Annotated in this window: 50 protein-coding genes, 1 tRNA gene, 1 other RNA gene, 13 pseudogenes and 1 other annotated feature (1 of these 66 running past the window's edge); of the genes and pseudogenes, 44 read left to right on the top strand and 21 right to left on the bottom strand. The window is 43.8% G+C overall.

Annotated features, from left to right (window positions below):
• On the bottom strand, positions 1-1,021 hold the 5' portion of the coding sequence (locus JCM19037_RS14390; RefSeq protein WP_042402303.1) for a membrane protein. Its footprint begins 5 nt before the window's first position; the window shows 1,021 of its 1,026 coding nt (coding positions 1-1,021); the start codon lies at positions 1,019-1,021; its stop codon lies beyond the left edge, outside the window.
• A gap of 85 nt (positions 1,022-1,106) precedes the next feature.
• Here JCM19037_RS14390 and yyaC point away from each other — a divergent pair, with 85 nt between their 5' ends.
• A complete protein-coding gene (gene yyaC / locus JCM19037_RS14385) occupies positions 1,107-1,577 on the top strand; it encodes a spore protease YyaC (protein ID WP_052363910.1) in 471 nt (156 codons plus the stop codon).
• Positions 1,574-1,762, top strand: coding sequence for a hypothetical protein (locus JCM19037_RS23070; protein WP_052363909.1), 189 nt, complete (start codon positions 1,574-1,576; stop codon positions 1,760-1,762). The genes yyaC and JCM19037_RS23070 overlap by 4 nt, the downstream gene beginning before the upstream one ends.
• Positions 1,763-1,839: 77 nt before the next feature.
• Here the strand turns inward: JCM19037_RS23070 and JCM19037_RS28610 are convergent.
• The 4 genes and pseudogenes from JCM19037_RS28610 to JCM19037_RS26265 all read right to left on the bottom strand — a co-directional run bounded on the left by JCM19037_RS28610 (position 1,840) and on the right by JCM19037_RS26265 (position 4,030).
• Positions 1,840-2,540: pseudogene (locus JCM19037_RS28610) on the bottom strand (aminotransferase class III-fold pyridoxal phosphate-dependent enzyme).
• 127 nt (positions 2,541-2,667) lie between these two features.
• Positions 2,668-3,210 carry an aminotransferase class III-fold pyridoxal phosphate-dependent enzyme gene (locus JCM19037_RS28605; RefSeq protein ID WP_042402300.1) on the bottom strand — a complete coding sequence of 181 codons (543 nt, stop codon included), beginning with the start codon at positions 3,208-3,210 and terminating at the stop codon, positions 2,668-2,670.
• A 137-nt stretch (positions 3,211-3,347) separates the two neighbouring features.
• Positions 3,348-3,815: a YitT family protein gene (locus tag JCM19037_RS14370; RefSeq protein ID WP_052363908.1), complete on the bottom strand. Its 468-nt coding sequence runs from the start codon at positions 3,813-3,815 to the stop codon at positions 3,348-3,350.
• Entirely contained in the window at positions 3,812-4,030 is a 219-nt protein-coding gene (locus JCM19037_RS26265) for a hypothetical protein (protein ID WP_052363907.1), read from the bottom strand. Before JCM19037_RS26265 ends, JCM19037_RS14370 begins: the two co-directional genes overlap by 4 nt.
• 176 nt (positions 4,031-4,206) lie before the next feature.
• On the opposite strand from JCM19037_RS26265, the gene JCM19037_RS25165 reads away from it, so the two are divergent.
• Positions 4,207-4,587, top strand: a complete 381-nt coding sequence (locus JCM19037_RS25165; protein WP_152549083.1) for a DUF5391 family protein — start codon at positions 4,207-4,209, stop codon at positions 4,585-4,587.
• On the opposite strand, the gene JCM19037_RS14365 is transcribed toward JCM19037_RS25165, so the two are convergent.
• The 12 genes and pseudogenes from JCM19037_RS14365 to rpmH all read right to left on the bottom strand — a co-directional run bounded on the left by JCM19037_RS14365 (position 4,492) and on the right by rpmH (position 15,316).
• Positions 4,492-4,830: a hypothetical protein gene (locus JCM19037_RS14365; protein WP_042402298.1), complete on the bottom strand. Its 339-nt coding sequence runs from the start codon at positions 4,828-4,830 to the stop codon at positions 4,492-4,494. The genes JCM19037_RS25165 and JCM19037_RS14365 overlap by 96 nt on opposite strands.
• A 374-nt stretch (positions 4,831-5,204) precedes the next feature.
• A complete protein-coding gene (locus JCM19037_RS14355; protein ID WP_042402290.1) occupies positions 5,205-5,909 on the bottom strand; it encodes a DUF554 domain-containing protein in 705 nt (234 codons plus the stop codon).
• 26 nt (positions 5,910-5,935) lie between these two features.
• Positions 5,936-6,786, bottom strand: a pseudogene (locus JCM19037_RS14350) (ParB/RepB/Spo0J family partition protein).
• Complete coding sequence (locus tag JCM19037_RS14345) at positions 6,779-7,540, bottom strand: ParA family protein (protein WP_042402336.1); 762 nt, start codon at positions 7,538-7,540, stop codon at positions 6,779-6,781. Before JCM19037_RS14345 ends, JCM19037_RS14350 begins: the two are co-directional and overlap by 8 nt.
• A gap of 107 nt (positions 7,541-7,647) precedes the next feature.
• A complete protein-coding gene (noc, locus tag JCM19037_RS14340) occupies positions 7,648-8,523 on the bottom strand; it encodes a nucleoid occlusion protein (protein WP_042402287.1) in 876 nt (291 codons plus the stop codon).
• Between the two features lie 86 nt (positions 8,524-8,609).
• The gene (gene rsmG, locus JCM19037_RS14335) at positions 8,610-9,320 is read right to left on the bottom strand and encodes a 16S rRNA (guanine(527)-N(7))-methyltransferase RsmG (RefSeq protein WP_152549082.1); all 711 of its coding nucleotides are present in this window, start codon (positions 9,318-9,320) and stop codon (positions 8,610-8,612) included.
• A 65-nt stretch (positions 9,321-9,385) separates the two neighbouring features.
• Positions 9,386-11,268: pseudogene (gene mnmG, locus JCM19037_RS14330) on the bottom strand (tRNA uridine-5-carboxymethylaminomethyl(34) synthesis enzyme MnmG).
• A gap of 15 nt (positions 11,269-11,283) precedes the next feature.
• A pseudogene (gene mnmE, locus JCM19037_RS14325) lies at positions 11,284-12,659 on the bottom strand (tRNA uridine-5-carboxymethylaminomethyl(34) synthesis GTPase MnmE).
• A gap of 583 nt (positions 12,660-13,242) precedes the next feature.
• Complete coding sequence (jag, locus tag JCM19037_RS14320) at positions 13,243-13,896, bottom strand: RNA-binding cell elongation regulator Jag/EloR (protein WP_238544736.1); 654 nt, start codon at positions 13,894-13,896, stop codon at positions 13,243-13,245.
• A 16-nt stretch (positions 13,897-13,912) separates the two neighbouring features.
• Complete coding sequence (spoIIIJ, locus tag JCM19037_RS14315) at positions 13,913-14,680, bottom strand: YidC family membrane integrase SpoIIIJ (RefSeq protein WP_052363915.1); 768 nt, start codon at positions 14,678-14,680, stop codon at positions 13,913-13,915.
• A 69-nt stretch (positions 14,681-14,749) separates the two neighbouring features.
• Entirely contained in the window at positions 14,750-15,094 is a 345-nt protein-coding gene (gene rnpA / locus JCM19037_RS14310; RefSeq protein ID WP_042402282.1) for a ribonuclease P protein component, read from the bottom strand.
• Between the two features lie 84 nt (positions 15,095-15,178).
• Positions 15,179-15,316, bottom strand: coding sequence for a 50S ribosomal protein L34 (rpmH, locus tag JCM19037_RS14305; RefSeq protein WP_042358041.1), 138 nt, complete (start codon positions 15,314-15,316; stop codon positions 15,179-15,181).
• 698 nt (positions 15,317-16,014) lie between these two features.
• Between rpmH and dnaA the strand changes: the two genes are divergently transcribed.
• The 8 genes and pseudogenes from dnaA (at position 16,015) to JCM19037_RS30160 (ending at position 25,159) form a co-directional block, all read left to right on the top strand.
• Entirely contained in the window at positions 16,015-17,385 is a 1,371-nt protein-coding gene (gene dnaA / locus JCM19037_RS14295) for a chromosomal replication initiator protein DnaA (RefSeq protein ID WP_042402278.1), read from the top strand.
• Between the two features lie 198 nt (positions 17,386-17,583).
• Positions 17,584-18,723, top strand: a complete 1,140-nt coding sequence (dnaN, locus tag JCM19037_RS14290) for a DNA polymerase III subunit beta (protein WP_042402275.1) — start codon at positions 17,584-17,586, stop codon at positions 18,721-18,723.
• A gap of 182 nt (positions 18,724-18,905) precedes the next feature.
• Positions 18,906-19,135: pseudogene (gene yaaA, locus JCM19037_RS14285) on the top strand (S4 domain-containing protein YaaA).
• A 19-nt stretch (positions 19,136-19,154) separates the two neighbouring features.
• Positions 19,155-20,271: pseudogene (gene recF, locus JCM19037_RS14280) on the top strand (DNA replication/repair protein RecF).
• 43 nt (positions 20,272-20,314) lie between these two features.
• A complete protein-coding gene (gene remB / locus JCM19037_RS14275) occupies positions 20,315-20,584 on the top strand; it encodes an extracellular matrix regulator RemB (RefSeq protein WP_042402273.1) in 270 nt (89 codons plus the stop codon).
• A gap of 115 nt (positions 20,585-20,699) precedes the next feature.
• A pseudogene (gyrB, locus tag JCM19037_RS14270) lies at positions 20,700-22,612 on the top strand (DNA topoisomerase (ATP-hydrolyzing) subunit B).
• A 40-nt stretch (positions 22,613-22,652) separates the two neighbouring features.
• Positions 22,653-24,241, top strand: a pseudogene (gene gyrA / locus JCM19037_RS30165) (DNA gyrase subunit A); the annotation flags it as partial.
• Positions 24,242-24,253: 12 nt separating this feature from the next.
• Positions 24,254-25,159 (top strand): DNA gyrase C-terminal beta-propeller domain-containing protein, encoded by a 906-nt coding sequence (locus JCM19037_RS30160; RefSeq protein WP_373900978.1) that lies wholly within the window; start codon positions 24,254-24,256, stop codon positions 25,157-25,159.
• 952 nt (positions 25,160-26,111) lie between these two features.
• Here JCM19037_RS30160 and JCM19037_RS14260 read toward each other — a convergent pair.
• Positions 26,112-26,837, bottom strand: a complete 726-nt coding sequence (locus JCM19037_RS14260; RefSeq protein WP_193744767.1) for a YaaC family protein — start codon at positions 26,835-26,837, stop codon at positions 26,112-26,114.
• A gap of 161 nt (positions 26,838-26,998) precedes the next feature.
• Here JCM19037_RS14260 and guaB point away from each other — a divergent pair.
• The 23 genes and pseudogenes from guaB to JCM19037_RS14155 all read left to right on the top strand — a co-directional run bounded on the left by guaB (position 26,999) and on the right by JCM19037_RS14155 (position 49,858).
• Positions 26,999-28,455: pseudogene (gene guaB / locus JCM19037_RS14255) on the top strand (IMP dehydrogenase).
• A gap of 125 nt (positions 28,456-28,580) precedes the next feature.
• The gene (locus tag JCM19037_RS14250) at positions 28,581-29,930 is read left to right on the top strand and encodes a D-alanyl-D-alanine carboxypeptidase family protein (protein WP_238544735.1); all 1,350 of its coding nucleotides are present in this window, start codon (positions 28,581-28,583) and stop codon (positions 29,928-29,930) included.
• A 46-nt stretch (positions 29,931-29,976) separates the two neighbouring features.
• Positions 29,977-30,205: a binding site (T-box leader), on the top strand.
• Positions 30,206-30,253: 48 nt separating this feature from the next.
• Entirely contained in the window at positions 30,254-31,525 is a 1,272-nt protein-coding gene (gene serS / locus JCM19037_RS14245) for a serine--tRNA ligase (protein ID WP_042402271.1), read from the top strand.
• Positions 31,526-31,716: 191 nt separating this feature from the next.
• Positions 31,717-32,736, top strand: a complete 1,020-nt coding sequence (locus JCM19037_RS14240; protein ID WP_042402268.1) for an ABC transporter ATP-binding protein — start codon at positions 31,717-31,719, stop codon at positions 32,734-32,736.
• Positions 32,711-33,712 (top strand): ABC transporter ATP-binding protein, encoded by a 1,002-nt coding sequence (locus JCM19037_RS14235; protein ID WP_042402319.1) that lies wholly within the window; start codon positions 32,711-32,713, stop codon positions 33,710-33,712. Before JCM19037_RS14240 ends, JCM19037_RS14235 begins: the two co-directional genes overlap by 26 nt.
• Before the next feature lie 91 nt (positions 33,713-33,803).
• Positions 33,804-35,636, top strand: a complete 1,833-nt coding sequence (locus tag JCM19037_RS14230; protein ID WP_042402265.1) for an ABC transporter substrate-binding protein — start codon at positions 33,804-33,806, stop codon at positions 35,634-35,636.
• Positions 35,637-35,723: 87 nt separating this feature from the next.
• Positions 35,724-36,689, top strand: a complete 966-nt coding sequence (locus JCM19037_RS14225; RefSeq protein ID WP_042402262.1) for an ABC transporter permease — start codon at positions 35,724-35,726, stop codon at positions 36,687-36,689.
• 11 nt (positions 36,690-36,700) lie between these two features.
• On the top strand, positions 36,701-37,486 hold the full coding sequence (locus tag JCM19037_RS14220) for an ABC transporter permease (protein WP_307189816.1): 786 nt from the start codon (positions 36,701-36,703) through the stop codon (positions 37,484-37,486).
• The gene (locus tag JCM19037_RS29420; protein ID WP_307189815.1) at positions 37,480-37,632 is read left to right on the top strand and encodes a hypothetical protein; all 153 of its coding nucleotides are present in this window, start codon (positions 37,480-37,482) and stop codon (positions 37,630-37,632) included. Before JCM19037_RS14220 ends, JCM19037_RS29420 begins: the two co-directional genes overlap by 7 nt.
• 409 nt (positions 37,633-38,041) lie before the next feature.
• Positions 38,042-38,590 (top strand): ABC transporter permease subunit, encoded by a 549-nt coding sequence (locus JCM19037_RS14215; protein WP_042402259.1) that lies wholly within the window; start codon positions 38,042-38,044, stop codon positions 38,588-38,590.
• Positions 38,591-38,705: 115 nt separating this feature from the next.
• The gene (locus JCM19037_RS14210) at positions 38,706-39,473 is read left to right on the top strand and encodes an ABC transporter permease subunit (protein ID WP_042402257.1); all 768 of its coding nucleotides are present in this window, start codon (positions 38,706-38,708) and stop codon (positions 39,471-39,473) included.
• 21 nt (positions 39,474-39,494) lie between these two features.
• Entirely contained in the window at positions 39,495-39,956 is a 462-nt protein-coding gene (locus JCM19037_RS14205) for an Lrp/AsnC family transcriptional regulator (protein WP_052363905.1), read from the top strand.
• A 174-nt stretch (positions 39,957-40,130) separates the two neighbouring features.
• Positions 40,131-40,580 carry an Lrp/AsnC family transcriptional regulator gene (locus JCM19037_RS14200; protein WP_042402253.1) on the top strand — a complete coding sequence of 150 codons (450 nt, stop codon included), beginning with the start codon at positions 40,131-40,133 and terminating at the stop codon, positions 40,578-40,580.
• Positions 40,581-40,807: 227 nt separating this feature from the next.
• Positions 40,808-41,821 carry an ABC transporter ATP-binding protein gene (locus JCM19037_RS14195; RefSeq protein ID WP_042402251.1) on the top strand — a complete coding sequence of 338 codons (1,014 nt, stop codon included), beginning with the start codon at positions 40,808-40,810 and terminating at the stop codon, positions 41,819-41,821.
• A pseudogene (locus JCM19037_RS14190) lies at positions 41,796-42,815 on the top strand (ABC transporter ATP-binding protein). Before JCM19037_RS14195 ends, JCM19037_RS14190 begins: the two are co-directional and overlap by 26 nt.
• A 91-nt stretch (positions 42,816-42,906) precedes the next feature.
• Positions 42,907-43,446, top strand: coding sequence for an ABC transporter substrate-binding protein (locus JCM19037_RS28600; protein ID WP_042402248.1), 540 nt, complete (start codon positions 42,907-42,909; stop codon positions 43,444-43,446).
• A gap of 20 nt (positions 43,447-43,466) precedes the next feature.
• The gene (locus tag JCM19037_RS14180; protein ID WP_042402246.1) at positions 43,467-44,609 is read left to right on the top strand and encodes an ABC transporter substrate-binding protein; all 1,143 of its coding nucleotides are present in this window, start codon (positions 43,467-43,469) and stop codon (positions 44,607-44,609) included.
• Between the two features lie 67 nt (positions 44,610-44,676).
• A pseudogene (locus tag JCM19037_RS14175) lies at positions 44,677-45,622 on the top strand (ABC transporter permease).
• A gap of 12 nt (positions 45,623-45,634) precedes the next feature.
• Positions 45,635-46,551: pseudogene (opp4C, locus tag JCM19037_RS14170) on the top strand (oligopeptide ABC transporter permease).
• 150 nt (positions 46,552-46,701) lie between these two features.
• The gene (locus tag JCM19037_RS14165) at positions 46,702-47,721 is read left to right on the top strand and encodes an MFS transporter (RefSeq protein ID WP_052363904.1); all 1,020 of its coding nucleotides are present in this window, start codon (positions 46,702-46,704) and stop codon (positions 47,719-47,721) included.
• Entirely contained in the window at positions 47,715-47,921 is a 207-nt protein-coding gene (locus JCM19037_RS23055) for a hypothetical protein (protein WP_052363903.1), read from the top strand. Before JCM19037_RS14165 ends, JCM19037_RS23055 begins: the two co-directional genes overlap by 7 nt.
• A gap of 27 nt (positions 47,922-47,948) precedes the next feature.
• On the top strand, positions 47,949-49,292 hold the full coding sequence (locus JCM19037_RS14160; RefSeq protein ID WP_042402242.1) for an amidohydrolase family protein: 1,344 nt from the start codon (positions 47,949-47,951) through the stop codon (positions 49,290-49,292).
• A gap of 56 nt (positions 49,293-49,348) precedes the next feature.
• Positions 49,349-49,858, top strand: coding sequence for an ECF transporter S component (locus JCM19037_RS14155; RefSeq protein ID WP_042402313.1), 510 nt, complete (start codon positions 49,349-49,351; stop codon positions 49,856-49,858).
• Between the two features lie 1,099 nt (positions 49,859-50,957).
• On the opposite strand, the gene JCM19037_RS14150 is transcribed toward JCM19037_RS14155, so the two are convergent.
• From JCM19037_RS14150 to JCM19037_RS14140, 3 genes are all read right to left on the bottom strand, one after another.
• Positions 50,958-51,482 (bottom strand): class I SAM-dependent methyltransferase, encoded by a 525-nt coding sequence (locus JCM19037_RS14150; RefSeq protein ID WP_052363902.1) that lies wholly within the window; start codon positions 51,480-51,482, stop codon positions 50,958-50,960.
• A gap of 31 nt (positions 51,483-51,513) precedes the next feature.
• Complete coding sequence (locus tag JCM19037_RS14145; protein WP_152549079.1) at positions 51,514-51,774, bottom strand: hypothetical protein; 261 nt, start codon at positions 51,772-51,774, stop codon at positions 51,514-51,516.
• 89 nt (positions 51,775-51,863) lie between these two features.
• Positions 51,864-52,382 carry a hypothetical protein gene (locus tag JCM19037_RS14140; RefSeq protein WP_042402237.1) on the bottom strand — a complete coding sequence of 173 codons (519 nt, stop codon included), beginning with the start codon at positions 52,380-52,382 and terminating at the stop codon, positions 51,864-51,866.
• A 205-nt stretch (positions 52,383-52,587) separates the two neighbouring features.
• Between JCM19037_RS14140 and panD the strand changes: the two genes are divergently transcribed.
• From panD to JCM19037_RS14100, 10 genes and pseudogenes are all read left to right on the top strand, one after another.
• Positions 52,588-52,980, top strand: coding sequence for an aspartate 1-decarboxylase (panD, locus tag JCM19037_RS14135; protein WP_042402234.1), 393 nt, complete (start codon positions 52,588-52,590; stop codon positions 52,978-52,980).
• 142 nt (positions 52,981-53,122) lie between these two features.
• Positions 53,123-53,214, top strand: a tRNA-Ser gene (locus tag JCM19037_RS14130).
• A gap of 78 nt (positions 53,215-53,292) precedes the next feature.
• Positions 53,293-53,774: pseudogene (gene tadA / locus JCM19037_RS14125) on the top strand (tRNA adenosine(34) deaminase TadA).
• A gap of 33 nt (positions 53,775-53,807) precedes the next feature.
• Positions 53,808-54,073: signal recognition particle sRNA large type (gene ffs, locus JCM19037_RS24435), an RNA gene on the top strand.
• 128 nt (positions 54,074-54,201) lie between these two features.
• Complete coding sequence (gene dnaX, locus JCM19037_RS29415) at positions 54,202-54,843, top strand: DNA polymerase III subunit gamma/tau (RefSeq protein ID WP_307189814.1); 642 nt, start codon at positions 54,202-54,204, stop codon at positions 54,841-54,843.
• A complete protein-coding gene (locus tag JCM19037_RS29410; RefSeq protein WP_373900962.1) occupies positions 54,840-55,928 on the top strand; it encodes a hypothetical protein in 1,089 nt (362 codons plus the stop codon). Before dnaX ends, JCM19037_RS29410 begins: the two co-directional genes overlap by 4 nt.
• Before the next feature lie 15 nt (positions 55,929-55,943).
• Complete coding sequence (locus tag JCM19037_RS14115; protein WP_042402231.1) at positions 55,944-56,255, top strand: YbaB/EbfC family nucleoid-associated protein; 312 nt, start codon at positions 55,944-55,946, stop codon at positions 56,253-56,255.
• A gap of 12 nt (positions 56,256-56,267) precedes the next feature.
• Positions 56,268-56,864 carry a recombination mediator RecR gene (recR, locus tag JCM19037_RS14110; RefSeq protein ID WP_042402229.1) on the top strand — a complete coding sequence of 199 codons (597 nt, stop codon included), beginning with the start codon at positions 56,268-56,270 and terminating at the stop codon, positions 56,862-56,864.
• A complete protein-coding gene (locus JCM19037_RS14105; RefSeq protein ID WP_042402226.1) occupies positions 56,861-57,055 on the top strand; it encodes a DUF2508 family protein in 195 nt (64 codons plus the stop codon). The genes recR and JCM19037_RS14105 overlap by 4 nt, the downstream gene beginning before the upstream one ends.
• A gap of 141 nt (positions 57,056-57,196) precedes the next feature.
• On the top strand, positions 57,197-57,466 hold the full coding sequence (locus tag JCM19037_RS14100; RefSeq protein ID WP_042402223.1) for a pro-sigmaK processing inhibitor BofA family protein: 270 nt from the start codon (positions 57,197-57,199) through the stop codon (positions 57,464-57,466).
• Positions 57,467-57,671: the final 205 nt, after the last annotated feature.

The raw sequence follows: 57,671 nt of genomic DNA, 5'->3' as shown, positions 1-57,671 counted from the left end.
GAAGCCGATGGTATCGATCATTTAAAAACGGGTAGAGTAACACCGAACCGAGCAAGTAAAGATTTAACATCCCATATAGTGGATACAAAAAGGCAACGAGCGTAGAAAAGCCAAACGTCGTCATCGGGAGTAGCGGTAGTAAAATAACAATCGTTAACAGCCATCCTGGACTGCTGAGCACGTGACGAAACCGACTGATGAGACCGAGGATGTTTGCGGCAGCTGTCGTAAAGATCGCCGTCCATAAAAGGATTGTCATCGCAATGACGAGTAAATACGGGTAATTACTTAAAATGGAGAACAAAGGAATTTCGTAAAGAATGATATCATCAGCCACTTTTAAGAGGGATTGGTTGTATAAGTAACTCACTCCACCGAGAATCAGTCCGCTGCCAATTGTCGCAATCCACACTTCTCCTGGATGCTCAATTTTTGTGCCAATGGCCGACAACACCGCAACGATTGGCAATAAATTTAATGCGGTAAACGTAATTGCAGACGGCCAGTTCGATTGGGAGCCCCACTCTAGCACAAACCCGCCCTCACTTGACATTTGAAAGAAAATTAAGATGACGATCAATACAGCAATCAATGCCGGTGTCAAAAAGTTGTTTACCGATGTAAGCCCGTCCAAGTCCCAGATGAATAACACCGTTAACAAAATACACATAAGCGCAATGCCGAACCAATATGGAAGTTCAAACGTTTCCAATGTTGCTCCCCCGCCAGAGATCATAATTCCCGTCGTTAAAAATAAATATAAGATAATTAACTTGTCGTACGCTTTTGAAAGTCGTTTACCGAGAAGTGTTTCCAGCACGACTACGTAATTTTCTGCCCGCAGTGAGATGCTTAATTTAAGAACCGTATAAGAACAAATCATAAAAAGCATGCTGAACAAAATAATCGCAACACCGCTATCTGCACCGAAAAACTGCCAAATCTCTCGACCAGACGCATAACCGGCGCCAATCATTGTTCCTGTAAGTAAAAGCATCCATTTTAACCCTCTACCGACCATTGCCTTCTCTCCCTTACAGAAGCACAAGTATAGACTTCTAAAAAAACTCCTATACTGGGACTAGTATGTTGAAGGAGGGGAAGGTATGTCCATCAAGCTCTCTTTTTTCAAAGAAAAATCATTTCATCATCACTATTATATTGAGCAGCAAGACCGAAGCGATCAACTGGCTGAACACGTTTACGAACAGTTGCAACGCTCTCCGCAAAAGAACCACATTGTCTTTATCTGCATCGGTACAGACCGTTCCACCGGTGACGCATTCGGACCGTTAGTCGGCACGATCATTCATGAAAATAGTTCCAAGCGGATGACGGTCTATGGAACATTGCAAAACCCCGTCCATGCGCTAAACCTTGAGGAGACACTAAAGGAAATCAAACTGCTCCATCACGGCGCCCTCGTCATTGCCATTGACGCAAGCATGGGCAGGTCAGATAGTGTTGGCCGGGTGATCTTTGCTTCGGGGCCCGTTCGCCCGGGAAGTGCTGTCAAAAAGGTGTTGCCTACTGCAGGAGACATGCACATAACAGGGACGGTCAATGTGGGGGGATGATGGAATTTGTTATTCTACAAAATACACGTTTGCATTTTGTCATGCAAATGGCAGAGTGGACCGCTGAAGGGATTCTAAAAGCCGATCGACTTCTTAACAGTCATTCAACGATGAGGCGTTCTCGCACGTGCCCGTTGCCCGTACATGGGGAATCTCTTACTGCCCCGACCAAAGAATTGCATTAGAATCTCCTCTCAACGCTACGTGAAGTCAAAAACAAGACCCATTCGCGAAGAACGAATGGGCCTTGTTTTTCATATTGTTAAAGGCTGCTTTCAAAAGCGGTAAGTCCAGCGTCTAGGCGATCGATAAGTTCATCGATTTCTGGTTCCGCAATAATTAAAGGTGGCGCCATCGGAATGATATTCACGCCATTTCCGCCTGATGTGCGTAGAAGCAATCCCCGATCAAAACATGCTTGATACACACGTTCTGCAGCATTTTCATTCGGATCAAAACGCTCGAATGACTTTGAGTCTTTGAATAGTTCAATAGAGCGGAGCAATCCCATTCCTCGGGTTAAACCTACAGTCGAATGAGCGGTGACGATTTGCTCAAGTCGATCCGCTAACACTTTGCCCATCTCATCCGCCCGCTCGACGAGGCCTTCACGTTCAATGATTTCGATATTTTTTAATCCGACCGCACAAGCAGTAGGATGACCACTATACGTGAAACCGTGCGCGAGTACCCCGTCAAAATTCGTGATTTCTTTTTGGATCGTATCGTGGATTAAGACACCACCAAGCTGTGCATACCCACTCGTAATCCCTTTTGCAACACTTAGAAAATCAGGGTCACGTCCCAATGTTCCACCGCAAACATTTTGCCTGTTCTTCCAAAGCCACAAATCACTTCATCAGCAATCAAATGAATATCGAACTCATCGCACAACTTCCGGACCGCCTCAAGATATCCTGCAGGGGGAACATAAATGCCACCCGCCCCTTGAATCGGCTCCAAAATGACAGCAGCTACCGTGTCTGCACCTTCCTTTCGACAATGCCTCGAATGCTCTGTTCGTAGTGGTCAGCAGAAGTGTTGCCCCGCTCACAATCGGTGAGGTGAGGCAGCGCATGAAACATCCCGTTCATGTATGATCCCGAAAATGAATGGAATGCTGGTAAATGGGTTGCCGACTGTGCCCTATCGTTACCCCGTGATATGAGCGCTCTAGCGAAATAATCTTCTTCTTTTCGGGTTTGCCGACTTGTTCCCAATAAAATCGTGACAGTTTAAACGCGGTATCGTTCGATTCTGAACCTCCAGAAGTGTAAAATACACTGTTTAATTTATCTGGGGCAATTTCCGCAAGCTTCTCTGACAATTCAATTGCAGCCGGGTTTGAATATCCTTTGAAGGAGCTCGCATAGGCAAGCGTAGACATTTGCTCGTAAGAAACATTTGCAAGCTCTTCATTTCCATGGCCAATATGAACGTTCCAAAGGCTAGAGAGGCCATCCATGTAACGTTTCCCTTCAATATCTTCCACATAAATACCTTTGCCTCGTTTAAGTACAATTGAAGCACCTGATTTTGCTTGTTGTTTCGGATTCGAGGTTGGATGAAGAAAATGCTTTTGGTCTTTTTTCAAAAGTTCTTTCTGTTGGTCTTTCGCCGCTTTCTGTGCCATCCCAATTCACTCCCAAAGTTTCGAAAAGTTAGAATTCAATTACACTACCCATAAGTGTAGCATCCTTTTTCCCGAAAGGATAGTAATGATACCGCTTACATATTAGACAAAAAACTACACCGTCGTTCGCTGTAGTTTTACGCAGTAAATGTATGTGGATGTTGGCGAGCAACTGCATCATTTTCCCAAATTTGTACTCTAGAACGCCAAAACTCTAGCGATGCCTGCATGACCGGGCCGATTAAAAAGACAGACAGAAATGTACCGAATGCAACCGGACCACCAATGAGCCAGCCAATGAGGAGCGCAAGCATCTCAAGTTTTGTCCGAACGCGTCGAACGGACCAACCGGTCCTTGAAGCAACCGCTAATGTAACCCCGTCACGTGGACCCGCACCGAGACGAGATGAGACATACATGCCGGAGCCTAAACCAATAACAACAATGCCTAGAAATAACATAATCACCGATTGCCACGTTGCATTGAATAATTCTTGCAATGGGAGTAACAGCCATAAATCTAAAAACATACCGACAAGGATGATGTTTAAAAGACTACCGATTTGCGGCCACTCCCTCTCCAACCAACAAGCAATGGCAATCATAAATAGTCCGACAATCTGTACCCAAGCACCGATCGATAAAGGGTCAAATTGGCAAGACCTATATGCAACACATCCCACGTCGCTGTTCCCATCGTTGATTGAATCATTAGGTTGCCACCAAAGGCCATGACCATTAAGCCAATAATGAACAAACTTATACGTTTCATAAAGTAACGCACACCAAACGTGCGATAGTCATTGATGATTTTCCCCATACTACTCCTTCTTTCTATTGAAAAGCCACACCGAGGGCGAACCTTGTATGTTATCAAGGATATATCCGAGTAAGTATACGCCTCTAGACTGATTTTTTCAATGACTTAGCTCCGCCCCTGGACGAATGGAAAAAAGAAAGAAATCTTAATATAATGAACATAAGGAGCTGATCAGCATGCAATCAACAACAAACCTAACACTCGTATCATTATTTCTCTTTATTACCCTTACCGTTGCCGCGACGTTAACCCCTTTAGCGGCTTATGGGCCGAACGCCAATCAATTCGGAGACTGGGGCATGTGGTCAGCCATCCTCATGATTACCTTTCTGTATGCGCTGCTACTCATCCCGTATCGCCTCGGTGTATTGCCGATGAAACACGTTATGAGTATCGCTGCCGGTTTCGGGATATTCTTCAACGCGGTTATGTTCTTCTTCATGTTATCCGCAAGCACCGTGCTAGGTGTGTGGGCGATGACAACCGTCATCTTTTTGACGATTGCCGTCTGTTTCATTTGCGTAAATATTTATTGGTATGTCGTCGCTTACCGCTAGAAAACGTCTCTCTACGAAGCTAAGATTTGTTACGAAAGACTCATACACCAATAATCCGAGCCCAGATGCAAATACGATGCTTGCGACAACGATGTGCACAGGGAAAGCGTTCCACATCGAGGAATAGATCATCTCCGTAATATCCACACCGCCGCCTGAAGCAATCGCCGTCGTAATAAACGTTCCGATAAAGAGAATCGTGGCAACAATCATTAATGTTGATCCAAAAATCGCTTTTGCCATAGAATTACCCCCTCCTTAATCCCCTTTACCCTTCTTTGAATATGAAAAATCTGGTAATGAGGAGGGGGGAATTCTTCAGCGCTTCGGTGTCGATTATGTGCACTCTTTTGTCGAATGCGTGCGCTCCGATGTTGAAAGCGTGCACTCTCGTGGCGAATGCGTGCACTCCGATGTCGAAAACGTGCTCTTCTTTGTCGATTACGTGCACTTCCGTGGCGAAAGCGTGCACTTCTGTGTCGATTATGTGCACTCCGGTGGCGAAAGCGTACACTTTCTTGTCAATTACCTGCACTCCGGCACACCCCCGATCTTATCTTTAATCCAAAACAAAACCACCCATACAAAGCTCTATGGGTGGTTTCGTTTGACCCCGTCTACAATACATATACGAGCATCACGAGCAGAAATACGATCGGCAATGCTGGCAGTAGGTTAGCGACTTTGATATGCAAGATGCCAAGAATTTTTAAACCGATGGCGATAATCATAATGCCGCCGACAGCAGTCATTTCAATGATAAATTCATCGAGCATTGCTGTTGGGACGATTTGATCGATCTGACCTGCAAGTAATGCAATCCCTCCTTGGTACAAAACGACGGGAACGAGTGAAAATAGGACGCCAATGCCGAAAATGGAGGAGAAAAGCACAGCGGTGAATCCGTCTAGCATCGCTTTCGTATAAAGCAAGCTATGATCTAAACGCAACCCGCTGTCGAGGGCGCCTAGAATGGCCATGGCACCAACAACGTAAACGAGAGAAGCCGTGACGAAGCCTTTCGCGAACTGAGATTCTCCGCCGCCGCTTCCGACACGTTTCTCAAGCCACGTTCCCACATCGTTAAGACGCTCCTCTATGCGCATCCATTCGCCTAAAAGTGCGCCGAGCGCTAATGAAGCAACCGTGATTAGAAACTGTTCTCCCTCTAAAGACATCGATATGCCTAGGGCGATGACGGCAAGACCAAGCGCCTGCATGACCGTCGTTTTTATTCGTTCTGGAATTCGTTTTAAAAGTAAACCGAGCAGCGATCCGAATAGAATCGCCGCTCCATTTACAAGTGTTCCAAGCAATACCATGTGTGGCTCCTAACCTACAAAACCCATTATTCACCGTCCTCTTGTTGGTCGAGGAGAGAAAGAATCCGGCCCAAATCTTCATCTGATAAAAATTCAATTTCGATTTTGCCTTTACGTTTCCCTTTTTTGATTTGTACAGATGTTCCGAAATACGTTTGGAGTAGATGCTCTTGTTCCCGAATGAATATCGGTTTTGCTTTTTCTTTTGTTCGCTTTGGTTTATTGTTCCGCTCATTCATCTCTTGAACGAGTTGTTCCGTTTGTCTAACGTTTAACTGACGATCGATGACCATATAAGCCGCCTCAGGCATCTGTTCCTCATGATTGATGCCGAGCAAAGCCCGTCCATGACCCATCGATAACCGTTGCTCAGAAATCTCGGTTTGCACGACTTCAGGGAGCTGTAACAGGCGCAGGTGATTCGCAACATGTGGACGGCTTTTGCCGACCTTTTTTGCAAGCTGCTCCTGAGTAATTTTTAAATGTTTTTGTAGTTTCTCATAAGCCATAGCCTCTTCAAGCGGGTTTAAGTCTTCACGCTGCAAATTCTCTATAAGGGCAATTTCCATCATTTCTTTGTCATCGAGTGTTTTCACAATGACGGGAACCTCATCTAGCCCTGCATGTTTGGCTGCGCGATACCGGCGTTCTCCTGCGATGATATCGTACCCTTTAATGCTTTTTCGTACGAGCAAAGGTTGCAAGATCCCATGTTCATCAATTGACTGGGCAAGCTCTTCAATGGCATGATCATCAAACGTTTTACGGGCTGATACGGGTTCGGACGCATTTCTTTAAGAGCAATTGTTTGCACATCGTCTCCTTTGCTTTCATCAGGAAAATACGCATTCAATCCTCTGCCCAATCCTTTAGGCACCAGTAACCACTTCCTTTGCCAATTCTAAATACACATCCGCTCCTCGCGACTTTGGATCGTAAAGAACGATCGGCATCCCGTGACTCGGTGCTTCACCGAGACGAACACTGCGGGGAACGATGGTTTTAAATACTTTATCTCTAAAGTACTTCTTCACCTCTTCAATCACTTGGATTCCGAGGTTTGTTCTCGCATCCAACATCGTTAATAAAACGCCTTCAATTTCAAGGTGCGTATTCAGATGCTTTTGAACGAGGCGAACGGTATTTAACAACTGACTTAACCCTTCCAAGGCATAGTATTCACATTGTACAGGGATCAATACGGCATCCGCTGCAGTCAACGCATTAATCGTCAATAGTCCAAGTGAAGGGGGGCAATCAATAATAATATAGTCAAACTGATCATTAACCGCTGCGAGTCCTTTTTTCAGACGCACTTCACGTGAAATCGTCGGAACGAGTTCAATTTCTGCTCCCGAAAGTTGGATCGTAGCCGGAACAACGGAAAGATTTTCAACAGCTGTTGAATAAATGATTGTGTTTACGTCTACATCATCGACGAGAAGATTGTATACGCACTGGTCCACATCACCTTTCTCGATTCCTGTCCCACTCGTTGCATTTCCTTGTGGATCAATATCAACTAACAGTACACGCTTTCCTATGTATGCCAAACAAGCACTTAAATTCACAGAGCTGGTCGTTTTGCCGACGCCGCCTTTTTGATTCGCGATGGCAATAACTTTCGCCAATTCGCACACAACCTTTCCCCTAAGCTGCCTAGTTGTTTGTGTCACAATTCTCCTTCTCTTATTCTAGCACTCCATCAAAAAAATCTATCATGTATTCTCATGATAGATCATTTCTTCGGGATACGAATCGTAAATTGGTAGTAATCGTCGTGTTCTTCTTCCGAACTATCGACACTCATTCCTGATTTCTCAACCATTGATAGTGACTCACGAATCGTATTCATTGCGATGCGCATATCTTTAGGGAAATGTTGTTTTCTAGCCTTTTTCTTTTCTTTTGCTGGTTGTTCTTCTTGTTCTCGTTCTTCAAGCAGACGAAGGGCCGCTTCTTCTGTAGCTTTTACATTGTAATCGTGTTCAATGATTTCTAGAAGCAAGTCCTGCTGTAACTGCTCGTCTTTCAACCGAATGAGTGCGCGGGCATGCCGTTCACTAATTTGTCGATTCAATAGCGCAGTTTGCACTTCTTCTGGTAAAGATAACAGTCGCAATTTGTTGGCAATGGTCGATTGCCCTTTTCCTAGGCGCTGAGCAAGACTTTCTTGCGTGAGCGTATGCCATTCAATCAACTGTTTATATGCTCTTGCTTCTTCGATCACGGTCAACTCTTCGCGCTGCAAGTTTTCAATAAGCGCTAGCGAGGCTGTCTGTGCATCATTAAACTCTTTAATAATTGCCGGAACTTCCGTCCATTCTAGCTGCTTTACTGCACGCAAACGGCGCTCTCCAGCAATTAATTCATATTGTCCGTCCCGAATGCGTACGACGATCGGTTGAAGAATGCCGTGCGTGTGAATCGTCCGGGCAAGCTCTTCGATTTTCTCTGTATCAAAGATTGTTCGAGGTTGGAACGGATTGGGCACGATGTCAGAAACCGGGATCAAACGGACTTCTTCATGGTTTTCGCCGTCTTTATCCGTTTTTAATTCACTGTTTTTAGAATCCTCACCAAAACCGAAAATACGCTGAAAAGAACTTTTCACCGTCTCCCCCCCTCATTGCTACTCATACTGCGTTTATTTTACCATGCCGTAAAGAAATGTTCACACGTTTTATGTCGAAGCAGTCATTACATGAGCGGTTTCTTAGTAATTGTGCCGGCTTTTCGGGGATATGTGTCAGGGGTAGCATCCCTTTTTCCTACGACATAAATCCTTCTCTCGCTCGCCTCTGTAGGAAGTTCAAAATAATGATTGTCAGAGACCGTGCCTTGTAGTCGCTTAATCGCAACTTCTGCTTCTTCCCGCTCTTCTTCGCCACCTTTTCCTTTCATGGCAATCCAAACCCCTTGAGGTTTCACAAACGGTAAACAATATTCTGCAAGTACGGGCATTATGGCGACTGCCCGTGCAATGGCAACATCGTACTGATCGCGATGATTATCGTCACGAGCGGCGTCTTCTGCCCGGCTATGAATGGGGTGAACATTATCGAGCTCTAACACTTTGGCTACATGGGTTAAAAATTGGATGCGCTTGTTTGATGCGTCAAGAATCGTCACATCAAGATGAGGGTAGGCAATTTTTAAGGGGATACTCGGAAACCCTGCTCCACCACCAACATCAATCATTCGTTGAACCGACGTAAAATCGTAGCAGTTCGCTGCAAGTAACGAGTCAAAGAAATGCTTTTCATACGCATCTTCTTTATCCGTAATTCTCGTCAAGTTCATTTTTTCATTCCATTCGACTAACGTATCGTAATACGTTTCGAATTGTTTTATTTGATCATGCGTTAGCGCAACATCAATCTCTTTTAGCCATTGCTTAAACACTCTCATCGATTGTCCTCCATTCATTATGATAAACATGCAGATCGTCATCTGACAACGATCTGCATTTCTTGTTAGGATGACTGCTTTTGTCTACCTTGCTCTAAAAAGACGAGCAAGATCGATACATCTGCAGGATTCACACCAGATACACGAGACGCTTGCCCAACGGACAACGGGCGAACTTCTTTGAGCTTCGTTCTTGCCTCCGTCGCGAGCCCTTGGATATCATCATAATTAACCCAATCTGGAATACGTTTACGCTCCATCTTTTTAAGACGATCCACTTGTTCAAGCTGCTTTGCAATATATCCTTCATATTTCGTCTGAATCTCGACTTGCTCTTTTTCTTCAGCGTCCAACTCAGGCGTTTCTTGCAACATGTCTTCGATATCTGCATATGTGAGCTGCGGACGCTTAAGAAGATGGGTTGCTGATAACGCTTCTTTCATCACCGCTGACCCTTTTTTCTCTAACACACGTTGTACATGATCGCTCGGTTTAATGATCGTTTTGTTCAAACGTTTACGCTCATTAGCGACCGCTTGCTTTTTCTTTTCCAGTTTATCAAAACGTTGCTTTGTTACGAGCCCAATATCAAACCCAAGTTCAGTCAGGCGTAAATCTGCATTATCATGACGAAGAAGCAGACGATACTCCGCTCTTGATGTAAGCAATCGGTACGGCTCGTTCGTGCCTTTCGTGACGAGGTCATCGATGAGAACGCCAATATACGCATCCGCACGTCCCAAAATAATACCTTCTTTATTTTGTACGCGCCGTGCAGCGTTTATGCCTGCCATTAATCCTTGCCCAGCCGCTTCCTCATACCCGGAAGTACCATTAATTTGCCCAGCTGTAAATAACCCTGGAATCATTTTCGTTTCAAGCGTTGGCCACAGTTGGGTCGGAACGATTGCATCATATTCAATCGCATAGCCCGGTCGCATCATTTTCGCGTTCTCTAACCCGCTAATCGTTTTTAACATATCATACTGGACATCTTCTGGTAACGACGTCGAAAGTCCTTGTACATACACTTCATTCGTGTTTCGACCTTCAGGTTCTAAAAAGATTTGATGCTTATCTTTGTCGTGGAACCGAACTATCTTGTCTTCAATCGACGGACAATATCTCGGGCCGGTTCCTTCAATCATGCCAGAATACATCGGTGAACGAGTAAGGTTGTCATTAATATACCCGTGGGTCGTATCATTTGTATACGTTAACCAACACGGCAATTGATCGGTAATTACATCAACCGTCTCATAAGAAAAAGATCGTGGCAAATCGTCTCCAGGTTGAATTTCCGTCTTGGAATAATCAATAGAATCCCCGTTCACACGTGGTGGTGTGCCCGTCTTAAAACGAACCATATCAAATCCTAGCTCTTGAAGATGATGAGACAACTCTACTGAAGGTTGCATGTTATTCGGACCACTATCATACGCCAAGTCTCCGATAATAATTTTCCCTCGTAAATACGTGCCTGTCGTAACAATGACGGCCTGGGCGCGGTAGTGTGCGCCTGTGTTCGTCACGACACCTTTACATTCGCCATCCTCAATAATTAGACGTTCTACGAGCCCTTGACGAAGCGTCAGATTTTCCGTGTTTTCTAGCGTTTTCTTCATCTCATGCTGATACTCAAACTTATCTGCTTGGGCGCGCAAAGCACGAACAGCTGGGCCTTTCCCCGTGTTCAGCATTCTCATTTGAATATACGTTTGGTCAATGTTTCGTGCCATTTCGCCGCCTAGCGCATCAATTTCGCGAACGACGATCCCCTTTGCCGGGCCACCAACCGAAGGGTTGCAAGGCATATAAGCAACTGCATCCAAATTCAATGTGAGCATGAGTGTGTTTGCACCCATTCTAGCAGCAGCAAGTCCCGACTCCGCCCTGCATGACCAGCACCAATGACAATTACGTCATAATTTCCGTGTTCAAATGCCATCGTTTTCTCCTCCTTTTATTTTCCTAAACAAAACTGTGAAAACAGTTGATCAATCAATTGGTCAGGCGCAGTCTCTCCAACAATTTCGCCGAGTTGTTCCCACGCCCTCGTAACGTCTATTTGTACCATGTCAATCGGCATGCCATCTTCAGCAGACGTTAATGCTTCATGAATGGATGTCTTTGCTTGATGTAGCAAAGCAATGTGCCGAGTATTGGATACATAATTCATGTCAATCGCCTCAACTCCCTGCTCAAAAACAAGGAACCAATTGCTTCTTCAAGCGCACTAACACCCTCTTCTTGCAATAATGCCGTGCGCACGATTGGCCGGTTCGGCACTAACTGTTGCAAACGTTCTTCGTCAATTTGCTTTGGCAAATCGGTTTTGTTTAAAACGACGATCACATCAAAATCAATACTCGCTTCAATGAGCGCTTCGTCTTCTTTAGTGAGCGGCTCATTCGCATTAAAGACGAGCAGGATCAACTCCGCATCTTGCAATGCTTGACGTGAACGTTCGACACCGATTTTTTCTACAGTATCTTCCGTATCGCGAATCCCTGCTGTATCGATTAGTCTGAGCGGTACCCCGTTCACATTCACATATTCTTCGAGCACATCCCGGGTCGTTCCAGGAATATCAGTCACAATCGCTTTAGCGTCTTGGACAAGTGTATTTAAAAGTGAGGATTTCCCGACGTTCGGACGTCCGATAATCGCCGTTGCTAACCCTTCACGTAGTATCTTTCCTTGTTTTGCTGTCTTGAGTAGTTTATCAATCTCAACATCCACGGCTTGGATTTGTGTATATAAAGAAGTCAATGTCACATCGTCGGCATCATACTCCGGATAATCAATGTTCACTTCTACACTCGCAATTCCTTCAAGTAACTGTTGACGAAGGTGTTTAATTTCTCGAGCTAAACGCCCTTCAAGCTGTTTCATCGCCACAGACATTGCTCGGTCTGTCTTTGCACGGATCATGTCCATAACGCCTTCTGCCTGTGACAAGTCAATTCTACCATTTAAGAACGCACGTTTTGTGAACTCACCTGGTTCAGCGAGTCGTGCTCCTTCAGCCAACACATGCTGCAATACCCGATCGGCAGAAACTACGCCCCCGTGGACGTTAATTTCAATCATATCTTCTTTCGTAAAAGTTCTCGGCGCATGCAATACTGACACCATCACTTCTTCAATGACTTCTTCATGCGTTGGGTGAACGAGATGACCATAATTAATCGTATGGGTGTCTACGTCTTGAAGCGCTGTTTTGCCTCGATATAAACGGTCACCAATTTTCATGGCACCGTCTCCACTCAGGCGAATAATCGCAATCGCACCCTCACCAGGAGGAGTCGAAATCGCCGCTATTGTATCCCATTCCATCATTTCTACCTCCGATACGATTCACTTCACATCTCCTTAGGATAACACATGAAAAAAGATCAAACCATTGTTGTGTGGACAACTTTGTGACGCTTGTTTTTTCCACATGTGGATATTCCCACCTGTCCTCTTTTCGTTTTATCCACAACTCGCGAAGTTCAGACATGCAAACGGTCGTTAGTACACATTCGGGCATTTATCAACCACGGGGACCGGCGGAGATAAGCTCCTAAAATCGAGTAGGAGGGGTAATTAACCCCCGACCTCTCACACCACCGAACGGATTGATGCGCTTATACTTTGGGCTTCCCATGGTAGACTTACAGCTATCGCCCCGCTCATGGTGCCAACAACACCTGGGCGCGAGTCGCGCCGAACCGATACCGGTTTCGTGTCGGTCCCGCTGGGACCGACAGGTTGTTAGCATTGAATCTGCGCTCCAGTTGGAACAAACTGCGCAGGAGTTTAGCGAAATGAGCGCTGAAATCGTTAAACTACAGAACGAGTAAACTAGCACGAAAAATGGCACCGCGCTACCCCTCTAACCCAACACCCAACAGCGCAAATAAGGAAAATTTTAAGTTCATCCCCCATAGATTGCATCAAAAAACCACTGATCGCAACTAAGATCAGTGGTTTTTGGGGCGATAACAATATGACGTCGTGGTTCCTTCCCATCAGAGAAGGTTTCAATAGCTCGATCTTTTTGTAATGTCTGGTGAATGAGCTTTCGCTCTTTCGCTTGCATCGGTTCGAGCGTTACTTTTCGTTTCGTTCGTTTCGCCTTTTCTGCAAGCCTAAATGCAAGCTGTTCTAACGTTTTCTGGCGACGTTCGCGGTAATTCTCTGCATCCAATTCAATGCGATAAAAGCGATCCGCATGACGATTCGCTGCTAAGTTGGTCAAATACTGTAATGATTCAAGTGTCTGCCCACGCTTGCCAATCGTAATGCCAACGTCTTCACCTTCAAGATTAAATCGTGCTTCATTCTCTTTTAATTGATGAATATCAATTGTCAGGTCGACTTGCATACATTCTAAAATCGTTGAAAGGAACGAACGCGCTTCTTCAATAGGATCCGGTTTAACCGTGATTTCTAAAATTGCCGGTTTGCTAAAAAGATTTAAAAACCCTTTTTTCGGTGACTGGATTTCAACGTATTCGACTCGTTCACGACTGACCTGTAGTTGTGTAAGCCCGTTATCTAACGCTTCTTCAACCGTCTTTCCTGACACCGAAATGGTTTCATGACTATTTAGCTCCTCCCGGATTCTTTTTTTCGTCTTTACGTTTTTGCGCACCTGGTCCAGTAATAAAGTACGTTTGTGCAATCATGAAAATGTTACCGACTACCCAGTACAGTGCGAGTGCTGATGGGAAGAAGAAAGCAAAAACCCCGATCATGATCGGCATCATGTATAGCAAAATTTGCATTTGTGGGTTCATGTTGTTTACCATCATCATCTTCTGCTGTAAGAAGGTCGTCACAACTGCAATGATTGGCAAAATAAAATCGGGTTCACCAAGCTGGAACCATAAAAAATCGTGCTCTCGAATTTCATACGTACGCATAATTGCGTGATAAAATGCAATGAGAATCGGCATTTGTATGAATAGAGGCAAACAACCGGCGAGCGGATTAATGCTGTTTTCTGTAAACAAGCTCATCGTTTCTTGCTGCAACTTTTGCTGCGTCTTTTGATCTTTGGCGCTATACTTCTCTCTTAATTTCAGCAATTCAGGTTGAATTTCCTGCATCGCCTTCGTACTTTTTGTCTGCTTAATCATAAGTGGCAGAATCAAGATTCTTAAAATAAGCGTAACGACAATAATCGCAAGTCCATAGTTTTGCCCCGTCGCTTCAGCAATGTTTACCATTAGCCAATAGAGGGGAAAAACAAAGAAGGTATCCCAAATGCCTTCTGGGTTGCCATCCATCGGTTGATCAAGGCTGAAACACCCCGTCATTAATGCGGTTACAGCTATTAGAATCGCTGCCAGTGATAATTTCTTTCGCAACGCGTACATCCTCCTTGGTGAATACTCTATCCTTAAAGATATAGAGAAACGGACTCGGTTTCAATGGTGTTAACATTTTCTCCATACTTCTGCTCGTTTAAGTACGTGCTTTAGACTTTTACCAGCAGCCTCATAATCCATACTCAAAAGCGCTTTTCTTGCAATAAGAACGTAATCTTTATCTTGTTCAATTTGGTCTGCATGCGCTCTCATAAGTTCCCTCATCCAGCGCTTCAAATAATTTCTAGTGACTGCATTCCCAACTTTTCTTCCTACGGTGAAACCGACGCGAAAATGCTGTTGGTCCGGCTTGTCTAGCACGTAAATGACGAACTGACGATTCGCGGCTGTCTTTCCATGCTTAAAAATCGCAGCAAACTCTTCTTGATCTTTAATTCGATAGGCTTTTTTCATAAAATCTCTTAAACCTCATTTAGTCAATATATGTACAATGGTCTCACTCAAATGAGAAAAAAGACCACTGAAGCGACAGTGGCCTTATGCAGAAAGAACTTTACGTCCTTTTTGACGTCTACGCTTTAGTACGAGACGACCGTTTTTCGTGCTCATGCGAGAACGAAAACCATGAACTTTCTTCCGCTTACGATTATTCGGTTGAAATGTTTTCTTTGACATCGCAAGCCACCTCCTCAAATCAATCCATATTCAGGCATTCTAAAAAAGTATACAGACAGATCCACTCATCTGTCAATACCGCACGTAAATTCTTCTTCGCAATTCACTTTGCTTGATTTCTTTTCCATCTTCATCCACACGTATTGATTCGACATTTTTCCTAAAAACATAAGGATTTTCGACAGTTATCCACACAGCCATTTTCAGAATGTGGGTGGTCTCGATTTTTATCGACACACTCATCGACAGGTTGTCCACATATCCCATGTTGTGGAAAATGAAACAAAAATCCTCACTGGATGGTGTGGATAACTTTATTATTACCCGTTGAAGCCCCTCTTTATTTTTGATATGATTAACATGTTTTCTTGAAAACTTAACCGAACGAAATTCGTTCATCCACAGCCTGTGTATATCTATGTGGATAAAGTCCACAGGTTCTTTATACTGTTGTCCACACGCCAGTGCATATTGTGAAGAACTGTTGAAACTACTCGAATGACTAGAGATTTTGCATGTGGACGAAACGTATCTTAAGCATGTAGAATCAGAAAGCTTCCTTACTTCAAAACAAGTGATGAGTAGGAAGCTTTTTCACACGAACGAAAGGGTACCTCCCTTTTCTAGTTTGAATGAGCGATATATAGATTGTGTAGAGAGGCTATACCAAAGTACGTAAAAGGAGGGGGCCGTTACCATTGGAGCACTTGACAGATCTTTGGGAAAAGACACTGTTAACCGTTAAAGAACGGGTTAGCAAGCCTAGTTATGAAACATGGCTAAAAGCAACGGAGCCATTGGAGCTGAAAGAAGACACCTTGCTCATTGCTGCACCGAACGAATTCGCTAAAGATTGGTTAGAAGATCGTTATTCCGTCATTATTGCCAGTACTGTTGAAGAAATTACAGGTTCTAAATATGATGTGAAGTTTGTGATTCCACAAGAGCGGGTGTATGACACTACGCCAGACAGTCAAGCCACTCAATCAGAAAAAGATACAAAAAAAGACATGACGCAACAACAGCGCCAAATCGTACAACGTGAAGATGCGCCGCTTAATGACAAATATACGTTTAATACGTTTGTTATTGGATCAGGAAACCGGTTTGCTCATGCAGCCTCACTCGCCGTCGCAGAAGCACCGGCTAAAGCGTACAATCCGTTGTTTATCTACGGGGGCGTTGGTTTGGGGAAGACCCACCTTATGCACGCCATTGGACATTACGTGATTGAACATAACCCTGGAGCTCGCGTCGTTTATTTATCTTCTGAGAAATTTACGAATGAGTTTATTAATGCCATTCGCGACAACCGCGGCGACAATTTCCGTAATAAATATCGAAATGTCGACGTGCTTCTTATTGATGATATTCAATTTTTAGCGGGAAAAGAACAAACACAAGAAGAATTTTTCCACACGTTCAATGCGCTTCATGAAGATTCCAAGCAAATTGTCATCTCAAGTGATCGACCGCCAAAAGAGATTCCAACACTAGAAGACCGCCTGAGATCCCGCTTTGAATGGGGATTAATTACCGACATTACACCGCCTGATCTTGAAACAAGAATTGCGATACTCCGTAAAAAAGCAAAAGCTGACATGCTCGATATTCCAAATGAAGTGATGCTCTATATCGCCAATCAAATTGATACGAACATCCGAGAGCTAGAAGGCGCACTCATCCGTGTTGTGGCGTACTCATCCTTAATTAATGAAGATATGAATGCGGATTTAGCTGCAGAGGCGTTGAAAGATATCATTCCAAGTGCAAAGCCTAGAACAATCGGGATCGAAGACATTCAGTCACACGTTGCTGCATATTTCCAGTTAAAGATCGAGGAGTTAACGGCTAAAAAACGAACGAAGTCCATCGCCCATGCTCGGCAAATTGCTATGTATTTATCACGAGAAATGACGGACTTCTCACTGCCGAAAATTGGTGAGAAATTTGGCGGTCGAGACCACACGACAGTCATCCATGCGCATGAAAAGATTACGAAGTTGTTTGCAGAAGATACTCACGTCCAAGCACAAATTAACGAGATTACCGAAAAAATCAAGCAATGAGCGTGTGAATAAGTGCTCTTATTTATACGAAGTTATACACAGTTCATCCACACGCTCTAAACGTTGATATGTATAGGTTTTACTAGCTTATCCACATCTTTCACAGCATATACTACTACTACGATTTAAAAATCTATATAATTATTACAGCTTTTAGCTGTCTATTCCTGAAATTAATGGCACACGGGGAGATGAATTATGCACCTGACCATCGATACAAATACATTTGTGACTGCGGTTCAATATGTAAGTAAAGCTGTATCTTCCAGAACAACGATACAAATTCTTACAGGAATTAAAATCGTTGCGACACAAGAAGGCGTCACATTAACTGGAAGTGACTCTGATATTTCGATTGAAACCTTTATTCCTCTCGGGGATGAAGAACGAGAATATATGACGGTTCATGAAGAAGGTCAACTCGTCCTTCAAGAGAAATATTTCACTGATATCGTTAAAAAAATGCCTGGAGAATCCCTTACCTTGCAAAAGGACGGACAAATGGCTGCAACCATCCAATCTAACGCGGTCGTATTCAACTTGAATGGCTACGATCCAGACGATTATCCAAGGTTGCCAGAACTACCCGAAGACAACCGCTTGACATTGCCCCAACACCTGCTAAAAGACATGATTCGTCAAACCGTTTTTGCTGTTTCCTCTCAAGAAACGAGGCCGGTGTTAACGGGAGTTAATTTCGATGTTGAGAACCAACAACTTACGGCTACAGCGACAGATAGCCACCGCTTAGCGATGCGCAGTGCAACTGTAGATACGAGTGATGAGTTAGATTTTACAAATGTGATCATTCCTGGAAAGAGTCTTGTTGAATTGAGCAGGATCTTAAAAGACGATGAGACCCCGGTCACTGTCGTGTTAGAAAAGACACAAGTATTGTTTAAGATGGAAAATCTGTTATTTTACTCACGTCTCTTAGACGGCAAGTTCCCGCTCACAAACAATATGATTCCTCAATCGGGAAAGATGACGTTGACGTTATCCACAAAACCATTGAATCAAGCGCTTGATCGTGCCATGCTGTTATCACGAGAAGCAAAAAATAATGTTATCCACATGAGGATAAGTTCTGACGGTGATGTCGAAATTACATCCGTTTCTGCTGAAGTTGGGAAAGTGAAAGAGCAATTAACCGCAGAAATGATGGATGGAGAAGAATTACGTATTGCCTTTAACGGGAAGAATATCTCTGATGCATTAAAGGTGATCGACAGCGAATCGATCTCGATTATGTTTACCGGTTCAATGAGTCCATTCGTCATTCGGCCGACGGACCATAACCAAATGACTCATCTCTTTTCACCCGTACGTACGAACTAATCGAGAGCTCTTTAAGAACAGAACTTGTTCTTTTAGAGCTTTTATTTGTTTGGATGTTTGTGCAGATGGACCTCATTTCGAGAAATCTCTTAAATTTTTTGGCGCTCGAAGATAATTTCTAGTAAAATAAAGATTGGATGCGAATGTTCGAATAGAGATCGCAACCGAGAAAGGTGTAGACCATGACAGAGAAAGTGACGATACAGACTGAATACATTACCTTAGGGCAGCTCTTAAAACAGGGAGGCGTCGTTGGTACAGGAGGATGGTGAAGATGATTCTTGCTGAGTACGATGTGCGTGTGAACGGAGAACCTGAAGAGCGCAGAGGGAGAAAGTTATATCCCGGTGATCTCGTCCAAGTAGAAGATGCGGGGTCTTTTGTCGTCGCTCACACCGATGATGGCGCCTAAATGAGAAGGAGCATAAACTGTGTTTGTACGTGAATTGTCAGTGAGCGGCTATCGGAATCTCGACACACATACTCTTCTCTTTGATGATTCCGTCATCCTTTTTCTCGGTGAAAATGCACAAGGGAAAACGAATATTTTAGAAACCTTATATGTGCTAGGTTTTGCGAAATCTCATCGAACATCTAAAGATCGTGAATTAATTGCTTGGGGGGAAGAGTACGCACGGATCCACGGAGCAGTGGAGAAACGTGTCGGACCACTCACACTTGATGTTCAGTTCTCCGGGCAAGGAAAACGCGCAAAGATCAACCATCTTGAACAGCGTCGTCTTAGTGAATACATCGGTGCGTTAAATGTGGTGATGTTTGCTCCTGAAGATTTGAATCTTGTAAAGGGCGGACCAAAGCAACGGAGACGTTTTATTGACATGGAAATTGGGCAGATTAGTAATGTTTACCTTCACGATTTATCCCAGTACCATAAAACGTTGAAACAAAGAAACCAACTGTTAAAAGATTTTTGGCGTGCCAAATCTCCAGATCACGTCATGTTGGATGTGCTTACGGAGCAACTGGCTACAGTCGCAGCGAAAGTCGTTCATCGCCGATTAGCGTTTATTCGTCAGCTTGAATCTTGGGCAAAAGAGATTCATGAACAAATTAGCCGAAACCTTGAACAACTGCAGCTCCAGTACGAAGCATCTGCAGATGTGGATGGCGACTTGAGTTTGACACAATTGCAAGAGGCGTATACGAATCAGTACGTGCAGAAGAAAGATCAAGAGATCCGCAGAGGCTTAGCCTCGTCGGCCTCATCGGGAAGATGTTTTAATCTATGTAAACGACCGGGACGTTGGCACATATGGCTCACAAGGCCAACAACGAACCGCGGCTCTATCTTTAAAGCTAGCAGAGATAGAACTGATTACTGAAGCGACTGGGGACCCGCCGATATTGCTATTGGACGATGTGCTGAGTGAGCTTGATGACCACCGGCAGTCACATCTCCTGAATGCGATCCAAGGCAAAGTCCAAACATTCGTAACGACGACGAATGTTTCTGGGATTGAACATCATACGTTGCAACAAGCAAAGAGGTACGACGTGCAAAATGGACGCATTTCTTTGCTTGATTAAATAAACGAACATATATGGATTGTGTAAAAGTGAGGTGGTTGATTTGTTCCTACATCTTGGTGGCTATGCGGTGATTCAATCAAAAGATGTTGTTGCAATCTTGAATTACGACGAAGAAGATACGTCTTTGCATACCGATAATTTTTTGGCTCACGTGCCAAAAGAAGATGTCGTACACATTAGTGAAGAGGGGACAAAGTCGGTTGTCATCACAGATACAAAAGTCTTCTACTCACCCATATCGTCGGTGACATTGAAGCGACGGGCAGTGCAAGGACACGATTCCTTGCATGAGGAAGATGATCCCGTCTAATTTTCTTTTTTGAGTGGTGTGATCGTTACCGTCATGTGCCAATAGCAACAAAATGACAGGGCATGTCTCTATAGACTTGCCCCCTGAATACCTGACAGAAGCGAAGGTGAATAGATTGTCGATTGAACACTCTTATGATGCTAGTCAAATTCAAGTTCTCGAAGGGCTTGATCCAGTTCGTAAACGACCGGGAATGTATATAGGTTCTACAGGTCCAAGAGGTTTGCATCATCTCGTATGGGAAATCGTTGATAATAGCATCGACGAAGCCATGGCTGGATATGCGGATGAGATTAATATTGTGCTAGAGAAAGATAACAGCATTACTGTGACCGATAATGGCCGTGGAATTCCTGTAGATACGCAAGAAAAAACCGGCCGACCAGCTTTAGAAGTTATTATGACGGTCTTGCATGCGGGCGGAAAATTTGGTGCCGGAGGGTACAAAGTGTCTGGTGGCCTTCACGGTGTAGGCGCGTCTGTTGTAAACGCGTTATCAGAACATCTTGAAGTTCATGTGTACAGAAACGGGCAAATTCACTATCAAGATTATCGGAAAGGCCAACCACAAGGGGACATTTCTGTGATTGGAGAAACGGAACTGACAGGTACGCGTGTTCATTTCAAGCCGGACCCGTCGATTTTCACAGAGTCAACCGTTTATGAAGCAGAAATACTGCAAACACGGATTCGAGAACTGGCGTTTCTGAACAAAGGATTAAGCATCATTTTTACCGATGAGCGTGATGAAGAACCATCTCAGAAGAAGTATTACTATGAAGGCGGAATTCGCTCATTTGTAGAGTATATAAATCGTTCCAAAGAGCCTCTACATGATCCGCCGATCTTCATTGAAAGCGAGCAAGACGGCATGAGTGTCGAAATCGCCGTTCAATACAACGACAGTTTTACGAGCAGTATTTACTCGTTTGCCAATAACATCAATACACACGAAGGTGGAACGCACGAGTCAGGGTTTAAAACGGCACTCACCCGTGTGATTAACAATTATGCAAGACAGAACCAACTGTTTAAAGAAAATGATCCGAACCTTGTTGGTGAGGACGTTCGGGAAGGTTTAACAGCAATTATTTCTGTCAAAATCCCCGATCCACAATTCGAAGGTCAGACGAAGACGAAACTTGGAAATAGTGAAGCAAGAACAATTACTGATCAACAGTTCAGCACATTGTTCGCACGTTTTCTTGCAGAAAACCCGGACACAGCCCGGCTCATTGTTGAGAAAGGGATAACAGCTTCAAGAGCGAGAGAAGCCGCGAAAAAAGCACGTGACCTTACGCGTCGAAAAAGTGCACTCGATGTCGGTGCCTTGCCTGGTAAGCTTGCCGACTGCTCCTCAAGGGATGCAGCCATTAGTGAACTGTATATCGTTGAGGGTGATTCAGCTGGTGGATCCGCGAAAATGGGACGAGATCGTCATTTTCAAGCGATTCTCCCGTTACGAGGAAGATTCTAAACGTCGAGAAAGCAAGATTAGATAAGATCCTTGCCAACAATGAGATTCGAACGATAATTACGGCATTAGGAACAGGAATTGCCGATGAATTTGATATTGAAAAAGCAAGATACCATAAAATTATGCTCATGACTGATGCAGATGTCGATGGTGCGCATATTCGTACCCTCATCCTAACGTTTTTCTATCGTTTCATGCGCCCGCTTATTGAAAAAGGCTACGTGTATATCGCACAACCTCCTTTGTTCCAGATCAAACAAGGGAAAAAGATTACGTATGTACATTCTGATAAAGAACTAGCTGATACGCTTCATGAGTGGCCAGAAACACCAAAGCCTGATGTTCAACGGTATAAGGGTCTTGGAGAGATGAACGCAGAACAGTTATGGGAAACAACGATGGACCCAGAAGTACGTACACTTCTTCAAGTGACGTTAGAAGACGCTATGCTCGCGGATCAAGTGTTTGAAACATTGATGGGTGATCGTGTAGAACCACGTCGTGAATTTATCCAAGAAAATGCGGAATACGTGAAGAACTTGGACGTGTAACGAACATTTCGCAGTGTTCTAAGAAATTGGAGGTAAGAGGATGGCAGACCAAGAATCAAGAATTCATGAAATTAACATTAGCCAAGAGATGCAAACATCATTTCTTGACTATGCAATGAGTGTCATTGTCAGCCGTGCCCTGCCAGATGTTCGTGACGGGATGAAACCCGTTCATCGACGTATTTTGTACGCTATGAATGAACTCGGCATGACGCCAGATAAAGCATACAAGAAGTCAGCAAGAATTGTCGGGGATGTGATTGGTAAGTACCACCCTCACGGTGATTCAGCGGTGTATGAGACGATGGTTCGTATGGCACAAGACTTCAGCTACCGCTATATGCTTGTTGATGGACACGGAAACTTCGGTTCAGTAGATGGGGACTCTGCTGCAGCCATGCGGTATACCGAGGCGAAAATGTCGAAGATCTCGATGGAACTCGTCCGGGACATTAAAAAAGATACGATTGACTACCAAGATAATTACGACGGGGCTGAACGTGAACCCGTTGTCTTACCTGCGCGATTCCCGAACTTGCTCGTGAACGGTGCATCAGGAATTGCTGTAGGAATGGCAACGAACATCCCCCTCATCAGCTTGGAGAAGTCATTGACGGCTTACTTGCTTATAGCCATAATAAAGAGATTACGATACAAGAACTGATGGACTATATCCCAGGACCTGACTTCCCAACAGCAGGTTTAATTATGGGGCGCAGTGGAATCCGAAAGGCGTACCAAACCGGGCGCGGATCCATTACTTTGAGGGCGAACGTTCATATTGACCAAAAAGCGAACGGCAAAGAAGAAATTATTGTGACTGAGCTTCCGTATCAAGTGAACAAAGCACGCCTTGTTGAAAAAATTGCTGAACTTGTTCGTGAGAAGAAGATTGAAGGCATTACGGATTTACGCGATGAGTCTGCTCGTCAAGGGATGAGAATTGTCATAGAGGTTCGAAAAGACGCCAATGCGAACGTATTGCTAAATAACTTGTACAAGTTAACGGCATTACAAACGACGTTTGGCGTTAACTTGCTTGCGCTTGTAAATGGGCAACCGAAAGTGCTTAACCTTAAACAAACACTAGAACACTACTTAGACCATCAAGTCGAAGTGATCCGCCGCCGGACGCAATTTGATTTGAACAAAGCGGAAGCACGTGCCCATATTCTTGAAGGTCTTCGAATTGCACTTGACCATATTGATGAGATTATTGCCCTCATTCGTGCTTCTGAAACGGCCGACATTGCGCGCAACGGCTTGATGGAGAACTATGAGTTGTCCCACGAACAAGCACAAGCCATTCTTGATATGCGCTTGCAACGTTTAACTGGTCTTGAGCGAGATAAAATTGAGAATGAGTACAATGAGTTGCTCGCTCGTATTCAAGAGCTACGAGCCATTCTTGCTGACGATGAGAAAGTGCTCGACCTTATTCGCGAAGAATTGCTTGAAGTGAAAGAGCGTTTTAACGACGAACGACGCACAGCGATTCATGCGAGTGAAAATGTGCTTGAAGATGAGGATCTCATTCCGCAACAGAACGTTGTTATTACAGTAACGCATGAAGGATATATTAAACGGCTGCCAATTACGACGTACAAAAGTCAGCGTCGTGGTGGACGAGGTATTCAAGGAATGGGAACGAACGACGGGGACTTCGTCGAGCATCTGTTCACGACGAATTCGCACCGCACGATTCTCTTCTTTACGAATAAAGGGAAAGTGTATCGTCTCAAAGGCTATGAAATTCCTGACCTTTCGCGAACGGCGAAAGGCATTCCGATCATCAACCTTTTGCAAATTGAAAAAGGGGAAGAGATCAGTACGGTCATTCCAATCGATGAATTCAGTGATGACAAGTACCTGTTCTTCTTGACGAAAAGAGGGATTTCCAAACGCACGCCACTGTCTGCATACGCGAACATTCGAAAAGGCGGGCTGTTTGCAATCAATCTTCGTGACGATGATGAATTGCACGGTGTACGTCTAACAGATGGCCAAAGTGATGTGATCATTGGCACGCAAAAAGCAATGGCGATTCGTTTCCAAGAAGATGATGTGCGTTCAATGGGCCGGACAGCAGGTGGTGTGAAAGCCATCTCATTAGATCATGATGATCAAGTTGTCGGTATGGACATCGTGAAGGCTGGTCAGAAAGTGCTCATTGTGTCCAATAAGGGTTACGGAAAACGCACAAACGAAGACGAATTCCGCATCCAAAATCGGGGTGGTAAAGGTCTTCGAGCGTCAACGTTGACGGACCGCACCGGACACATTGTGTCTCTACGAGTCATTGATGATGACTTCGATTTAATGCTGATCACAATTAAAGGCGTGCTCATTCGCATAAAGTCGGATGAGATATCCACACTCGGTCGTTATGCACAAGGAGTAACACTGATCCGTGTTAGTGATGACGAAGAAGTTTCTACTGTCGCTCCAATTGAAGTCGATGAAGACGAAGACATCGATGGCGAAGAGGAAGAAGCACCGACTGAAGAAGTAGAAAATGCAGAAGAAGATCCAACAGAAGAAGAATAGATTAAAAACGGACGCTCTTATTATTGGAGAGCGTCCGTTTTTTGTTTATTGTTTGCGCTAGTGGGTTGGAGGGGTAGCGCGGTGCTGACTTCCATTTTGCACGCAGTTTGTTCCAACTGGAGCGCAGATTCAATGCCCAAATGCGAGTACCCTGTCGGCCCGAGCCGGACCGAAGCCAAATCGGACGCGGTTCGGGCCGACAGCTTGTGAGTACTTCGGGGCAGGGATGTACAACTGACCCGGTGATCTGTTCCCGAGTTTGCTCATTCTGTTCCCTAGTTTAGGTGAATATATCGCTTTTTCTGCGATTTCCCCCAACTTGAGAACAGTTCGGTCGCAACTCGAGCACAGTTTACACTTTACCAAGCTTCCCATTGGTTCTTGAAAAAATATGGTCACCACCTGACACAAGCATGTGATGGGCGTCACTTATGTGACAATTCAGCCTCAAACCGGGTACTTTCGGCACGCAACTGTCACAAATCGCAATATTTGTGACAGTTGACACCATTTATGTGCGCATTCACGTTTAAAATCATGATTTTTCTTTCCCGATTGTCACTTAAATGAATATATGGGGCATTTGGACTTGTTTTAACATCATAACCAGTAGCAGAAACGTGAACCGTGTCGCCCTTATGCTCTGGAGTGTAAAGAAAACACGGTGGCGTATTTTGACCACCGATGTTGCCCTTATAGTCTGGACTGTAAAGAAAACACGGTGGCAGAGGTTTCGCCACCGATGTCGCCCTTATGCTCTGGAGTACATAGAAAACACGGTGGGCGTACTTTGACCACCGATGTTGCACTTGTAGTCCGGACTACAACCATACGCCAGCAGTGGAAAGCAACAACTAACGGTGCTGAGCAGGATAAGGTTTCGTTCATTCCATATAGTATTGCTCACTCAGCTCCATGCGGAAGGGAACGTTTATAATTCAACATATATCGATCAATCTCTTATGAGGTGTTTGCGCATTTCGATTGCAATCTCCTCACAAATGTGAAGTGGGGCGATGCGCAAGTAGTGTTCAATTAGCGGCAGATCAATAGACGAGCGTGATGAAATGAGTTCTCCCCACCATTCGGTTTCATAACGACATATCATGCTCAAATTATAGAGGATTAGATAATGTACGAACAAAGGAGGAAGGTTTCGAGCATCTTTATGTTGGTTTGACAGACGACGATCGTGCTGAAGAATGGCTTTCAACTCATCGAGCTCTCTGAATAGTTTCCCCATCGTAAATCGTTCGCCATCATTCATTTTCACGTGAAACATTTTGCGGTTAAGAAGTGGAAGTAATCCATTTTGTTGAATTTTCACTTCATCATCAATAAACCGATAATCTTTTTTCTTACGCTTTCTCGTACTCACACCGTGTTGAAGCACAGAAGTCGTGGACGGATATTCAGGATCATGAAATAAGACAATAGCTTTCATAAATTCGGTAAAGCTATAGTATAGGAGCAGAGGCTGAATATGGATGTCATTCTGACCGGTCGACGCTAAAAGTCGTCGCGCTTGTAGATACCGATGCAAAAACGGTAATGTATTGGCATACGCATATTTTTTGGGGAGTGGATCGCTAAAACCAACGCGCTCGTAAAGGCTTTGCAATGCGGGTTGCAAATGGTCGGTCGTCGTAAACGCTTGCAAAGTATCAAGTGGTTCCAATGTGAGCACCCCAATCATTGTTTGAAAGTTAGAACTTCTCTTCCTAGCAATAAAAACGTTGGAAAACGTGATAAAATAGGAAAAATACTATTGCTGTTAAGAATTACTGTCCCCGTTTTTGTACAAAATACACGTGTGATCGAAGAAAGGGTGGAGCTTCAATGAGAGAGGATAAGTTTGCAAAAGAAGGATTAACGTTTGACGATGTACTGCTCGTTCCGGCAAGGTCAGAAATTCATCCTAGAAATGTTAATATATCGACGCAGTTGACAAAGAAGCTACCGCTAAATATTCCGATCTTAAGTGCTGGCATGGATACGGTCACTGAGGCTGGAATGGCGATTGCCATGGCACGTGAAGGTGGACTTGGTGTGATTCACAAGAACATGTCAGTGGAAGAACAAGCGGAAATGGTCGATCGTGTGAAACGCTCAGAGAGCGGTGTTATCACCGATCCTTTTTACCTCACAAGAGATCGGCAAGTGTTTGATGCGGAGCATCTCATGGGGAAATATCGCATTTCAGGTGTTCCGATCGTTGATGAACACCAAAAACTTGTCGGCATCATTACGAATCGGGACTTGCGTTTTATTGAAGACTACGCGATTACGATTGATGAAGTGATGACCCAAGATAATCTCGTGACCGCATCTGTTGGGACTACCTTGAATGAAGCGGAGAAGATTTTACAGAAGTATAAGATCGAAAAATTGCCCCTCGTCGACGATGATATGACATTAAAAGGGTTAATTACGATTAAAGATATAGAAAAAGCAATTGAATTTCCTCATTCAGCGAAAGACAGCCAAGGTCGTCTTCTTGTTGCCGCAGCGGTTGGTGTGTCTAAAGATACTGCAGTCCGCGTGAAAGCGCTGGCTGATGCAGATGTTGATGCACTTGTTATTGATACTGCTCACGGTCATTCCAAAGGTGTACTCGATCAAGTGGCAGAAATACGCAGTCAGTATCCGGACATTACACTCATTGTCGGGAACGTCGCTACAGCTGAAGGGACAAGAGATTTAATTAAAGCTGGTGCAGACGTTGTAAAAGTCGGTATTGGCCCAGGTCGATTTGCACAACGCGCGTTGTTGCAGGTGTCGGTGTACCACAAATTACAGCGGTTTATGATTGTGCACAAGAAGCGGTGAAACATGATGTGCCGATCATTGCTGACGGAGGAATTAAATACTCTGGAGATATTGTGAAGGCTTTGGCAGCGGGTGCAAATGCAGTTATGCTCGGTAGCATGCTTGCCGGAACGACTGAAAGTCCTGGAGAGACGGAGATTTATCAAGGACGTCAGTTTAAAGTTTACCGAGGAATGGGTTCTCTTGGAGCGATGGAAAAAGGAAGTAATGATCGGTATTTCCAAGAAGAAAATAAAAAGTTTGTACCTGAAGGCATTGAAGGTCGAATTGCATATAAAGGACCATTGGCAGATACACTTTATCAAATGACAGGCGGTATGAGAGCAGGAATGGGTTATTGTGGTACAGAAAGCCTTGAACTGTTACGAGAACATGGACAATTTGTGAAGATTACGAATGCATCGTTGAAAGAAAGTCATCCTCACGACGTTCAGATTACGAAAGAAGCGCCAAATTATAGCCTTTAACGATCATTTCCCGGGAAATATCCCGGGACTTTTTTTTGTCCAAGCTCGCCTATTCTTTCCGATGCAAATATGGTAAAATTACGTCTGGACAAGTTCAGTGAACTACACCTCGGAGGTGCTAATTAATGATGAAGAAACTTATAACGAAACCGAAACATACATACATAAGCTTGATTGCTGCTACAGCTTTACTCACAACGATAGCAACACCAATATCAGCGGAAGCTCAAAGTCCTGAATTGCAAGCAGACGCTTCGATTCTCGTTGATATGAATAGCGGGGTCATTCTTCATGGTGATGAGATTGATACACAGTTACCGGTAGCAAGTATGTCAAAAATGATGACCGAATACTTGGTGAACCGTGCAATTGATGCAGGGGAACTCTCTTGGGATGATGAAGTATCTGTTACAGATGAAATTGCGTTATTATCGCAAGATACGGTACTTTCTAATGTGTTTTTGCGTACTGATACAACATATACAATTGAAGAACTGTATGAATCGATGGCGATTTATTCAGCAAACGGATCAACAATTGCTCTTGCAGAAGCGGTATCTGGCAGTGAAGCGGCCTTCGTTGACTTAATGAATGAAACGGCAAGTGAATTAGGGTTGGATGATACCGTATTTGTAAACTCTACAGGGTTGAACAATGCCAGCATGCAAGGTTTCCATCCTGAAGGCACGGATGAAAATGCAGAAAATGAAATGTCAGCTCGGGATACTGCGACATTAGCGTACCGTCTTATTACCGAATACCCTGAGATTTTAGATACAGCAAGCATTCCGCAAATGCAATTTCGTGAAGGAACAAACGATGAAATCACGATGCTCAATTGGAATCGGATGTTACCAGGTCTCGGGCAAGAGTATGACGGTGTTGACGGTCTGAAGACAGGCTCGACTTCTCGGGCTGGAAGTGCGTTTACAGGAACCGTTGAGCAAGATGGCACGCGTTTGTTATCGGTTGTCATGAGAACGGAAAGTCATGAAGAACGTTTTAACCAAACAGCAACGCTTTACGATTATGGCTTTGAAGAGTTTGTTGAGACGGAAATGATTGCCGAAGGTGATCAAGATTCTGAACATATGATGCTTGAAGTGCCGAATGGTCAGGAGCAAGAGGTGGCAATTGCAGCGGGTGAACAGCTTGTGCTCCCGATTCAAGAAGGTGAAGAAGAACTATATGAAGTTTCTTTTACGCTTGATCCGGATGCGCTAAATGAAGATGGCACGATTGATGCACCGATTGAAGCCGGGCAAACGGTCGGTTATGCCATGGTCGAGTACCAAGGTGAAGGTGACTACGAATTTCTTACAAATGCCCATGAACAGCGGCAAACTGTACCTGTTGTTATTCAAGAAGATGTGGATCGTTCAAATTGGTTTGTTCTCTCTATGAGAGGAATCGGTGACTTCTTCTCTGGACTTTGGAATCGAACGACGGAGACAATTGGTGGCTGGTTCTCTTAATTTTGATTTCGTGGTATACTCTTTATCATATTGTGTGATACTATAAGCTAAAGCATTGAGAGACAATAGTAACTTCAACGATTTTTCAGAGAGTCGGCGGTTGGTGAAAGCCGGTAAGTTGATTGAAGTGAATCCAGTCTTGAGTGAGAAATGGAAACCATTAAGGCGTAATTTTCTCCGTTGTCCAGCGTTAATGGAGTTGAGCGGATCAGTAGCTAAACGTAACATTAGCGCTGATAATGAGGGTGGCATCGCGGTGATCAATCGTCCCTGTATATATTATACAGGGGCGTTTTTTTTATTTATTTTAGGAGGGAAACATCATGTTAGATATGAAGTACATTCGGCAAAATACTGAAGAAGTGAAAGCGAATGTCCAGTCACAAGGGGTGGACCCAAGAGAAATTGATGAAGCCATTCGTTATGACGAAGAACGAAGAGCATTGATCGTTAAAACAGAAGAGCAAAAGCAAAAGCGTAACGAAATTAGTAAACAAGTAGCTGAAAGAAAACGCGCAAAAGAGAACGCCGATGATCTCATTCAAGCTACAAAAGATGTTTCACAGGCGATGAAGGATTATGATGAACAATTACGCGCGATAGAGTCGAAGCTGCAAACACTTCTGCTTAACATTCCGAATCTCGTACACAAGACTGTACCTTTCGGTGAGAGCGAAGAAGAAAACATCGAAATAAAAACGTGGGGAACACCGACGAGTTTCGAATTTGAACCAAAAGCACATTGGGACCTCGCTACACAACTAGATATTATTGACTTTGAACGAGCGGCGAAAACGACGGGCAGTCGCTTTGCCTTTTACAAACGCAACGGTGCACGCCTTGAGCGCGCGCTAATGCAATGGATGATGGATACGCATGCCGACGAGCATGGGTATACAGAAACGATTCCTCCACAAATTGTTCATGAAGATAGTATGGTCGGTTCTGGTCAATTGCCGAAATTCGAAGAAGACGCATTTCGTATTGAAGGAGAGCCTTACTATTTGATTCCAACTGCAGAAGTGCCGGTGGTGAACTTACATCGAAACGAAATGTTAAACGGCGATGACCTCGACCTCAAATATGTCGCGTACAGCGCATGTTTTAGAGCTGAAGCAGGTTCTGCAGGGAGAGATACACGGGGCATTATTCGTCAGCATCAATTTAGTAAAGTCGAACTCATTATGTATACGAAGCCGGAACATTCTTATGAGGCGCTTACGAATCTCACAGGACATGCAGAACGTATTTTACAAGATTTAGAACTGCCTTATCGCATCCTTGACCTATGCACAGGTGATATTGGTTTTACAGCGGCAAAAACGTATGATCTAGAAGTTTGGTTGCCGAGCTATAACACGTATAAAGAAATATCTTCATGTAGTAACTGTGAAGACTATCAAGCTCGCCGTGCGAACATTAAATTCAAAAGAGATGCTAAATCTCAAGCAGAATTTGTGCACACATTAAATGGCTCAGGGCTTGCAGTAGGACGTACGATCGCTGCAATTATTGAGAACTATCAACAAGCGGATGGAACTGTCCGTGTTCCAGATGTACTCGTTCCGTACATGGGTGGAAAAAAAGTATTGTAAATAAAAGTAGCACCACACTCATTCTATAGTGGTGCTACTTTATATCTAATCCAAAACAAAAAGTTTGGAATTTTTTGTTGCAATGTCCTATAGACATGATTATAATAAACTCATTCAAATTCAGAAAAAGGAGAATTGTTCTTCCGAACGTTTAAGTCGAATTTTCAGTATTGTCAGATAGAGGTGAAATCATGGCTGATGATGTGCTATTAGAAGTGAATCAGTTAAAGACTTATTTTTACATGGGTGGGAATGTTGCTAAAGCGGTAGACGGTATAGACTTCTCGATTAAGAAAGGAAAAACACTCGCGATCGTTGGGGAGTCAGGTAGTGGGAAGAGTATGACGTCGTTATCCATCATGCAACTTGTGCCAGGTCCTACTGGAAAGATTGTTGATGGGGCTGTAAAACTCTCAGGCAAAGACTTGCTCCAATTAAGTGATAAGCAAATGGAGAAAGTACGCGGCAATGAAATTGGCATGGTTTTTCAAGAGCCGATGACCAGTTTGAACCCCGTGTTCACTGTTGGAACACAAATCAAAGAACCGTTAATGAAACACCGAGGATTGTCAAAGAGTCAAGCGTTTCAAAAAGGGGTTGAGTTACTCAAGCTCGTCGGGTTCCCAAGAGCTGAAGATACGATGAAAGAGTTTCCACATCAGTTATCCGGGGGGATGAGGCAACGGGTAATGATCGCAATTGCCATGAGTTGTGACCCTAAACTGCTGATTGCAGACGAACCGACGACTGCACTTGATGTAACCATTCAAGCGCAAATATTAGACCTAATGAAAAAAGTTCAAAAAGAATTCGATTCATCAATTTTACTCATTACCCACGATCTTGGTGTTGTGGCAGAAATGGCCGATGACATTATCGTTATGTACGGAGGTCAAGTGGTTGAACAAGCGACGAGAAGGCAGTTGTTAAAAACGCCAAAGCACCCGTATACGGTGGGGTTGTTGGAAAGTATGCCTAGCCTAACTTCTAATAAAGAGCGGTTAACATCGATTCGTGGCAGTGTACCACCGGCACATAGTTTTCCAGAAGGATGTCGATTCGCACCACGGTGCGACTTCGCGACTGAAAATTGTACGAAAGACATTCCTGAGCTCGTCAACAATGAAAATGAACATTTGGTTCGGTGCATCCTGTATGCCGAGCAAGGGGGACAACGGTATGACGATGTCACAACCAGTCAAAGAGCCTAACGAAAAAAAAGAAATCCTTAGAGTTCAGAATCTTAAGAAATACTTTCCGATCAAAGGCGGGGTGTTAAAACGAACCGTCGGTCATGTGAAGGCTGTAGATGACGTTTCCTTACATATTTTTGAAGGCGAAACTTTAGGGATTGTCGGGGAGTCCGGCTCAGGGAAATCAACATTAGGTCGAATGATGATGCGTCTCTTAGATCCGACCGAAGGACAGATTACGTTTAATGGCGTTGATATTTCGACCATTCGACAATCGAAGATTCGCCCGCTCCGTAAAGATATGCAGATGATCTTTCAAGATCCGTACGCTTCGCTCAATCCGAGGATGAGCGTTGGGGAGATTATTGAAGAACCGATGCTTATCCAAAAAACGGGATCATCAAAAGAACGGCAAGAAAATGTAATTAGTCTGCTAGAAAGAGTCGGTTTACAACAGGAAGCAAGATATAAATACCCGCATGAGTTTTCTGGGGGACAACGACAACGGATCGGAATTGCTCGTGCACTGTCTACACGCCCAAAGGTAATTATCGGTGATGAGCCTGTCAGTGCACTCGATGTATCGGTTCAATCACAAGTACTGAATCTGATGGAAGACTTGCAGAATGATTTCCAACTTACGTATCTGTTCATTGCCCATGACTTGAGCGTCGTTAAGCATATTAGCGACCGCGTGGCCGTGATGTATTTAGGACGACTGGCAGAAGTGGCGCCGAAAGACGACTTGTACGCCAATCCATTACATCCGTATACACAAGCGTTGATCTCAGCCGTGCCAACGACAGATATTGATGAAAAACGCGAACGAATAATATTGCAAGGGGATTTGCCGAGCCCAGCCAATCCGCCGAGTGGTTGTCCATTCCACACACGTTGTCCAGAGGCGCATGAACGCTGTACGTTGGAGCGTCCGGAAATGACAAAGATGGGAGAAGAACATTACGTTGCTTGTCACTTGTATACACAAAGTTAACACTTAGATCCGTTTAGGGGGTGGTGTACCGAAAGCATGGATGGATTGAATGTTATGCCTAGTGCAGATTAACTAAGGGGGATATGATATCGTGAATCTAAAAAAATGGTGGAGTTTCTTATTAGCACTTACATTCTCAGTGTTACTGTTAGCAGCATGTAACGGGGGCGATGATGAGACAGGCACAGACCCAGAAGAACCTGCAGATGACAACGGGGAAGAGCCTGCAGATGATGAAAATGGTGATGACGATGGTGACGACGACACAGCTGGAGAAGCAAGTGAAGGCGGAAATGTAAACATTGCCTTCTTCTCACCTCCTGAGCATCAGTTTAACCCGATTTATTATACGTCTACTTATGATGCAAACGTCATGGACTTTATTTTTGAAGCATTATTTAGAACGGATGATGAGTTGTTATTGCAACCACATTTGGCAGAAAGTTATGAACTAAATGATGATCAAACGGAAATGACGGTCACACTAAACGAAGGCATTACTTGGCATGATGGGGAAGCATTTACAGCTGACGATGTCGTATTTACGTACGAAATGATTTCTCATCCGGAATATACGGGTGTGCGTGGAACGTATGCAGATAAACTCGTAGGGTATGAAGATTTTCGTGCTGGCGAATCGGATGAATTCGAAGGTGTCACTGCAGAAGACGATCAAACCGTTATATTCCGATGGGAAGAGTCAAGCGTAACACCGGAATTTAATGCAAGTTTCCCGATTATTCCTGAGCACATTTTTGGCGCGGTTGAACCTGGTGAAATCGAGAGTCATGAAAGCTCCATTGCAACGGGTGAAGTTGTTGGAACTGGACCGTTCATGCTCGGAGACTTCGTCGAAGGGGATCAGTACGTGTTGAATGCAAATGAAGATTATTGGAATGGTGCACCAAATTTGGATACGGTAACACTGCAAGTTCGTGACCAAGCTGTTATTACCGGTCTTCTCGAGTCTGGCGATGTGGACATGGTTATCCAACCGGATGGTATTGTGCCAAGTGATGTGGCCTCTGTTGAACAGATGGACAATGTGACTTTGTATCAACCCCAAGACTTAGGGTATCAATATATGGGCTTCAAAATCGGTTATCGCCCATCGGAAGATGTTGAAGCTGGTGTAATTGATACGGATAATTTTATTGAGAATGAAAAGCTAAGTGATGTTCGTGTTCGTCAAGCGATCGTTCATGCTTTAGATCGTGAAGCGATGGTTGGTGGTGAAGACGGTGAAGGTGGCCTTCTTCAAGGGTCAGGTCAAGTGCTTCATGCTCCGTTCCCAGAAGCATCGTGGGCGTTCGATGAAAATGCTGACATCGGTCTTGAGTACGATACAGACCGTGCAATGGAACTATTAGCTGAGGCGGGTTATGAAGATACGAATGGTGATGGTTTTGTTGAAGATCCAAATGGTGAAGAGTACGTACTCACATTGGCTTATCCAACAGGGAATGAACCACGAGAAAATGCCGCAATTGTTATTGAACAACAACTAGCTGAAGTAGGTATCAATGTGAACGTCGATACACCAAGAGAGTTTCCAGCTCACTCTGAGATTGTGGAAAATGATGACCAGAGTATTGATATGTACTTGATGGGTTGGGGCCTTGCATCAGGCGACCCAGACCCTGGAGGAATTTTCACGTCACACGTTCCTTACAACTACACGCGTTGGGTAGATGAAACGAGTGATGAAATGATTCAACGTGGACTTTCTGCACCGGATGCTTTTGAGCAAGAGTACCGGGAGGAAGTATATAGCGAGTGGGCAGAATATGTGTCCGAGCAAGTGCCTTACGCATTCTTATGGTCAATGATTAATAACTGGGCTGCAACAGATCGTGTTGGAGGAATTACAGAAGATCCAGTAACGATGCTAAAAGATCCACATCTGTGGTACGTCCAAGAATAGACGAGAAACACCAGCAAAAGGCGTGTGGTGTGCAAAGCCACCACACGCCTTTTCTCATCATTGGCTTATAAGGAGGTCCAATGTACTATGGCAAAGTATATTTTGCGGCGCTTACTCATCTTTATTCCGATGCTCTTCATCGTAACGATTGTAGTATTTACTCTTGCTACATTAGCACCAGGAGACCCATTAACAGGTCAACAACTTGACCCTACAATTGATCCAGCAGCGCTGGAAGAACGAAGAGAAGCACTCGGATTAAATGACCCACCGCCTGTGCAATACATAAATTGGTTGAGTGAAGTAGCGACAGGGAACTTAGGGGATTCACTGTACTTTAGTGGACGAACCGTCCAAGATTTAATTTGGTCTCGTCTCCCGAATACAGTATATCTCGCGGTTTTCTCTCTATTTATTACGCTAGTCATCGGACTGCCGCTCGGGATATATGCGGCTCGAAAGCAATACACTGCAGCAGATTACTTTGTAACAACATTTGGTTTTTTTGGACTTGCTGTTCCAAACTTTTTCTTCGCTTTATTAGCCGTTTACTTTTTCTCTTTTCAACTTGGCTGGTTTCCAGCGCAAGGGACACAGAGCAGTGCATCCATCAGTGGTCTGGCAGAGTTTTTGGATCGATTGCATCACCTTATCTTGCCCGGTCTCACACTTGGACTTGCAAGTGTTGCCATCTACATGCGCTACATTCGATCTGAGATGCTTGATGTGTTGAGCAGTGATTTCGTCCGGACTGCACGTGCAAAAGGAATGACAAATGGGACTGTTGTGTACAAGCATACGCTTCGAAACGCAACGATTCCAATTATAACTCTTCTCGGTTTTGAATTTGGAACACTCGTAAGCGGAGCCGTTGTTACCGAAGCGGTCTTTAATTTTCCAGGCATTGGTCAACTGTTCCTAACAGGCATTCAAAATCGTGATTTTCCGTTAATTATGGGCATTAACTTACTCATTGGTGTCACAATACTTGTTGGGAATCTGTTAGCCGATATTATGTATGCAGTTGTTGATCCGAGAATTCGTTATGATTGAGGTGGTAGTTGATGAGCGGACCAAGTCCAGGTAGCACAAAGCAAGTAAACACCGAGCCACCAATGCCAGAAGCGAAAGAACAAAAGAAAAGCTATAGTCCGACAAAATTAATCGTGAAACGATTTTTCGCAAATAAATTGGCAGTAGCCGGTGTATTTATGTTTTTACTTGTCGTCATTTTTTCTTTCTCAGCCCCTTTGTTTGTCGAACATGATCCAGCACAAACAAACCCATTAAATACGTATGCAGAACCGAGCTCCGATCATTGGCTCGGGACGAACAGCTCAGGTCAAGACAATTTTGCTCGCCTTGTGTATGGAGGACAAATTTCCTTACAAGTCGGCGTGTTTATCATGCTCATCGTATCTGTGATAGGTGTTGTTCTCGGTAGTATTTCTGGGTATTTCGGTGGTTGGATAGATAGCATTATTATGAGAATTACTGATTTGTTTTTAATCTTTCCGTTTCTATTGCTCGTTCTGACCGTCGTTACAATCTTACAAAATGTGAATGTTGCGATTCTGGTCATCACCCTCGGACTCATCGTCTGGCCAAACATTACGAGGATTCTGAGGGGAACATATCTCACGTTACGTGAAAGAGAGTTTATATATAGTGCAAGGGCGGCCGGCGCGACTGATCTACGCATTATCGTGAAACATATGATTCCAAATGCGATCGGTCCGATCATTGTAAATGCAACAATCATTATGGCGCAGATGATTATCTTAGAGTCTGCACTAAGTTTTATCGGTTTTGGGATCCCTGCTCCGACGCTTCTTGGGGAGCGATGCTGAACGAAGCGAGAAGTTTAAATATCCTTACGGGCATGCCGTGGGCGTGGATGCCACCAGGCATCATGATCGTTATTACGGTATTATCAATTAACTTTATTGGCGACGGTTTACGAGATGCTTTTGATCCGAAAAGCAGCAGAAAATAAATGCCCGCTTCAAGGAAGGAACGACGTGCATGAGAATATTTCTTCTGCAACAACTCTTTCTGTGGGTATGTATGGTCGTGGTAGTTGTGCTTATTGCCTTTCTGCCACGAGACCTCGTGTTTGTTTCCGAAGAGTACGAAACGTATGGAATCGCGACGATGAATATGCAACTCTACGGGGAGAGGCTCTCTGAATATGTCGCCATGATTGGGTCGGGATCGTTAGGAGAGAATCGATACGGAACGAATGTACTCGTGGATTTACAACTGTATGCGAGCCGTAGCTTGCAACTCATAGGAATTGCTTCGATTATCGCTATTTTCATAGGCACAGCAAAAGCGTATTTTGACACACGGTATAAAGGAATCTTTGCTCGTTCAAGTCGAAAAATTGGACAAGGCATGCAGCATTGCCTAATTTCTTCATCATTATTGTCGTGCAAATGGTCGTCTTATGGCTATTTCGACAAGGGTTCCCGCAATTTTCATTGTATGGAAATGAGGATCTGTCTGCGTTCTTGTTTGCTGCGGTTTTGTTGTCACTATTTCCTTCTATGTATTTTGCGAACATTGTCGCTTCAACACTTGAAAGCGAAGAAGGTTCCTTCTATTTAATAGCAGCCAAAGGACGAGGAGTTAAAAAAAGCGTATTGTTAATCAAACATCAGTTAGCAAATGCCCTACCGTCGATTGTTCAACAGATTCCGGTTATGTTTATGTACTTACTTTCTAACTTATTAATGGTAGAATTTCTCACGTCATTCCGAGGGGCAATGTATAGGACCTATCAGGCAATGGGATTTCAAGAGACGAGCTTAGAAAGTTTACCTAACCAAATGTACATTGAAGAACCTGTAATTGTCGTCTATTTGACATTCTTTATTTCTTTAGGTTTTCTTGTCAACATCGGTAGTCGAGTTATGACGGAAATCGTGACGAGGAGGAGGAGATTATCGTGAAGAACCTTCCTGCCTCACTGATCATTTCAGTGTCTGCCTTCTTATGCTCGTTGCCTTTTTATTTGTCGGTCCCTTCATCTATTCATCGCCAGAACACGAAGATGGGGTGATGATAATGAATGATGGCTCGATTAGAACGGCTCCGTTCCCTCCAGGCGAAGATTTTGTACTCGGGTCGGACGCTGCGGGTAATGATTTATTCGGACAACTGATGAGTGCGGGTCAAGGGACGTTATTACTCGTGTTGATGATTGTCGCTGTTCGGTTTATTCTTGCCGTACCGCTCGCTTACTTCGGAAGGAAACAAAAGGGCATCTTTCATCAAGGAATCCATCTTCTAAATCAATTGTTCTCGTTTATGCCGTTACTCATTGGAATGATTTTTTTTATGACCATTCCGTTTGTCATTTCCTCTGAATACCGAATGCTTTTTGTGTTTATTGGAATTGTACTATTTGAACTTGGCAGGACAGCAGTTACAGTTCAAGAGAGTTTTCATCAAGTTCGTCAGAAATCCTTTATGGAGACGCCTACGATGATTGGCAGCAGTCGTTGGACTGTTTGGAGAAAATATTATTGGCGTCATATTCGAAGTTCACTAATCGTGTTGTTCTGCTTAGATATTAGTAAAATGATGATGTTGCTCGGGCAGCTTGGGTTTTTCGCGATGTTCATATCGATGACGTTCGCTGTTAATGACTTAGGTGAGCCAATCGCAATCAATGCATTTGAAACGTGGCCAACACTGCTTTCAAACGCTCGTACACATATTCCTAATGAAATGTGGGTCATTTTTTGGCCATCGTTAGCCATTGCTGTCACTTCATTAATCTTTTTCTCAATCGGTAATGCTCTAAAAAACATGCAGCAAACGACGAGTTGATTACGAAAGAAGGTGAGGACGGTGTATCTTGATGAAATTGATTTTTCAATACTAGATGAACTGCAACGAAATGGAAGGAAATCATATAGAAAGATCGCTAGCGAGTTGATGCTAAGTGAACGAGTGGTTAAGCACCGAGTGAATGCCATGCTCCGGGAAGGAGTATTCCAGTTTCTTATCTCTGTAGACCCGAGTCGTTTAGCGACAGTACATGTTCTCATCTGGCTTACGACCGTAGCAGGAAAACAAGATACGATTGCCCGCGAACTTATGGATTGTGAGCAAGTGCATTTCATCAGTGCCTATTCTGGTGATTTTAATCTATTGATGAGGGCTCGCTTTAAAGATAAGAAAGCGTTGACCGCTTTTATGAATGATCAATTGGCAGCAATGGATGGCATACTAGGAGTGACGATGAATATCGAATTAAAAACATATGAGTCGTCTAAAAATCGAATGATACGTAATAGCCTGATGTCGTGATTATTGACTCCATGAGCAATAATCTTTTTTTGTGTAGAAAAGCATTGCACTTCAGACAAGCAAAAAGTATAATAAGTCTAAAATATTCTACGAAATCAGTAAAAAAGAAGTTCATTTTTTACTTTTTAAGCCGAATATTCAAACTATATATATGGAAAAAGAAGTGGTGAAGCTATGGAACTAGATCGAATGGATTTTAAGATCTTAGCGCATCTGCAAGAAAATGGGAAACAATCGTATAGTGAGATTGCGAGAGGTCTTGAAGTAAGTGAAGGAACCATCCGTTCCAGGGTAAACAAAATGCTCAAAGAAGAAGTGTTTGAATTTATTATTCATACAAATCCAAATAAGATAGGACTGCACGTGCAAGCCATTATTGGTTTGGAAACACGACTCGGTAAACAAGATTCGATTGCTTGTCGACTTCAGGGGCATGGGGCTGTTCGTTTTATTGGGGCATTCTCCGGTAAACATGACTTGATCATTCAAGCATACTTCCGAAACAACGATGAACTCATCGGATTTGTAAATCAGGAATTATCAGAAATCGAAGGAATTATTAGCGTCGATGTGAATGTTGAATTGAAACAATATAAAGATACGTTTTCTTACATTGACAATTAAGTTTTATTACGAAGTGTGACATTTATATCACAAAAAAATTAAAAAAATTTAAAGAAATCATTGCATCGCTCATAGAATTGCGCTTATAATGATCTTTAGTTTCTTGTAATAAATATTCTGTCATAGTACTTTTTTACATATGAGTGGGCAGACACCTAGTTAGAATTGTTTATCAATTCAATCAAATAGAAATATACAGGGATGAAAGAGATGAGGTGCAATCATCTATGGATCAACAGCAGAATGTTATTGAACTTAAAGAAGTAACCACATCATTTTACAGCAGAAAGCAAGAATTAACCGTCGTCGATCGTGTCAGCTTCAACGTAAAACAAGGGGAGACCCTAGCGATTGTTGGAGAATCAGGATCAGGAAAGAGTATGACTTCTCTTTCAATTATGCAGCTCGTCCCTTCACCTAATGGGAAGATTACGAATGGTGAAATTATTTTTAACGGAGAAGATTTACTTAAAAAGCCAGAGAAGGCGATGTATACGGTGCGCGGAAATGATATTTCGATGATTTTCCAAGAACCAATGACATCGCTAAATCCTGTATATACTGTTGGAGAACAGATTCGGGAACAACTCATGTATCACCAGCCACTATCTAAGCGTGAAGCTCATCAGAAGGGAATCGAAATGCTAGAGCGCGTCGGCTTCTCAAGAGCGAAAGAAATTATGGGAGAGTACCCGCACCAGTTGTCAGGTGGTATGAGGCAGCGGGTGATGATCGCGATTGCGCTAAGTAATAATCCGAAGTTGCTCATTGCCGATGAACCAACAACGGCACTTGATGTAACGGTACAAGCACAAATTCTCGATTTAATGAGGAACTTATCGAATGAGTATGATTCTTCGATTATTCTGATTACACATGATCTTGGCGTTGTAGCAGAGCTTGCTCAACGAGTCGTCGTTATGTATGCTGGCCAAGTTGTTGAAGAGGCTGCTATAGAAGATTTATTTGATAAACCGTTACACCCGTACACAGAAGGATTATTAAACTCGATGCCTAAGCTTGATGAAGAACAAGATCGCTTGCAATCGATTCCAGGTGCCGTGCCGACACCTGATAACTTCCCTGTCGGATGCCGTTTCGTGACGCGTTGCCCGTATGCGATGGAAGTATGTACAAAAGAGCAGCCAACATTACTAGAAAAAGAATCCGGACATAAAGTGCGCTGTTTTCTACATGAGGAAGGGGTCGTAAACGATGGCGAACACGAACGTAGCTCATGATCCATCAACGAATATAAATCAGAATGATGATAAGATTTTAGAAATTAAAAATCTGAAAAAACACTTTCCAGTCAAAGCAGGAGTGCTCCAAAGAACAAAAGGGCAAATCAAAGCGGTTGATGGGATTGATTTCTATATCCGTAAAGGTGAATCGTTTGGACTCGTTGGAGAATCTGGCTGTGGGAAATCGACGGCAGGACGTACGATCACAAGGTTGTATGAGCCGACAGACGGTACGATTATGTTTGACGGGAACGATATAACAAAAAGCAAAGAGCGTAATCTTTTCTCGTTACGACGAGATATGCAAATGGTTTTCCAAGACCCATTTTCATCACTTAACCCCCGTAAAACCGTAGGGGCGACGCTTATTGAACCGATGAAGGTGCACGGCATTCAATCGAATACGAAAGCACGACGTGAATTTGCCCAGTCAATCATGGAGCGAGTAGGTTAAACCTTCCTTCATTAATCGTTATCCCCATGAATTTTCCGGTGGACAACGTCAACGTATTGGGATTGCTAGAGCACTTATTCTTAATCCAAAACTTATCGTTGGAGACGAACCCGTATCAGCTTTAGATGTTTCGATCCAATCTCAAGTACTCAACTTACTTAATGATCTTCAGGATGAGTTTGACCTTACGTACTTATTTATTGCTCATGATTTAAGTGTTGTGAAACACTTCTCTGACCGGATCGGAGTCATGTATCTTGGCAATATGGCTGAAGTTGCTGAAAAGAATGATTTGTACAATGAACCCCTACACCCGTATACACAAGCGCTATTGTCTGCGGTTCCTCGTTCTCACCCTCGTGAACAAACGCGGGAGAGAATCATTCTAAAAGGGATATCCCGAGTCCTGCAAATCCACCGAGTGGGTGTGTTTTCCATACAAGATGTCCGTATGTGATGGACCATTGTCGAGAAGTGAAGCCGGAAATGAAAGAAATTAGACCGAAGCATTACGTCGCTTGTCACTTACACGAGTAAGAACAGATTACCCTGTACAGGGAGGGATGCTAAACAATTGTCGGAAGGTTCAAATCAATTATCTTTACATTTATTAAAGGGGGATTTATAAGTGGGTAAAAAAGCACATTGGTTACTTCTAGCAATGATTTTTGCATTAGGTCTATTGCTTGCTGCATGTGGCGGCGGCGCTGACGAAACAGAAACAGACGGCGATGCAGGTGGCGATGACGAGCCAGATACAGAAGAAACAGACGATGATACAGATGATGAAGATGGCGACGATGATGATACAGCAGCAACAGGCGATCCGGTTGAAGGTGGCGAATTAATTTACGGTACAGATGCTGAGCCTAACGGATTAACACCTGCAACCGTTTCTGACTCTGCGTCTACGGATGCCCATAACTTGGTTCATGCAATGCTTTATCGTCAACAAAGCGATGCTTATGAAGTAGAGCCGGAAGTAGCGGCTGGAGAGCCACAAGTATCAGAAGATGGTTTAGAATACGTGATTGAAATTCGTGACGATGTATATTTCAGTGACGGTGAGCAATTGACGGCGGACGATGTTGCTTTCACAATCGGAATCTATATGATGGAAGATATACAGGTCCTGCTATCACAACGTTTGAGCGTGTTGATACGGTAGAAGCAACAGATGAATTTGAAGTGACATTGACACTTAACGAGCCAGATTCCGCACTGCCTATTGGTCTTGGTATTCATATTGTACCTGAACATATTCTTGGTGAAGCTGACAGCTATGCGGCAATTGAAGAGCACGAAGCTAGCACAACTGACGCTGTTGTTGGTGCAGGTCCTTACGAAATGACAGACTGGACGTCTGGTCAATACATTAACTACGAAGCACGTGATGATTATCATGAAGAAGGTCCATATATTCAACAAGTAACGTGGAGACTTGGTGACAACGATGCTCAGCTTGCAAACTTACAAGCGAACGAAATTGATGTTATGAATGTTCCACCACAAGATCTAGTAACAGCAGAATCTGTAGACGGTTTTAACATTAGTGAAGTTCCAGGATTTGGTTATAACTATATTGGCTGGAACCACCGTAATGAATTATTTGAATCACCGACGGTTCGACGTGCATTAACGATGGCAATTGACCGTCAAGGAATCATTGACGGAATTATGTCTGGACATGCAACCATTGCTGAATTCCCACACAGCCCTGAAGGTCCTGTGTATACAGATGAAATTGAAGAGATTCCATTTGATCCAGATGGTGCTCTTGAACTGTTTGCAGAAGAAGGATGGGAGCTTGAAGGAGATCAACTTGTTAATGACAGTGGTGAGCAGTTCTCATTCAACTTATTAACTAACTCTGAAGCTCACGTTCGTACGGATTGGATTGTTGCAGTACAACAAATGCTAGGTGAGATTGGTATTGCTGTCGAAACAGAAACAATGGAGTTTGGTGCTTACCTTGATCGTATTCAACCTCCAAATTGGGATTTCGATGCGGTAGCAGGTGCATGGAACCTAGCTCTTGATCCAAACCCTGAGCAGCTTTTCCACTCTGATAACATCGAAGCTGGCCAAAACAACATTGCTTACGCAAGCGATGAGTTTGATGAGTTAGCTGGAGATAACCGTAGTATTATTGATCCAGATGAGCGTATTGAAGTTCTTCAAGATGCATTTTTACAAGTTGCTGAAGACCAAGCATACACATTCATGTATTATGCTACAGAATTTAGTGCATACCGTGATAATGTACAGAACTTCCAACACAACCCTCGGGTTAACTTATTCCGCGTTAACGAATGGTGGATTGAAGAGTAAAATCTTCATTCCGAAAGGGGAGAGAGGGTGGCCTCTCTTCTCTTTCGCTTAAAAGGAGATTTGGAATATGACTACATATATAATCAGAAGACTTATCATGACAATTCCATTGCTAATCGGGATCTCCATCATCACGTTTGCGATGATGCAATTTGCGCCTGGAAATCCAGCGGTACTTGATGTTGACCCGGATATTCCACCAGAAGCGAGAGAGGCTCAAATTGAAGCATTAGGGTTAAATGACCGCTTCCAGTCCAATACGCACGATGGATGGGTGGGGTTGTGACAGGAGATTTAGGAAACTCCTACATTTCTAAACGACCAGTTGTCGATATGATCTCAGAGAGGTTGCCAAACACGTTGATCTTAATGTTTGCATCCTCAGTGTTGGCGATCGTCATTGCCATACCGATAGGTATCATTTCGGCTGTTCGACAGTATACAAAAACCGATTACACGATCACACTTTTTTCCTTTGCTGGAGTTGCCGTACCGAACTTCTGGATAGGTTTAATGTTAATTATGTTCTTGAGTGTCCAGCTTGGTTGGTTTCCAGTAGGTGGTGTCCAAACGCTTAATGCCGACTTTAATATTTGGGATCGACTTCATCACCTCTTTTTACCGGCGATCGTATTAGCAACCGCCGATACGGCTGGTCTAACTCGTTACACAAGAACGAGCATGTTGGAAGTGAAGAACCAAGATTACATTCGGACAGCACGAGCAAAAGGATTTAAAGAGGGAAAAGTCATCTTTAAGCATGCACTTCGAAATGCGCTATTGCCGTTAATTACAATTTTTGGTCTGATGTTGCCAACATTTATTGGCGGTTCTGTCGTTGTTGAAAACGTCTTTTCCTGGCCAGGAATTGGGGAGCTCTTCTTAACGAGTGTAAACCAGCGTGATTATCCAGTGATTATGGCGATGACGATGTTACCGCATTTCTTGTCGTAATTGGAAACCTGATCGCGGACATTCTATACGCCATCGTCGATCCGCGCATTGAGTATTAGGGAGGAACAGCTATGGATCAATTTAATCAAGCAGGAAAACAAGAATCAATTACCCCTAATCAAGACACGCTCGGAAAGCACCGCTCGATGTTGGCAATTATCGTGTCTAAATTTTTTCAAAACAAACTCGCCGTCTTTGGTTTGGCGATGCTATTTATTATTATCGGTTCAGCTGTTTTTGCGCCGTTAATTGCTCCACATGATCCGAACCACCAAACCTTGATTGCCCGTTTGCACGAACCGAGTGCTGAATATTGGCTCGGTGCGGATCAGTTAGGACGAGATTTGTTTAGTCGGTTATTGTATGCTGGTCAAATGTCACTGCTCGTTGGATTTGCTGCCATGGCTAGTTCTACATTTATTGGGGCGACCATTGGCGCAATTGCAGGATACTTTGGCGGTTTGATTGATAACATACTGATGAGAATTGTTGATATTATTATCTCATTCCCAAACATCTTCTTGCTCATTACGCTTGTGGCATTATTTAGACCAAGTCCATTTTGGCTCATTGTTATGTTCGCTATTCTTACATGGACAGGAACCGCTCGTCTCGTTCGCGGGGAGATTCTATCGTTAAAACGTAGAGAATATGTGCTAGCTGCTCGGATATTAGGTTTGCCAAAGTGGAGAATTATCTTTAACCACATATTGCCAAATGCCATTGGCCCACTCATTGTATCCGCTACATTAGCAATCGGTGGATATATTATTGCTGAATCAACACTTAGCTTCTTAGGCTCGGGATCAGTCCGCCAACAGCGACGTGGGGGAATATGCTTTCTGCAGCACAAAACCTAACAATTTTCCAGACTGCCTGGTGGTATCCGCTATTCCCAGGGTTAATGATCTTTATCACTGTACTTAGTTTTAATTTCGTCGGTGATGGATTGCGAGATGCACTAGACCCTAGAGTTGTGGAGAAATAACCATATGTTTATTTAGTAGAACAGGCCTTTAAACGGGCTTGTTCTATGTTTTTTCAAGGAAGTAAGGGTCTTACTAAAAGATAAATATTCATAATATTATTATTTATCTAAAATGAAATAATCATTTAGTAAGGGTGGATCGATAATGTTATGAATCGCAATGTCTCTTTCGTCATCGTAGCGGTTGGCACGCAATCCTTGCAATCAAGTATTATCTTTATCACGTTTGCCTGGTACTTTACGACGATTACCGAGTCTGCAGTCGCATTTGGCTCGCTTATGGCTTTTCGATACATACCAGGCATACTGCTTACGATGTTAAGTGGCGTGGCGATTGATCGCACTGATAAGATAACACTCGGATTAGGGGCGAGTATTTGGCACTTGATCACTCTCTGTATTTTTTTAGTGATTGGTTTAAACGAGGTCGTAGCGGTTGGTGCCGGATACTGGGTGTATGTCGCGCTCGTTGTCATTATGGGTATGGCTTCAGCGGTATTGTCTCCACTCGAACGCACGCTCACGCCCATCCTTTCCAATGAAGGTGAGTTGAAGTCTGTAAACAGTGTAATTACAGCACTATCCCAAGTTACAAGTCTGATCGGTACAAGTATCGCCGGAATTATGATTGCTGTTACCGGTTTTGGTGTGACGATACTTCTCGCGATTAGTTTATCAATTGTTTCGATCAGTTGTTACTTTATTTTAAAAATACGAGTACATATCCCGAGAAACGAAAAAACGAGTTCAGGCACATTGAATGCATTAAAAGAGTCATTCCAACAAATAAAAAAACAAAATTGGATCGTAATCGGTGTATTGTCTGCAGTGTTCACGAATATGGCGTTCGTCATGATTATGGATGCAGCTTTGCCGTATCTATTCGCGGATATTAGCATTAACGGATCAGCGGCTTTAGGGGTTTGTTTCACTGCGATCGGACTCGGAACACTCATCGGTGCAGCCCTAACGTTCCGCATGAAAAAGATCACATTCGATGTATCCATTACGTTATATATCATTTCTAGTTTAGCTGTCGTTTGTGCAGGATTTCTTATTGATCAAATCATCTTTAGCATCCTTTTGTTCGGCATATTCGGATTGTTATCAGCCCGTTATCGATTATTTTCACGACCGAAATTCAAGAAAGCACACCGAAAAATATGTTAGGCAGTACGATGGGGATGCTTTCTTCAGGGGTGACCATTGCCCAACCGTTAGGCGTGTTTATTGCAGGGTTCATCCTCATGGTCGTAGACAGTGAATTTGTCATCTTAATCGCAGCATGTATGTCGATTGTAGCTGTCATTATCGGATGGCGAAAAATTCGCGAGCAAGGAAACGAAGAGAAGCCATCCGAAGTGGCGTAATCGGTAGGATTGGAAGGTAGAGACCGTATGTTAATTAAAGGAAGTCACATATTAGACATAGCTACAGGTAGTTATACGTTACAAGATATTCGCATCGAGGCAGGGCTATTTTCAGAAATGGGTGCACTTCGATCACGAGTAGGGGAACAAGTCATTAATGGCGATGGGTTGTATATGATTCCGGGCTTAATGGACTGCCATTGCCACATTAGCGCAAATTATGCATCCCTTTTTCTGGCAGCTGGAATTACGACGGTACGCAATACTGCTGGCAATCATCTCTTGCTCTCATCTATTCGAGAAGCGGAAGCACACGAAGCGGTTCCCCGTCTAATTACAGCAGATCGTATGATTGATGGTACTCCAGGGTCGTGGGGAGAAACGAGTCATGGATCATTATCAACAGATGATCTCGAAGAAGCGAAAGAAGAAGTGAAAAGGCAAGTTGAGACGGGTGTAGACTTCATAAAGGTTTACTCAAAGATCACTGAAGAAATGTTAAAAGAAGTCATAAAGGAATCTAAAAGAAATCATTTAGACGTTAGTGCCGATTTGCTAGGGGCTGATTCACTGGATGCAAAGGTGGCGGTCGAGGCAGGCGTCCGGTTTCTGGAGCATAACTCAGGGATTATGCAGATGCTTCACCCTGGCTGGCATATGAATGCAAGTGATGATCTTTATGAACCAGTTTTGCAGCCGCCAAATGAAGAAGAGATCGCTCGTGTTTTGCAACCGTTGCTAGCGCGGGACACGATTCTTGTACCAACAATGGAATTGTTCAAACAAGCAGCTGATTATCCAAACCATCGGGTGTCGGACCGCTTTATCAGCCCGAGTTTATTACAGGTGTGGGAACAAACAACCCCTCATGTTTCGTCGTGGCGCTTTCAGGCTATTTTCACTTATACGAAAGCGATAACACGAGTCTACCATCAGTTAGGTGGGACGGTTTTAGCAGGAACCGACTCGCCAGCGATCATCTTTACAAATCCAGGGGCTAGTTTGCACCGTGAGTTAATGTTACTCACACAATCCGGTTTGTCACCATATGAAGCGTTGAAAAGTGCAACAATCGTTCCTGCTCGTGTGTTAAATCGACCTGATCTTGGTGAAATTAAACGGGGGAATCACGCGGATTTCGTGCTATTAAAAGAAGACCCTCTTAAACACATTGAAAACGTTAGTAAAATTGCAATCATTGGCAAGGGAGGTCAGTGTTACTCTCAAGCAGAGTTATTCGCTCAAGCAGAGTCGGATGAGAAAATTCATATTGATGAGCAAGAATTTATGTCACGCTGGCAACAACACCTCGATCTTGGAATGTACGATAGATTGTGTGAAAAATACTGGATTGGTACACTTGATGAATAGAGTAAGGAAGGTGGCTTCTTCATGTGTACAGGTTCCGGTAAATGGTTAAGCGCGACATGACAACGAAAAAACTAACGTTATTAGCGGTGATTATTGCACTTTGTGTCGTCGGACGCGTCGTGTTTGTGTTCATTCCTAACGTACAACCGGTGACAGCAATTATTATTTTATCTTCTTTTTTTATGGGGCCAGTCTTTGGTTTCCTGCTTGCCGTAGGCAGTGCGGTTATTACGAATTTATTTTTAGGCTCTGGCGTTTGGACACTTTTTCAAATCGTCGCTTGGGGGTGTATTGGATTTCTTACTGGAGGAATTGGAAAACTGTTTCCGAACACGAATCGCTACGTGTTGGCAGCCATTGGCGGTGTGCTTGGGTACGTATACGGGGCGATCGTCTCTTTAAACATGCTGCTTTTTGCCAATAATTACTGGGCGTATTATTTAGCAGGTTTGCCATTCGACACCGCGCACGCCATCGGCAACGTCGCGTTCGTCCTTCTCTTATATCCGTTTTTAAAATGGTCATTCAAAGAATATCGGAAAACAAACTATGAGGAGCTTTCTTGAACTACTCGGCACGACAAAATAGTAGAGCAGAAGGCGGACTGAGGTCACTGAAAAAGGGGAATTGAAAACCCCAAATAGATCGGATCGTTCGCGTTAAAGATTGGCTTAGAAAGTGAGGAGCTTCTTTCGGTGACTGTGCACGTTTGCTTACGCATTTTAAAGAGTGGCTCCTGGCTATGGTAGGATTTTTTGCAAGTAGGGAGCCGATTTAGCTAAAATCTTACCATTGTTTTGTCTATGGTGGGATTTTCGGTTTCTATGGTAGGATTTCCAAAAACAAAACGCGGAGAAGGAGAGAAATCTTACCACAGGAAGCTCTATGGTAAAGTTTTCGTCCTGAGCCTAGTTGGTGCCAAGGAGGATGCGGGAAGAGGCAAATTGAAAAACGTATAATCTTGTTTTTAGTAGAAGATCCCGCATAGACGCTGTCTTTGATGGTATTTATGTTGATGAGGACACACTTTTTGCTGGAATCCCCACATAGAAAGGCAATATCCCCTCGTAGACGGCTCTATGAGAGGATTATTTGCATCCACGCCCCCGATCACTGGAATCCCAAAATAGATCGAACTCCAAGGGTTGCACGAGTAACATATAAAGTGAGAGAGTATTTTTTCAGCCCTCCCCCGTTTCACCAATTGGAGGTGCTCGGTTGCGTGTGTGCATACTCCCCAGACATCTGAGTGACCAGTGTTTTTCTGCTTCTGACAAGTTCACCACGTACTCACGACACCGTGACCGCGAATGACCAGCTCTCTCTTGAACCGCAGGTTTCCATAAACTTATTGCCTTGTTTATTCAAAAATAGGAGAAGTGATCATTGAAAATCATACCCTAGAAGTTTCGATGATCTAGTTATGGAAACTGTGGAACGCTATTCACTAAGACGCGATGAACGTGTAGAGAGAGCCATCCGGATTCGCCCCGTTGTAACTTGGCACTATGTGAATACGAGTAAATCCGTACCCGGTCAGTATGTCTTTAAATTCTTGGACCCCGTACCAGTGGAGGGTGAACTGTGAAAGCTCCGTATGTAGAAGCTGCCCATTTCGCCACTTTTCATATTTGTGCAGATCGATCGTGTATTGGCGTTCCCAGTTTATCTCGGCAGATGTGGACGTGAGAACGATGCTTCGTGAATGCTTGTTTGGATTGATTTTGTCATGACCTTTCCTTCTTGCCAATTAATCGGAAGAAGCATATCGACAATGATTTGTCCGCCTGGCTGTAAATGGGTTTTGAATGAGGATAACATTTGTTCCAATGCCTCTCTTCCCGGTAATAGATTCAGGCTGCCAGAAGGCATAATAATGGCTTCGTATTGCTTTGGCAATGTCAATGTTGTGAGGTCTTGCTCATACAAGTTGGCGTGGAGTTCTGCTCGTTGCAAATTTTGTTTGCACACATCCAACATTTGTTCTGACAAATCGACACCGTCAACGGCAATGCCTCGTTGAAGAAGGGGAATGAGCATACGACCTGTACCGACACCCGCTTCCAATACACTGCCTGTAACATGATTGAGTTGTTCCGTGTAAAATTCGATATCTCCAGATAGTGATGTACCCACCGGTTTAGAAACTTCATAAAATTGTGCACTTAATTCTCCGTATTCTGTAAACATTTGACGCCCCTCATCGTTTTTACTAACTATATCACGATGCGAAGAAAAAGATCATATATACAGAGAAAGCGAGAATAATGAGCCAGCTAATCATCACAATGATTTTACCGATGGGGTGGCGATGATACACATACACAGCTGGAAAATAGTAAACGAGAACGGCTCCTGTAAATATCAAACCGCTCGATATGTATTCTGGGTCATACGTATGGCGATTGAAAAATAAGTGCAAGCAAAACCCAATGCCAAATAGGAGACCAAACATATACAATGGGAAGGTTTGTCTAGCCATAAAACACCTCCGAATCTTAGGATGAAACGATCAAAATTCCAACACAGGTTTTCTTGTGATGGAATTTTGATATCGTCTTGTCTATATGATCAATCGTCTGATTGTGCTTGTTCAATTTCTTTGGCAACGACATTTGCATCTGTACGACGGATGACGACGCGCTCGTCGATTTCACGAAATACATAATTCACGTCACTCTCGTCGTCTTCTTCGACGAGTGCAAGAATAAATGGGTTCTCCGCATCAATATCCGTCATTTTCCCATCTACGATTTCGCTCTGGTCTTGAATTTTATCTTGAGTAACAATTGTACCGATCAGTGTGCCGATACCACCGCCGATGAGTACACCAAACGGTCCGCCAAGAATTCCAACGAGGCCGCCAATGATGCCACCTTTAAACCAGTCGTTGCTTCGTTCTTGCTCTGTTGTGAATCCGTCTCGGTACACCATATCATCATTTATACTTTTCTCTACAACTGCAGCTTGTACGATCGTATGGTTTGGCCCTTCTGCTCGTTTCTTAAGTTCTGACAGCGCTTCAAATGCTTGTGCTTGTTCTGGGAACTTGACGAGTAAAAGAGATTGATTGTCTTGATTTTTAGCCATTGGTCCACGAGCCCTTTCTCTATAAGAAGTTTCATTTTATCATTCCCGATTTATGTACGATCAAACCTCGTGATGAGTCTGGTATAATAAAACGATAGACAGCATTCTTTGGAAGCTGTACTTTTTGAAGTGAACAACAGATGTATTTGCTTCGAGTGTGAAAACCGGAGACAAAGGATGCCGACGTTGTTCGAAAGGAAGAGACATGTACCGTCATATGATGAAAGCGAAACTTCACCAAGCCGTAGTGACTGAGGCGAACTTGAACTACGTAGGCAGTATTACTATAGACGAAGACTTGCTAGATGCTGTCGACCTAATGGAAAATGAAAAAGTGCAAGTGGTGAATAATAATAACGGAGCAAGACTGGAAACATACATCATTGCAGGTGAGCGTGGCAGTGGGGTCGTTTGTTTGAATGGAGCAGCTGCACGGTTAGTTCAACCGGGCGATACGGTCATTATTATCGGTTACGCCGTCGTTCATGAACAAGAACTGAGTGCTTTCCAACCGCGGGTGGCGATCATGAATGCAAACAATGAGATCATTGAAATGATGGGCACAGAGCCTGCGGATACCGTTCGAACGCATGATTAAAACGTTGTAAATCAGGAGTAACAATGGACATGCGCACGCGTAAATACAAAAGGATTTAAAAAAAACAGGTAAAAGTGTTGCATTTGTGTGTGTGTCCGTGCTACTATAATTTTTGTCGGACAAGATACGTTATACATTGCACGGAGGAGTACCCAAGTCTGGCTGAAGGGAGCGGTCTTGAAAACCGCCAGGGGGTTAACGCCCCGCGGGGTTCGAATCCCTCCTCCTCCGCCATTATTACACAAACCAAACCTTCCACAATTGCTGGAAGTTTTTTTGTATGTAAATTTATATAGAAAGAAGTCGTTTCACATGGAACAAACACAATTGGATGAATATTATATGCGTTTGGCCTTGGAAGAAGCGATGAAAGCGGCCCGTATTGATGAAGTGCCGATTGGGGCTGTGCTCGTCTATCGGGCGAGGTGATTGCAAAGGCGCACAATCGACGTGAACATGATCAGCATACGTTTTCCCATGCAGAATGTGTCGTCATTCGTGAAGGGAACGAACATGTGGGTTCTTGGAGACTAGAAGAATGCACATTGTATGTGACACTTGAGCCGTGCCCGATGTGCGCAGGGGCTTTGTTGCAAGCCCGGGTGCCAAGGGTGGTATTCGGTGCACGGGACCCAAAGGCCGGTGCTACGGGTTCTCTCTACAATCTTCTTGATGATGAACGGTTTAATCATCGGAGTGAAGTGATTGGCGGTGTGCTCGAAAACGAGTGCGGGACGATGCTGTCTTCTTTTTTTAAAGAGCTTCGTGAAAGAAAGAAAAGAAACAAGCATTGATTTCTCGTAATTGATGATTTATACTTTTACATGCCGTGCTAGGTGGGGAATTAGCGGTGCCCTGTACTTGCAATCCGCTACAGCAAGACTGAATCCCTTCCTGAGGTTTATACGCTGCGAGGTCTGCCCTAAGTAAGTAGTGTTGACATTTGGGTTCCACGCAACGGGAACTCGTGAACCCTGTCAGGTCCGGAAGGAAGCAGCAGTAAGCGTGACCTTTCGTGTGCCGTGGAGTTGCCTGGATCGAGCCAACTGCTTAGGTAACGCTTGTGGTGTATAGATCGATGGAAGGTGCGCGGCTACATAATGGAGAGTCTCTCTTGTTTAAAGAGGGGCTCTTTTTAGGTTTTGAAAATCGACTATGGAACAAGTATAATAAAAGCAAACTGCGTGAAGTCAGAGGATGGACGAAGGAAGGGGGGTTCGATTGAGTTACCAAGCGTTGTATCGTGTGTGGCGCCCACGAAGGTTAGAGGATGTGGCTGGGCAGAATCATATTACGAAGACACTGCAAAATGCGTTATTGCAACAAAAGGTCGCTCATGCGTACTTGTTTAGTGGGCCAAGAGGGACGGGTAAGACGAGTGCTGCGAAGATCTTGGCAAAAGCGATCAATTGTGAACATGCGCCAGTCGCTGAGCCGTGCAATGCGTGCCAGGCGTGTGAAGGAATTCAGAGCGGCGCGGTCGTTGATGTAATTGAAATCGATGCGGCATCAAATAACGGAGTGGATGAGATTCGCTATATCCGAGATAATGTCATTGCTGCACCGCGAGATGTACGGTTTAAGGTGTATATTATTGATGAGGTGCACATGCTTTCAACAGGAGCGTTCAACGCGTTATTAAAAACGTTAGAAGAACCTCCAGCGCACGCCATCTTCATTCTTGCTACGACAGAACCCCATAAGATTCCACTGACGATTATATCGAGGACCCAGCGGTTTGATTTTAAACGAATTGGTCCGGAGACGTTAATGGAACGCATGCGCTATATCGTTCAAGAAATTGGCGCGGAGGCGGAAGACGATGCCTTCAATTCATTGCGCGAGTTGCCGAAGGTGGGATGAGGGATGCGCTTAGTTTGCTTGATCAAACATTGTCATTTTCCGAAGACCAAACGGTGCGTTCTGGTGATGTGTTGACGATTACGGGTGCAGTCTCACAGCAATTTCTTACCGACGCGGTGAGAGCATTGGTGAATCGGGATGCTCAAGCGGCTGTGCAAGCTGCGGATGCGCTCGTGCGTGAAGGGAAAGACCCGTTACGGTTCATGGAGGACCTCATTTATTACTTGCGAGACTTGTTGTTGTACCAAACCGCGCCTTCGCTGGACACGTTATTAGACCGTGTTCAAGCGGATGATGCGTTTGCAGAATTGGCGAAACTCGCCGATCGAGAATGGGTCTATGATACAATTGAGACGCTCCATCAAGAACAAAGAGAAATGAAAGGGGCATCACACCCTAAGATTTTCTTGGAAATGGCCCTCATTCATGTAGCCCAAAAGAATAAAACGGTTCAGACTGAATCATCGGTTGATGATGAAGTGGTCCAACAGTTAAAAGAACAAGTGTCTCTTCTCCAAGAGAAGCTTGGAAAAGTAAGTGCGTGCAGTCCTTCTTCTAGTGAGGAGGAAGCGCCTAAGAAACAAAAGGCGAAGCGCAAACCGCAACCAAATGCGCAAAATAGTGCATCAGTGAAACAAGCGCAGCGGATGTTGCCAAACGCTTCGAAAGAAGAACGTGCGAAAGTAGAAAGTCGTTGGGCGGACACCTTGCGCACGATTAAACAAGAGAGTGTGCCCGCATCCGCTTGGATTAATGATGCGAAGCCTGTAGCAGCTAGTACAGAAGCAATCATTCTCGTGTTCCAAAACGAAATGCACAGAGGGATGATTGACGATAAGTTTCGGACGTTGACGGAACGGGCGATTGCGTCTAATAATGAACATAGCTATCAGATAATTAATCTTTTGCATCACCAATGGGAAGAAATAAAATCTTCCTACCGATCGAAAAATGCAGAAGAAGAGTCAGGCGAAGAAGAACAACAACCGCAAGAGCCTCAAGAAGATCCGCTTGTTTCTGAAGCGCATAAATTGTTCGGTGAGGAGCTCGTCGAAATTGTCGACGACGCACCACCTAAACCTTAAGGAGGATATCAAACGATGAAAAATATGGGAAATATGATGAAACAAATGCAAAAGATGCAAAAGCAAATGGCGGAAGCGCAAGAGAAGCTAAAAGAAAAGACAGTAGAAGCAACTGCAGGCGGTGGCGCAGTTAAAGTTGTTGCCTCAGGGGATAAGCGTATCCTCGATATTCAAATTGATGAAGAAGTTGTCGACCCAGAAGATGTAGAAATGCTTCAAGATCTTGTGCTTGCGGCGACTAATGATGTGTTGGCTCAAGTTGACAAACTCGTTGAAGAAGATCTCGGTAAGTTTACTAAAGGGATGAATCTTCCGGGCATGTTCTAGGAGGAATGGTTTGTGCAATACCCTGCACCGATCTCAAAATTAATTGATGGGTTTATGAAATTGCCAGGGATTGGCCCAAAAACGGCAGGTCGCCTTGCTTTTCACGTACTCAATATGAAAGAAGACGATGTGTTAGATTTTGCGAAAGCGTTAGTGAATGCGAAACGAGATCTTACGCATTGTTCGTCTTGTTTCTATATTACCGATAAAGATCCATGCCTCATTTGTGATGACTCACATCGTGATCGGTCAATGATCTGCGTAGTTGAAGATTCTAAAGACGTTATGGCCATGGAGAAAATGCAGGAGTATCGGGGTTTGTATCACGTATTGCACGGGGCGATCTCACCAATGGATGGGATTGGCCCTGAGGATATACGAATGCCAGAACTCATTAAACGTCTGCAAGATGATACGGTTCAAGAAGTAATCGTCGCAACAAACCCTTCAATTGAAGGTGAAGCGACAGCGATGTATTTGTCACGGATGATTAAACCAACAGGCATTCGCGTAACGCGCCTTGCTCATGGTCTACCGGTTGGTGGAGATTTAGAGTATGCGGATGAAGTGACCCTTTCACGGGCAGTGGAAGGGCGGCGAGAGTTTTGAGAAGAAAAGCGAAAATCTACCATAAAGAAAAGAAACGTCTATATGAAGTGTTAGATGCGCAGAAATTCAAACTTAGCTCACAGAAGAAGCATATGGAAAAGAGCATTGATCCAAGTAGAGAAGCGTTAGCGCAACTGAAAATGGAAGAAGCCAAATATCGGTTCCTTCTTAAAGAAGCGAGAAGATGGTAAAATCGGCGAAGTCGTCCCCGGATAATGAGTAGGGGGTGATTTCGTTTTTGTTTAGTTACCTATGAATTTATTTAAAGAAGTAAGCAAGTCCACACATGTCCAAGCATAGTATGGTTATAAAGCTATGAAGGAGGAATGATTGTGGATCCTGTAATCATTATTTCTATTGTAAGTGCGATATTATTTGTAGGTGTTATTGCTAGTGCCTCGCTAAAGCCAATAAAGTGGCTAGGCAGTGGCGCAGTTCGAATTCTCATTGGCGCGATCGCTCTTTTTGTTATTAATTTATTCGGAAACTTAGCAGGGATTCATATGCCAATCAATCTGTTTACATCATCGGTGGCAGGAATCCTTGGTATACCAGGCGTTATTATGCTCTTCGCTGTTCATTACTTCGTGCTTCCTTTCTAAAAATACACACCCTATAAAATTATTTTAAAAAAATATTACTAGAATCGTTGACAGTAGATTAGAGAGCTGATAATATACTAAGAGTCGCCGCAAGAGAGGCAGAAACGCCGACAGAAACAACGAAAAAGAAACAAAAAAGTTGTTGACGCGGACGACGCAAGATGATAAGATAATCAAGTCGCTGTTAAAGGCGACAACGCAAATA

The sequence above is a fragment of the Geomicrobium sp. JCM 19037 genome, assembly GCF_000698105.1.
GTDB lineage: Bacteria > Bacillota > Bacilli > Bacillales > Marinococcaceae > Geomicrobium_A.
This window is presented reverse-complemented; position numbering and strand designations above follow the sequence as displayed.

Excerpts from the sequence above, each read along its gene's own strand:
- yyaC (WP_052363910.1), top strand. The coding sequence starts at position 1,107 with ATGTCCATCAAGCTCTCTTTTTTCAAAGAAAAATCATTTCATCATCAC.
- JCM19037_RS23070 (WP_052363909.1), top strand. The coding sequence starts at position 1,574 with ATGATGGAATTTGTTATTCTACAAAATACACGTTTGCATTTTGTCATG.
- JCM19037_RS28605 (WP_042402300.1), bottom strand. The coding sequence starts at position 3,210 with ATGGCACAGAAAGCGGCGAAAGACCAACAGAAAGAACTTTTGAAAAAA.
- JCM19037_RS14370 (WP_052363908.1), bottom strand. The coding sequence starts at position 3,815 with ATGATTGCCATTGCTTGTTGGTTGGAGAGGGAGTGGCCGCAAATCGGT.
- JCM19037_RS26265 (WP_052363907.1), bottom strand. The coding sequence starts at position 4,030 with ATGGGGAAAATCATCAATGACTATCGCACGTTTGGTGTGCGTTACTTT.
- JCM19037_RS25165 (WP_152549083.1), top strand. The coding sequence starts at position 4,207 with ATGCAATCAACAACAAACCTAACACTCGTATCATTATTTCTCTTTATT.
- JCM19037_RS14365 (WP_042402298.1), bottom strand. The coding sequence starts at position 4,830 with ATGGCAAAAGCGATTTTTGGATCAACATTAATGATTGTTGCCACGATT.
- JCM19037_RS14355 (WP_042402290.1), bottom strand. The coding sequence starts at position 5,909 with ATGGTATTGCTTGGAACACTTGTAAATGGAGCGGCGATTCTATTCGGA.
- rsmG (WP_152549082.1), bottom strand. The coding sequence starts at position 9,320 with ATGAGAGTGTTTAAGCAATGGCTAAAAGAGATTGATGTTGCGCTAACG.
- rnpA (WP_042402282.1), bottom strand. The coding sequence starts at position 15,094 with ATGAAAAAAGCCTATCGAATTAAAGATCAAGAAGAGTTTGCTGCGATT.
- rpmH (WP_042358041.1), bottom strand. The coding sequence starts at position 15,316 with ATGTCAAAGAAAACATTTCAACCGAATAATCGTAAGCGGAAGAAAGTT.
- dnaN (WP_042402275.1), top strand. The coding sequence starts at position 17,584 with ATGCACCTGACCATCGATACAAATACATTTGTGACTGCGGTTCAATAT.
- JCM19037_RS30160 (WP_373900978.1), top strand. The coding sequence starts at position 24,254 with ATGGGAACGAACGACGGGGACTTCGTCGAGCATCTGTTCACGACGAAT.
- JCM19037_RS14250 (WP_238544735.1), top strand. The coding sequence starts at position 28,581 with ATGATGAAGAAACTTATAACGAAACCGAAACATACATACATAAGCTTG.
- serS (WP_042402271.1), top strand. The coding sequence starts at position 30,254 with ATGTTAGATATGAAGTACATTCGGCAAAATACTGAAGAAGTGAAAGCG.
- JCM19037_RS14240 (WP_042402268.1), top strand. The coding sequence starts at position 31,717 with ATGGCTGATGATGTGCTATTAGAAGTGAATCAGTTAAAGACTTATTTT.
- JCM19037_RS14235 (WP_042402319.1), top strand. The coding sequence starts at position 32,711 with ATGTCACAACCAGTCAAAGAGCCTAACGAAAAAAAAGAAATCCTTAGA.
- JCM19037_RS14225 (WP_042402262.1), top strand. The coding sequence starts at position 35,724 with ATGGCAAAGTATATTTTGCGGCGCTTACTCATCTTTATTCCGATGCTC.
- JCM19037_RS14220 (WP_307189816.1), top strand. The coding sequence starts at position 36,701 with ATGAGCGGACCAAGTCCAGGTAGCACAAAGCAAGTAAACACCGAGCCA.
- JCM19037_RS29420 (WP_307189815.1), top strand. The coding sequence starts at position 37,480 with ATGCTGAACGAAGCGAGAAGTTTAAATATCCTTACGGGCATGCCGTGG.
- JCM19037_RS14210 (WP_042402257.1), top strand. The coding sequence starts at position 38,706 with ATGAATGATGGCTCGATTAGAACGGCTCCGTTCCCTCCAGGCGAAGAT.
- JCM19037_RS14200 (WP_042402253.1), top strand. The coding sequence starts at position 40,131 with ATGGAACTAGATCGAATGGATTTTAAGATCTTAGCGCATCTGCAAGAA.
- JCM19037_RS14195 (WP_042402251.1), top strand. The coding sequence starts at position 40,808 with ATGGATCAACAGCAGAATGTTATTGAACTTAAAGAAGTAACCACATCA.
- JCM19037_RS14165 (WP_052363904.1), top strand. The coding sequence starts at position 46,702 with ATGAATCGCAATGTCTCTTTCGTCATCGTAGCGGTTGGCACGCAATCC.
- JCM19037_RS23055 (WP_052363903.1), top strand. The coding sequence starts at position 47,715 with ATGTTAGGCAGTACGATGGGGATGCTTTCTTCAGGGGTGACCATTGCC.
- JCM19037_RS14160 (WP_042402242.1), top strand. The coding sequence starts at position 47,949 with ATGTTAATTAAAGGAAGTCACATATTAGACATAGCTACAGGTAGTTAT.
- JCM19037_RS14155 (WP_042402313.1), top strand. The coding sequence starts at position 49,349 with ATGACAACGAAAAAACTAACGTTATTAGCGGTGATTATTGCACTTTGT.
- JCM19037_RS14150 (WP_052363902.1), bottom strand. The coding sequence starts at position 51,482 with ATGTTTACAGAATACGGAGAATTAAGTGCACAATTTTATGAAGTTTCT.
- JCM19037_RS14145 (WP_152549079.1), bottom strand. The coding sequence starts at position 51,774 with ATGGCTAGACAAACCTTCCCATTGTATATGTTTGGTCTCCTATTTGGC.
- JCM19037_RS14140 (WP_042402237.1), bottom strand. The coding sequence starts at position 52,382 with ATGGCTAAAAATCAAGACAATCAATCTCTTTTACTCGTCAAGTTCCCA.
- panD (WP_042402234.1), top strand. The coding sequence starts at position 52,588 with ATGTACCGTCATATGATGAAAGCGAAACTTCACCAAGCCGTAGTGACT.
- JCM19037_RS29410 (WP_373900962.1), top strand. The coding sequence starts at position 54,840 with ATGAGGGATGCGCTTAGTTTGCTTGATCAAACATTGTCATTTTCCGAA.
- JCM19037_RS14115 (WP_042402231.1), top strand. The coding sequence starts at position 55,944 with ATGAAAAATATGGGAAATATGATGAAACAAATGCAAAAGATGCAAAAG.